The following is a 56,939-nucleotide window of genomic DNA, read 5'->3' as shown; positions in this document are numbered from 1 at the left end:
AACCGGCTGAGCCGCTGATGCGCCCAGTGCAGCGCCAGCCAGGTTTTGCCGATCCCGCCGGTGCCGCCGATCGCGACCGTTCCCGCGACGTCCATGTGCCGGTCCAGTTGGACGAGTTCGCTGCCGCGGCCGGCGAACAGCCGGGGCGGGCACGGCAGCTGCCGGGGAACCGGAGGCCGGGTGGCGGGTTCCGGCGCGGGCGAGGTCAGCGCGGGGTCGGCGGCGAGGATCTGCTCGTGCAGTTCGCGGAGCGGACGGCTGGGGTCGGTGCCGAGTTCGTCGGCCAGAACGCGTTGCAGGCGGTGGTAATGCTGCAACGCCTCGGCTTGGCGGCGGCTTCGATAGAGGGCCAGCAGGTACTGCCCGGCGAGGCGTTCGTCGAACGGGTGGCTCGCGGTGTCGGCGGCGAGTTCGGCGAGCAGTTCGGCGTGTCTGCCCTGGCGCAGCCGGATGTCGGTCAGGTCGAGGCGCGCGGTTCGCTGGCGCGCGGTCAGCGCGGCGCGCAGCGCGCACAGCCACGGGATGTCGGCCGCGGCGGCGAGATCCGCGAAAGGCTTGCCCTGCCACAGAGACAGCGCCTGTTCCAGGGCTGTCTCGGCGATCTGGTCCGCACGGGAGTCGTGCCTCGGCGCGCTGCGGGCTTGGTCCAGAAGCACGTGGAAGCGATGCAGATCGATCGCGTCCGGTTCGACGGAAAGCCGGTAACCGCAGCCGTTGCGGGTGAGCGCGACTTCCGGAATCGGAGCGAGAACCTTGCGCAGCAACGGAATGTTGTGCTGCACCGCCCGGCGCGGCTGCCGGGGGAGCGCGCCCTCGGGCCAGACGCGGTCGATGAGCTCGTCCATCGCGACCGTCTGGTTGGCCTCGATCAGCAGCACCGCCGCCATGCAGCGCAACTGCTGATGGCCGAGCGCGATCGTGCGGTCGTTTACCGTCACGCCAACAGGGCCGAGCAGACGGAATCGTACCGTCATCGTGATCACCCGTGAGCCGGTCGCCGGGCCAGGACGTAGTGTGTCTAGCCGCCGTTGCCCGGCCCGTGCAACGGCAAGGGCGGATCTGCGGCACTACGGGCGAGCAGTTTCGGCCAAGCGGACCGGAAACGCGTCCGGGGCGGCCCCGCCGGATGGCCGCCCCGGACGCATTCCGGACTAGGACAAGGATTGCCAGTTAATGGTCCGCACCGGGACGCCGGGGCAGGAAAGAACGAAACGGTAGGTATTGCCCGCGTACATGACGGGGCCGTAGACCTGGGCATTGTTCGAGCAGACGAGGTAAACCCGCATCACGCCCGCCCGGACCGAGCAGCTGATGGCGACGTCGTGGAACGGGGCCCGGGAGAAATAGCTGCAGTTGAACACCGGCGGGACGGCGTCCGGCGCGGTGAGCGAGCCCGCTGAGCTGAGGGTTCCGGTCTCCGGCGGCGCGGCCGGGGCCGCCGTGGCGACGCTCGCGCCCGCGAACAAGGCGAGGACGGTCAAGGCGATGGCGATGAACGGCTTGGCGGCTCTTTCGGAAAGAGAACCGGGGCCGGTGAATCGAACCATAACGAATATTCCTTCGCGCCTGGGCGCACCTCGGGTGGTGCGCCTCGCGCCCCATGCTGTCGGGTCGCGGCGTCGCGGATGCGGCATCGATGCGTCATCGCGGAAATCGTGCCGAATGCTTGCGCTGCTTCAGTTATTGCCGCCGCTGACCGTTCTGATAGTTGAGTGCGTAGCGGACCGCGTCGGCGCGCGAGTGGAAACCGGCTTTGGCGAAAAGGTTGTTGATGTGGGTTTTCACGGTGGCCTCGCTGATGAATAATGTGGCCGCGATTTCCGGATTGCGCAGACCGTCGCCGATCAGGCCGAGGATTTCCCGCTCGCGCGCGGTCAGCGAGAGATCCGGTTCCGCGGGCGGGGCCGGTTTGGCGGCCAGCGCGAGCAGCCGCCGCTGCACCGCGGGCGAGAGCACGGTCTGGCCCTGGGCGGCGGTGCGCACGGCGTGCAGGATCGTGGTGCGGTCGGCTTCCTTGGTCAGGTAGCCGCTCGCGCCCGCCTGCAGCGCGGCCAGGATCGATTCGTCGTCGTCGAACGTGGTCAGCACGAGAACCGTGGTGTCCGGCTGGGTTTCGCGGATGCGCCCGGTCGCGCCGACGCCGTCCAGCACCGGCATGTTGAGGTCCATCAGCACCACGTCCGGACGGTGCTGCCGCGCCGCCTCGACGGCTTCGGCCCCGTTGGTCGCGGTCGCGACGACGTCGACGTCCTGCGCGAGGTCGAGCATGACCGCGAGCGCCTCGCGGACAGTCGCCTGGTCGTCGACGACAACGAGGCTGATCGGGCGGTCCGTCATCGAGGCAGCTCCAGTTCCACGGTCCAGCCGTCGCCGGCCGGGCCTGCTCGCAGGGTGCCGCCGAGCAGGGCGGCCCGTTCACGCATGCCCACGAGCCCGACCCCGGACCCTCCGGCGAGTTCGGCGCGGAGGGGTTCGGTCGCGGGCCCGTTGTGCACGGTCAGCCTGACATGATCGGCCGTGAAGGCCAGCCGGAGGCCGCGGGTCGCGCCCGGCGCGTACTTGGCCGCGTTGGTCATCGCCTCCTGCGCCGCCCGGACCATGGTGTGCGTGGTCTCCGGGCCGACCGCTCCGGCTTCGCCCTCGATGGTGAACTCCGCCGACGCGTGTTCGGCGAGCTGGCGCAACGTCTCAGACAGCGGCAAGGTGTCTTCGCGCAGCGCGTGCACCGCGCGGCGGGTTTCGCTGATCGAGTCGACGGCAATGGCGCGTGCCTTGCGAACCGCGGCAGCTGCCTCGTCGTCGCGGCCGCTGTCGCGCAGGGCGTCGGCCATGTCCAGCTGCAGCGCGATCCCCGAGAGCGAATGACCGAGCACGTCGTGAATCTCGCGCGCGATCCGGCCTCGTTCGACGAGCGCGGCCTCGCGGGCTTCGGACTCGCGGGCGCGCTGGGCCGCGTCGGCGGCGAGCTGCGCGTTGCGGACGGCGTCGAGGCGGTCGTGGTGCGAGATGCCGACGGCGACCGGCAGACCCACGGTCAGCGTCACCCAAACCGGCCACACCGGGAAGCCCGGCGACAGCTGTTCGACTGCCCAGGTCGCGGCGGCCGCGATGACGGAACCGGCGACCGCGATCGTCACCGCCGCCCGGCGGGACGCGAGCTTGACCCCCGAAGCGGACGCGGCGACGAACGGGAACATCGCCGCGAACGTCCCGTGCGTCAGCGGCAGGAGCAGCGCGCCGAACAGCATGTACGCGCTCATCACGACGATCTGCCGGTTCTCGGCCAGCCGGGTCCAGGGCAGCAGCGAGACGATCCCGGAGACCGAGGCGAGCACGAACAGCGGCAAGGCCAATGGCCGGTACGCGATCTGCGCGTCCGGCCACTGAACCGCGGTGCAAGCGATGGCGGTGAGGACGAGGACGGGCTGGATCAGCTCGTCCCGGTACTGCCCGAGAAGCGACAGCGACCGCCGGTCCGGCGTGCTCATGGGACCAGGTTCCTCCTCGTCGGGGCGGCGTCGTGCGCGGACTGAGTGTTCCACTCCGCCGGACGGCCGTTGAGGTTGCGCCGGATGTTGTCCAGCAGCGGCGAGGTCTGCGCGGGGCCGCCGTCGCTGCCCTGGGTCCACACCACCTGGTGCCCGGCGCGCAGTGCGCGGTAGAGCACGACCAGCCCTTCGGCGAGGATGCCGACGCCGATGGTGAGCAGCATGCTGTTGGAGACGCCGCCGGCGTCCTGCGGGGCGAACGCGTCGAGCGCGATGTTCACGCCGATCTTGACCGCGATGTTCGCCACCCACAGAGCGACGGTGACCGCGGTGTAGCGGACGAAGGTCGTGCCGTCGCGCCGGGAAATCCGGACGCTCATCCCGCGCAGGATGCCGAGCACGACGCTGATCGCCGCGGTCCCGACGAGGAACACCGCCGAGGCGGCCGTCTTCACCTCGCCGGACACCGTGCTGAGGCCGACGACGGACAGCACCGCGGGCAGGATGAGCATCTGCTTGGCCTGCGCGGGTTCGCCGATCATCCGCCGCACCATCAGGTAGCCGACCGCCGCCACGATCAGGACGATCTCCACGGGTCCGCTCATGAGTTGTTCCTGCCTTTCGCATCCGTTCCGATGCCGAGAAAACTACGGAGGAACGGGCTCGAAGTCGTGCGGTGCGCGGCGTATCCCCGGGTGGAGAAATCCCTCCACCCAAGCCCGGATTTCTCCACCCGGGATACCCCCGCAGCCGCAAGACGGCGGCGCGCGGCGACCCTAGCGTTTCCTGGCGAATCCCAGTAGCCAAGCCGAAAACGGGGAGCCCGGCATGACCAAGTCCACCCGCACGTTGATCACCACGATGTTCCTGGACGTCGGCCTGTCCGTCGTCGTCTACTACGCGGCCAACCTGCTCGGCGCGAGCGCGTACGTGTCGCTGCTGGCCGGCACGATCGTCGCGGGACTGCGGACGATCTGGGTCGCGGTGGCGCAGCGCCGGGTCGATCTGTTCTCGTCGTTTCTCGTGCTGCTGTTCGGTCTCGGCCTCGGGCTGAGCTTCCTCACCGGGGATCCCCGCCTGCTGCTGGCGAAGGAATCAGTAACCACCTTCTGCGCGGGCGTGGCCCTGGTCGGCAGCTGTGTGCTCGGCCGTCCTCTCGCGTACTACGCGGCACGACGCCTCGCGCATTCGGCGGGCGGCGCTCGGCAGCGTGAATTCGACGCCACCGCGCAGAACGCGACTCTGCGGCGGCGCTGGTACCAGATCTCGCTGGTGTGGGGAGTCGGGCTGACCGCTGATTCGGTGCTTCGCATCGTGGGCGTGTACACGCTGCCGTTCGACACGGCTGCTGCTTGTTCGCAGGCGCTGTTGATCGTCGCCTTCGCGGGGCTGATCGGGTGGACTGTGCTGACCAAGCGGCGGTTCGAGCAGACGGCTCAAGGCTGACGGTCGTAGGCGCGCATCGCCGCCGCGACGTCGTCCAGGAACGACAGGACGACCGGGACGTGCTCGGGCTCAAGCCGGCCGGTGATGGCTTCGATCTCGGCGAGCAACGGCTCCAGCGCCGCGCGGACGTCCTCGCGGGCGTGGTCGGTGGCCTCGAGGTGGACGCGCCGCCGGTCGGCCGGATCGGCGGCGCGGGCCAGATGCCCGGCGGCGGCGAGCCGGTCGACCAGCACCGTCGCCGACGCCGAGGTGATGCCGAGCCGGTTGCCGAGTTCGCCCGGCCCGATCGGCTCCGGGCTGGAGACGACGTGGTCGATCGCCTGCACGTCGGTGACCCGCAGCGACAGCCTGCGCGCCAGCGCCGCCTGCATGCCCCGGCCGGCTTGCAGCAGCCGCCGCACCGCCAGGGAGACCTCCCGCGCCGTTCGTTCGTCCGCCACGGCCGCATGGTAGCTAGAACTTCTAGTTAAGAGGTAGGCTGGGCGGTATGGCTAGAAAATCTAGCGAACTGGCCCAGGTCAACGCCGAGACGGTGCGGAAGCTGCTCGACGCCGATCCGCGCCCGGTGCCCGACGGCGGCTACGGGTTGCGCGTGCTCGAAACGACCGGGCGCCGCAGCGGCCGAACCCGGCAGACGCCGCTCGGAGTGCTCCGGCTCGGCGGCGACCGCTACCTCGTGTCGCCGGAGACGAACCGCGATTGGGCACGCAATCTCGCCGGGGCTCCGGCCTGCCGTGTCCGTGCTGGCGACCTCGACGAAAGAGCGCGCGCACAACCGGTGAACGGCGCCGAGGCGGTGTCGGTGATCTCGGCTTATCCGGCCGCGGTGCAGGCTCCGTGGGCGCTCGCCGCGTTCCCGGTCGGGCCCGGTTCGCCGGCGGACGAGATCGCCGCGCACCTGGACTCGATCGCGGTGTTCCGCCTCGAAACGGGTGGCCAATGACGGACCCCGTGGTCGTCGTGGGCGGCGGACCAGGCGGGATGATGCTCGCCTACCTGCTCGGCCGCGCCGGAATCCCCGTCACGCTGCTGGAAGCGCACCAGGACTTCGACCGTGATTTCCGCGGCGATTCGCTGCACCCCTACACCCTCGAACTGCTCGACCGCCTCGGCCTGGCCGACCGGCTGCTCGCCCGGCCGCACCACAAAGCACGCTACTTCCGCTTCCACACCCCGTCCGGGTCGATCACCACCGCCGACTACGGCAAGCTCTCCTCGCCGTACAACTACGTCGCCCTGATGCCGCAGGCGAAATTCCTCGATTTCCTCGCCGCCGAAACCGTCGCGCTGCCCAGCGCGAGCGTGCGCACCGGCGCCAAGGTCGTCGAGCTGATCCGCGACGGCCGCGTCACCGGCGTCCGCTACCGCGACGACGCCGGAACCCACGACTTGCCCGCCTCGCTGGTGGTCGGCGCGGACGGCCGGTTTTCGCGGATCCGCCGACTGGCCGACGCTCCAGCCCGCTCCCTCGGCGCCACGACAGACCTGCTGTGGTTCCGGCTCCCGCATCGCCCCGAGGACCCGCCGGACGCCGATGTGGACCTCTTCTTCGGACGGCGCCATTACGTCGGCCTGATCGCCGGGACGAACGGCTGGCAGGTGGGCTACAGCCTGCCCAAGGGCGGATACGCCGAGGCCCGCGAGCTCGGGGTCGGCCCGATCCGGACGTTCCTCGCCGACCATGTGCCGTGGCTGGCCGACCGCGCCGATCTGCTGACCGATTTCGGCCAGACGACCCTGCTGTCGGTCGACATCTCCCGGGCGGAGCGCTGGTGGCGTCCGGGCCTGCTGCTCATCGGGGACGCCGCGCACGTCATTTCCCCGGTCGGGGGCAACGGAATCCTGATGGCCGTCCAAGACGCCGTCGTCGCGGCGAATCATCTCGTGCGGGATCGGTCCGACGCGGCTCTCGCGCGGATTCAAGCAGAACGCGAACCCGCGATCCGGCAGGTGCAGGAACAGCAAGTCCGGCTTGAACAACGCGCCGCCCGTGCGAGGGAGCGCGGTCGTCCCGCCGCTCCGCCGTATCGGCTGCTGCGCCTGCTCACCGGCATTCCCGGCGCGCGAGCCCGCGCCGCCCGAGCCAACGCCTACGGCCCCACGCCGCCTCAGCTGGACCTGGGGTCCTGAGGCGGGAAGAGCCGGGGCAGGAAGCCGATCATCAAGGCGGACCAGGTCACGTGCGTCAGCAACGGCGCCTGCACGCCGCCGCTCCGACGGCGTTGCAGCGTGAATAGCGTCCCCATGGTCGCTGATGCCAGCACCAATGCCGGGTTCCGTGTTGCCGTCGTGGAGAGCACATACAGCGCGGTCGATCCACGTGCGCCGAAAGCGTCGTAGAGCGCGCCGCGAAAGAAAACCTCTTCTGCGGCACCGGTTACGAGCGCAGTCGTCACCACAATCGGCGTCGAGCCGTGATGAGCGTGGCCGAGCACGCCGGTGATTGCCCGGCGCAGCAACGGAATCCGGCGAGCGACCAGCGCGCAGCCGTAGAACACGCCAAACGCGCCCGCACCCGCCAGCACCGGCTGCATGACCTCCGGACGGCCGCGCGGCACCGGCCCGGCCGTTCGCGCACCGGCGAACCAGGTCGCCGCGACCGACGCGGTCAGCACGTGGAACCGCCGCGATCCCGGTTTGCTGGCCAGCGACGCGCCCAGCAGCCCGGAGCCCGCCGCGGTCACCGCCTTCAGGAACGCCTTCACCTGGCCCGCCGCTGTCTCGCGCGTTCGCCGAGCGCTTGCAGCACGGCGTCGTTGTAGCCCATCGGCTCGAACTCGACGATCCGCCGGATCGCGTCGTCGCGGACGACGACCTCGTTGCCCATCGAGTCGATCAGGGCGCGCCCGGTCGTCGCGTCGATGTCGGTGACCAGCGAAAGCCAGTAGGACGACAGCCGGGGCGTGAGCAGCGGGACCGGCACGATCGCCAGCATCCTGCCCTCGATGACCGCGACGCGCTGCAGCATGTCCCGGTAGGTCAGCACTTCCGGGCCGCCGATGTCGAACGTCCGTCCCTCGGTCTCCGGATGCTCCAGCACGCCGGCGAGGTAGCGGACGACGTCGGCGAGCGCGATCGGCTGGGTGCGCGTGGCGACCCAGCGCGGGGTGACCATGGCGGGCAGGCGTTCGACGAGCTGGCGGGTCAGTTCCCACGACGTGCCGCCGTGCCCGATGACGATCCCCGCGCGCAGCACGGTCACCGGCACGCCGGTCTCCGCCAGCAGCCGTTCGACCTCGCGCCTGCTGGCCAGGTGCTCCGACAGCGAATCTCCGTCGTCCCCGAGACCGCCGAGGTAGACGATCCGGCGCACTCCCGCTTCCGCCGCGGCGCGGGCGAACGCGCGGGCCGCGTTGGCGTCACGCTGCTGGAAATCGGTGCTGTCCAGGGAATGCACCAGGTAGTAGGCGACTTCGACGTTCTTGAACGCGTCCCGCAAGGATCCGATGTCGGCGACGTCGCCGTAGACCGCCTCGCCCGCCCCGCGGTAGTTCTCCGGACGGCGGGTCATGGCGAACACGTCGTGCCCGGCTTCTTCCAGCGCCGGGCACAACCGGCTGCCGACGAACCCCGAGGCTCCGGCGACCAGTGCACGCATGCTTGCGACGGTAGCCGCGCGGACGCCGGCTCGCAGACTTTCCGGCCCTGCCCGGGTGATCGGCTTCAGCCGGAACCGCTCGGCCGGGCGGTGCCGGGGCGTTGCCGATCCTCCATGAGCTTGTCCATCAGCTGCGCGAGCGCGTCGTCCAGCTGCCCGCCGAGCCGGCGGCCGAGCCGGGCGCTGAGCTCGTCGTCGACCGCCGCCGCGAGCGAACCCATCTCGGCCAGCAGGGATTTCCCTTCCCCGGTGACGGTGAGGATGTGCTTGCGCCGGTTCTCCGGATCCCGCCGCCGCTCGATCAAGCCGCGCTGCTCCAGCTGGTCGGCCAGTCGGACGACCAGGCTGGGACTCACCCGCATGAGCCGGGCGATGTCGTCCTGGGTCCGCGCGAAACCCTGCTCGACCATGGCGAGAGTCCCGAGGTGTTTGGGGGTCAGCCCGGTTTCGCGCAGGTGCTCGGCGAAGTCGTTGGCCAGGTCGGTGCCGAGCACCATGAGCTTGAAAGCCGAGGTCTCGGGCAAAGAGCTGTTGGTCGCCACGCCGGTACTCTATCATCTGTGAACAGTTCAATCTGTGAATAGTTGATGAGTGAGGTAATAATGATCGTCTTAATGGTGGCCAATGCCGTGCTCGCGGTGGTCAGCGTCGCTTTCGCGGTGGTCGCGGCAGTGCGACCGGCGGCGTTGAGCCACAGCGAGGCGCCGACGAGCGGCGAGAAGTTCTACGGCTGGATGTATGCGGTGAGAGCCGTGCCGCTGGGCTGTGCGGCGGCGGTGGTTCCGCTGATCTGGTCTGGACCACTCTGCGCGGTGGTACTGATCGCGGCCGCCGTCGCGCAGGCGGGGGACGTCGGCATCGGAGTGTTCCGCGGGGAACGGGGCATGATCGCGGGAAGCTCCGTGGTGGGTGCGGTGCACGTGGTCACCGCTGTCGCGCTGTGGTGAGCGAACCCGCCTGAAAGCCGCGCGTCAGCGTCGCGTCAGTGGCGGTTGCGACGCTGTCGGGGTGACGTGCCTGATGTCTGTGTCCAGTTACCTGCCCGCCGCGGTGCCGATCGCGTCGCTGCAGGGCGAACTCGACCTCACCGACGCCCAGTTGCGCAGGCTGCATCGCATCTACGGGTTGTCCGAGGTCTGCCGGTCGCCCGAGTCCGAGGCCGAGATGCTGCTCGGCGCGGTCGCGAAGCTCGACGGGTTCGCCGGGGTGGAGGAACGCGTCCGCTACGTGCTGCGGCCGAAGACCGTGCCCGCGGCGTCGCCGTTTCCGTTCGATCCACTCGCCGAGGTGCGGCAGCGGCTGGGGCTCCGGAACGCGCTGGCCTTCACCGTCACCGATCACGCGTGCGCTTCCGGGTTGCTCGCCCTTGATCTCGCCGGCGCACTGCTCGAACAGGACGGCGACCCGGACGCGCTGGCGTTGATTCTCGCGGGGGAGAAGGCTTTTACCCCGGCCGCGCAGATCATCCCGGACGTCGCGGTGATGGGCGAGGGGACGGCCGCGGTGCTGGTCGCCCCTGGCGGGCAACGGGATCGGCTGCTGGGTTACGCAACGACGACGCTCGGCGGGCCGGGCGGCGAGGTCATCACGAACGAAGAGCAGAACAAGGTGTTCCGGCAGATCTATCCGGAGGCGCTGGGCGACGTCACCCGCGCCGCGCTCGAAGCGGCCGGTTGCGCGGCAAGCGATCTCGCGCTCGTTCTTCCGCACAACGTCAACAAAGTTTCGTGGATCCGCGCGGCCGACGCGATGGCCGTGCCGCGCAAGAAGATCTTCCTCGGCAACGTCCCGCGCACCGGCCACTGCTTCTGCGCGGACCCGTTTCTCAACTACCACACCGCGACCCGGCTCGGGCTCCTGAACCCGGGCGAGCGCTACCTGATGGTTTCGGTCGGCCTCGGCTCGACGTTTTCCGCGATGGTCTTCGAACACTAGGAGCAGAACCTGATGAGTACGGAACTCGAGATCGAGGGCGTCGGGATCACCGAGCTGGCGGACCGTTACGGCACCCCGTTGTTCGTTTACGACGGCGGCGAGCTGGCCGGCCGGATGTCCCGGCTGCGGCGGGAACTGCACGGCAGCATGGAGGTTTTCTTCTCGCTGAAGTCGAATCCGAATGTGTCGATTCTCGCTGTGCTGCACGACAACGGCGCCCGCGCCGAGGTGTCGAGCCTTGCCGAACTGCGCACCGCGCGCCGGGCCGGCGTCGAACCGCGCGACATCATTTTCCTCGGCCCCGGCAAGAGCCAGGCGGAACTCGAAGCCTGTCTGGACGAGGACATCGCGGCGATCGTCTGCGAATCCTTCGGAGAGCTGGCGTTGATCGACCGGCTCGCCGCTGAGCGCGGAGTGCGAGCGCGCGTGGCGTTGCGGGTCAATCCGAGCTTCGCGGTCAAGGGTTCCGGGCTGACGATGGGCGGAAAACCGCGTCAGTTCGGCATCGACGAGGAGCAGCTGTTCGCCGCCGAGGATCTGGTTTCCCGGCACCCGAACGTGAAGATCATGGGCGTCCAGGTGTACATGGGCACGCGCATCCTCAGCGAGGAATCGGTGGTGGAGAACACCACCCGCATTTTCTCCCTCGCCGAGCAGTTGTCCGCGCGGCTGGGCTTCGGTCTCGACCTGGTCGACGTCGGCGGCGGTCTGGGCGTGGCGTACTTCGAAGGGGAACGCGACCTCGACCTCGATCTGCTGACCTCGCGGCTCAACCCGGTGATCGACGAGTTCGCCACGCGGCATCCGGACACCCGGCTCGTGATGGAACTGGGCCGCTACCTCACCGCGGTCAGCGGCACCTACGTCGTGCGCGTCCGGTACGTCAAAACCTCGCTGGGGCAGAACTTCGCGGTCGCCGACGGCGGCACCAACCACCACATGGCGGCGGTCGGGATCGGGTCCTACGTCAAACGCGATTTCCCGATGCGGCTGCTCAACCGGATCGACGAATCGTCGACCGGCACCTGGCAGATCACCGGCCCGCTGTGCACGCCGAACGACGTGCTGGGCAAGAAGATCCCGCTGCCGCCGGTCCGTCCCGGCGACCTGATCGGCGTCGAACGCTCCGGTGCCTACGGTCCCAGCGCGTCGCCGGTGCTGTTCCTCAGCCACGGGTATCCCGCCGAGGTTCTGGTCCACGATGGACAGTCCTATGTGATCAGTGAACGAGACCAGCCAGAGGACTTGTTGCGCCGTCAGCACTTGCACCGGCTTCCGGTTCCCGCGGTGGAGGGCTGATGTTCAGTGCTGGCGCCCCCGAAGCGGCCACGCGCACCTCGCCGTTCGCCGTGCTGCCGATGGGGTTGAAAACCGTGCTGCATCGGCGATTCGAATCCGGCAACGACCGGCTCGACAGTCCGATCATGGCGCGGTACTTCACCGATCTGGCCGCCGGGCACGACGTCGGCTATTCGCCGGAGCTGGTCGCCAAGGCGCAGGGCAATACGTTCATCTCCCTGGCCCGGGAACTGCTCGACGGCCAGTTCAGCGAGCCGATCGACCTGGTCGTCGTCGCGCACGACGGCCCCGATTTCGACCCGCGCCTGTCCGCTCCGGTCAACCTGACCGCGGTGCTGCCGGGCGGTCCGATGACGTACTCGGTTTCCGGGCAAGGACCGCTCGCCGGTTTCCTCGCCCTGCGAGTGGCGGCCGGATACGTGCGGCGCAAGCCGATGCACCGCGTGCTGATTCTCGTCATGGAGCAGCGGGGCATGCCGTACGCGGGAGAACGCCCGTCGGTGGACGCGGCGTCCGCGCTGCTCTTCGAAGCCGGGGCGGGAACCACCCGAGTGGCGGTGCTGCCCGGAATCGACCCGGCCGACGCTCGGGCGGAGGCTGATCGGCTCGCGCCGGCAGACCGTTACGGAGCAGGTCTCACCGGCGGACCGGTCGCCGGAGGACGCTCCGCCACCGCGCTGTGGGCCGAACCGCCCGCGGTGCTCGCCGATTACGACCCGATTCGCGGAACTCTGGGAATATGCGCCTTCGCCCGGGAAAGCCAGCCGTCCGCGCCCCTATAATCAGGAGCGGAACACCCCGCGGCGAAGAAAAGGTGAAGATCTGTGCGCGTGGTCATCGGCGAAGACCAGTTCCTGCTCCGGGACGGGCTGGTCCGGCTGCTCGAAGCGCACGGGATGACGATCGTCGCGGCGCTCGACAACGGGCCGGATCTGCTGAACGCGCTGGTCACGGAGAAACCGGACATCGGCGTGGTCGACATCCGGCTCCCGCCGTCGTTCACCGACGAGGGCCTGCGCGCGGCGATCGAGGCGCGCCGCCAGGTGCCCGGGCTGCCGGTCCTGGTGCTGTCGCAGTACGTCGAACGCTTGTACGTCAACGAATTGCTGGCCGACGGCGCGGGCGCGGTCGGCTACCAGCTCAAGGACCGGGTGCTCGACGGCGACCATTTCGTCGACGTGCTGCGCGGGGTCGCCGCGGGCAACACCATGATGGACCCCGAAGTGGTGTCGAGGCTGTTCACGCACAACACGCGCGACGTCGCGCTGGAGAGCCTCACTCCGCGTGAGAACGACGTGCTCCGGCTGATCGCCGAGGGCCGGTCCAACAGCAACATCGCCGCCGAGCTGTTCGTCACCGAGAAGGCGGTGTCCAAGCACATCAACAACATCCTGGCGAAACTGCAGCTGCCGGTGTCCGAGGACAGCAACCGCCGCGTGCAGGCGGTGCTGGCCTACCTGCGCCACTGAGGCTTCAGCCGACCGGCTCGCAGGGGATTTCGATGACCACCGAGGTCGGTCCGCCGAGCGGGGACAGCACGGTGAGGAACCCGTCCAGCGGCGCGAGCCGGCGTTCGAGTTCCCGCAGCCCGGTGCCCTTGGCCGGGTCCGCGCCGCCCTTGCCGTAGTCGGTGACCGTGACGGACAGCCGGCCGCCGGAATGATGCACGTCGATTTTCCCGGAATCCGCGCCGGAATGCTTCATCGCGTTGTTGAGCACCTCGGAAACGGTGAAATACGCGGCCGTCTCGACAGCGGGCGCGAACCGGCCGGGAAGGTCGACGGTGGTTTCCATCTCCAGCGTCGCTTCCATCCCGAGTTCGCGGACCGCGTCGGCGAGACCGCGGTCGACCAGCACCGGCGGCTGGATCCCGCGCACCAGATCGCGCAGCTCCTGCAGCGCTTTCACCGAACTCGCCTTGGCCTCTTCGAGCAGGCTCTTCGCGGCTTCCGGCTGCCGCTCGGCGAGTTTCGCCGCCGCGTCGAGCGTCATTCCCATCGCGACCAGCCGGGCTTGCGCGCCGTCGTGCAGGTTGCGTTCGATCCGGCGCAGCTCCAGCGCCTGATGGCCGACAGCGTCGTCGCGCGTGGTGGTGAGGTGCTGGACGCGCTGGGCGAGGACGGTGCTTTCGGACGGGGAAAGGAATTTGGCCGCCAACGCCGCGTGCAGTTTCAGCAGGTGCGGAGCGGCCCAGAGGGCGAGCGGGAAATGCAGCAGGCCGAGCACGACGGCGATCCAGGCGACGGCCGGGTTGTCCACCGGCAGCGCGACATACCAATCGCCGAGCCACAGATCGTCCAGAATCGGGTAGAGCAGCGGCATCAACAGCCCGCGCACGCCGTCGATCACGATGGCCAGCGGGGCGAGCGTGAGCAGACAGCCGATGGTGCAGTCCACCAGCAGCCAAGCCGTGTCCCGCCAAGTGGCACGGTCGGCCAGCAACCGCGCGAACACCTGAAAGAACCGGGTGCCCTCGGGCAACGGGAGATACGGCTGCGCCACCTGCCGTCCGGTCCAGGCGCCGTGCAGTTTCCGCTGCAGATTGGCGACCGCGCGCACGGCGTAGACCACCGGGGGAATCAGGAACACCCCGACGCCCACGCCCAGCAGCGAGGCAGCGCAGGCCAGGAGCGCGAAAAGCGCCACCTCGACCGGTGCGAGCAGGCCCAGCGCGGTGCTGTGCAGCACGGCGAGGCCGCCCCGCGCGAACCAGGGCTTCGGCGCCGCCGGCTCGCGGGCATCGGTGGAGGGCATGTCCCGATTATGTGCTGTTTCGGGCAATCCTTGCAGGGGTGCTAGGACCAGTCCGGATCGAAGAGCTAGCACCATCGGAATCCGGCGCCGGCGCTCGTAGCTTTCTTCTGTAGCCCGACGCGCCTGGGAGAGTGACCGATGTACCAGTCCGGACAGTCAAGCACGGATGCGGTGACGCTCCGGTCCGTCACCAAATTCTACGGAGGGAACCGGGCCCGCGTCGTCGCACTCGACGGGATTTCCGTTTCGTTCGCCCGCGGCAGTTTCACCGCGGTGATGGGACCGTCCGGTTCGGGCAAGAGCACGCTGCTGCACTGCGCGGCGGGGCTCGACCAGCCGGATTCGGGCACCGTCGTGCTCGCCGGCCAGGACCTGGGACGGCTCGACGAGGCGGCGCTGACCCGGATGCGCCGCGACCACATCGGATTCATCTTCCAGCAGTTCAACCTGCTGCCGTCGCTGGACGTGGTCGACAACGTGACGCTGCCGCTGCGGCTGGCGGGGAAGAAGGGCGATCCGGCGCTGGTGAACCGGATCATCGAGCAGGTCGGACTCGGCGGACGGCGCGGGCACCGGCCCGGTGAATTGTCCGGCGGCCAACAGCAGCGCGTGGCGATCGCCCGCGCGCTGGTCAGCCGTCCGCACGTGACCTTCGCCGACGAGCCGACCGGCGCGCTGGACACGACGTCGGCGAGCGAGATCCTGGACCTGCTGCGCACCGCGGTGCGAGCCGAGCGGCAGACCATCGTGATGGTGACGCACGATCCGGTCGCCGCCTCCTACGCCGACCGGGTGCTGTTCCTCGCCGACGGCCAGTTCGCCGGCGAGTTGCACGAACCGACCGTGGACGAGGTCGCGCGCGGGCTGACCGCGTTGAGCTCGCGTGCGTCGCGGCTCGGCCGCGACGGCCGCAACGCCGTCGGGACGGTGCGCTGATGCTGCGCCTTGCCCTGAGCACCCTCCGGTTCCGCAAGGCCGGATTCGCCGCGACGTTCGTCGCGCTGCTCGTCGGCACCGCGATCGTGATGGCGTGCGGCGGCCTCATGCAGACCGGGATCTCGCCCCGGGTCCCGCCGCAGCGGCTGGCCGGGGCCCCGGTGGTCGTCGCGGGCGACCAGCACTACAACCTCCCGCCGACGAATCCGGGCACCGAGGACGAGGACCACGAATCCGCGACGCTGCCCGAACGGGTGCGGCTGGACGCGTCGCTCGGGGCGAAGATCGCGGCCGTTCCCGGCGTCGCGAAGGTGATCCCGGACGTGTCGATTCCGGCGACGCTGCCCGCCGATCCCGACGTGAAGCTGGTGCGCGGCGCGGCGTTGGGGCACGACTGGGCGACCGCCGAGCTGGCCCCGTACTCGCTGACTGACGGCCGGGCTCCGCAGCGCAGCGGCGAAGTCGTGCTCGACCAGGCGACGGCGGCGGCCACCGGGGTGGCGGCGGGCGGTTCGGTGCAGATCGCCGTGCGTGGCGGTGTCCGGTCCTTCCAGGTCGCCGGAATCGCCGTCGCGAGCGAGAAAATGGCTTCCGACGCGGTGTTCTTCTCTCATGAAGACGCTCTCGCGCTGACACCCGCGACCGGGCAGGTCGACGCGTTCGGCGTGCTTCCCGCCGCGGGCACGGACCCGGCCGCGCTGAGCACCCAGATCGCGAACGCGGTGCGGGACCAGCACGCGGTCGCGCTCACTGGTGTCGCACGCGGGACAGCCGAGTTCGCGCAGGCGAGCGACGGCGGGGAAATCCTCGTGATCCTGGCCGCGGTGTTCGGCGGCCTGGCGGTGCAGGTGGCGTTGTTCGTGGTGGCCAGCACGCTGGGATTGTCGGTGCAACAGCGCCGGCGCGAGGTCGCGTTGCTGCGTGCGGTCGGCGCGACGCCCAAGCAGGTCAGCCGCATGATCACCGCGGAGTCGATGGTGATCGGCGTGCTCGCGACCGTGCTGGCCGCCTTCCCCGGCGAGCTGCTGGGGAACTGGCTGTTCGACCGGTTGTCCGGATTCGGCGTCTTCGAGCCGGTGCTGGCGTATCACCAGGACTGGATTCCGACCGCCGCGGGCATTCTTGTCGGCCTGCTGTCAGCGTGGGGCGCGGGATTCGTCGCGGCGCGGTACGCCGGGCGGACGCGTCCGGTGGAGGCGATGCAGGAACTGGTCGCCCCGAAGCGCTGGCTGACGTCGTTCCGGCTCTGGTGGGGCATCGGCAGCCTGATCGGCGGCGTGGCACTGGCCTACCTGACGATCACGGTGATGGACGGACCGCTCGCGGCCAGCACAGCCGGTCCGGCGGTCACGCTCGTCGCGGCGGCGGTCGCGCTCTTCGCGCCGGGGATCACCCGGATGATGGTCGCGGTGCTGCGGGTTCCGGTGCGGGCGGTGAGCGGGCTGTCCGGCTATCTCGCGATGGCCAACGCCCGGGTGCGCTGGCTGCCGATGTCCGGTGCCGTCGTGCCGGTCATGCTCGCCACGACGCTGGCCGTGTTCATGCTCTATTTCCAGACCACACAGGTGGAATCGGCGAAGCAGAAGTACGCGTCGAACCTCTCGGCGGACGCGGTGGTCACTTCGTCGACCGGCGACGTCAGCACCGGGCTGCTCGACAAGGTCCGGTCGCTGCCCGGCGTCGGCACCGCTTCGGCGTACGTGACCAGCAAGGGCTACAACGAGAAGCCGTCGGACCCAGGCCAGGACGAGGACGGGCTCGCGCTGACCGGGGTCACCGGCGACGCGGTCGCGAAGACCCGGGCCGCGGAGGTCGCTTCCGGATCGCTGGACGCCTTGCAGGGCAACACCATCGCGCTTCCGGTCGACCACGCGGAGCGGCTGCACGCCAAGGTCGGCGACGAGATCGGGCTGCGGCTCGGCGACGGTGCGCAGGTGCGGTTGCGCGTGGTGGCGACGCTGCGGTCCGCCCCGGCTTTCGCGGCGGCGCTCATGCCCGCGGGCACGCTGGCTCCGCACACGACCGACGGGATCGCGTCGCAGGTGCTCGTCACCGCGGCGGCGGGCACGAGCGTCTCGCAGCTGATGAGCACGCTCGACGGGCTGGCGCAGGCCGCTCCCGGGGTGCAGGTCGCGAACCGGGACACGCTCACCGCCAAGTTCGTGCAGGAACAGGAAGCGAACGCCTGGGTGAACTACCTCGTGGTCGGCATGATCCTGCTCTACGCGGCGATCTCGGTGGTGAACACGCTCGTGCTCTCGACCGCGCACCGGCGGCGCGAGTTCGGCCTGCAGCGGCTGGCCGGGTCCAGCCGGGGCCAGGTGCTGGGCGTGATGGCCGTGGAGGGGATGGTCGTCGCGGTGATCGGCGTGGCGCTGGGCACCGCCGTCTCGCTCGCGATGCTGATTCCGTTCAGCCAGGCGGTGTCCGACAGCTGGCTGCCGTATGGTCCATTGTGGATTTATGCGGTGGTGGTCCTGCTCGCGGTCGTGGTAAGCATGGTCGCCACGCTCTTCCCGACCTGGCTCGCGGTGCGCGGCAAGACCTCGATCGCCATGCTCTCTCCTGAATAGGTGACCCCTGGGCGACCGCCTGCCGCTGACTGCCCCCAGCTGTCAGCGCGCGGTCAGCCCGGGGTCACCGCCCCGCCGTAGCGTCAGCGGCATGAGTCCGAACGAGGCGGGAAGCTCTTCCTGGGACGCGATCGTGATCGGGTCCGGGATAGGCGGCCTCGTCTGCGCCGGGTACCTCGCCGCCTTCGGCCGCCGGGTGCTGGTGCTCGAACAGCACGACGTGGCGGGCGGCAACTGCCACATGTTCCGGCGGCGGCGCTCCTACGAGTTCGACATCGGCGTGCACTACCTCGGCGACTGCGGGCCCGGCGGGCTGCTTCCGTCGCTGCTGGGCGGGCTCGGCGTCGGCGACCGGGTGCGGTTCCGCCGGCTCGACCCGGACGGCTTCGACCGGATCGTGCTGCCGGGCCTGCGCTTCGACGTGCCGGAGGGCTGGTCCCGGTATGGGGACCGGCTGCGGGAAACCTTTCCGGCGGAGGCTGCGGGACTTCAGGAGTACCTCGCGATCTGCGGTGAGATCGCCGCGGCCGCAAGGTATTCAGCGAGTGCTCGGCCGGTGCTGGGCAACTCGGCCGCGGTGGTGCGCTGGAGCCGACGCAGCCTGAGCCGCTTGTTTGACCATTGTGGACTGTCGGCAGCCGTGCGCACCGTGCTGGCCGCGCAGTCCGGCAACTACGCGTCGTCGCCGGCGAATACCGTTGTCGCGGCGCACATTCGCATGCTCGACGACTACCTGACCGGTGGCGCGTACTACCCGGAGGGCGGCGGCCAGATGCTGGCCGCCGCGCTGGTGGAACAGCTCGAAACCCACGGCGGCCAGCTGCGCACCAAGGCGCGCGCCGCCCGGATCCTGATCGAGCACGGGCGCGCGGTCGGTGTCGAGCTGGCCGACGGAGACGTACTGCGCGCGCCGCTGGTGGTGTCCAATGCGGACTATCGACGCACGGTGCTGGAGTTGTGCGGTGGCCGGGAAAACCTCCCGGAAAGCATCGTCCGGCGCACCGAAGACGCGGTGATGCGGCTGCCGCTGGTCACCAGTTATGCGGTGGTGGACACCGAGTTGCCCGAAGCATCCGAGGCCAACATCTGGTACTGGCCGAGCGGCGACGTCGAAAGTGCTTACGCCCGAACGGAAGCGGGCCAGTTCGACGAGTTGCCGTTCGTGTTCATTTCCTCTGCATCGCACAAGGACCCCGGAAACACCGCGGTGTGCCCGCCCGGGTACACGAACCTCCAGATCATGACCGCGTGCCCGCCCGGCTACGAGCAGTGGGGCGTAGCCGACGGACCGGCGTCCGGGCTCCGCTACCGGCGGGTGGCCGAATATCGCGCGGCCAAAGAGAAACTCGCCGCCTGCCTGCTCGACCGCGCGGAAGAGGTGCTCGGCCCGTTCCGGGACCGCATCGTCTACCTCGAATCGGCCACCCCGCTCACGCAGGAGCGCTACACCTTGGCCACCGGCGGAGCCGCGTACGGGCTGCAGTCCTGGGGCCCGCACGGACGGCGGCCGGACGTGCGGACCGCCGTCGAAGGACTGTTCGTCGCCGGACAGGACATCCACGGCGGGGGAGTCGTCGGGGCCGCGGTCGGCGGTGCGCAGTGCGCCGAGGCGATCCTCGACCGGCCGGTGCTGGCCGAAGCGTACGACGGCGCGGTCTTCGCCGACCGCGCCCTGCTGCCCGAACGCGGCCACGACTGGGATCCGCTGCGGATCTCCCGCGGCCAGGCCCGCCGCGACGCCCGCGGATTCGCTCCGACGGCGCGCTGAACCCTGTGTACAAGAAGGAGAGCCATGACTGAGACCACGCAGACCGCGCAGACCCTGACCGAGGAGCGGATCGTCGAAGGCATCACCGGCGCGCTGGGCGCGGTGCTCGAACGGGACGTCGACGACCTGTCCGCGGACACCCGGCTGTCCGACGCCGGCCTCGACTCCACCGGCGTGCTGGAACTGCTGATGCAGCTCGAGGACACGTTCGGCATCGAGTTCGACACCGAAAACCTGGAGATGCAGCACTTCGAATCGGTGCGTTCGCTCGCCGCGTTCGTCATCGCGGAAATCCGTGCCTGACCCGGCACAGTGGCAGGAGTGCCGGCGCGTCGCCCGGGAGCAGGGCGTCGCGCCCGCGCTCAAGCTGCTGCGGACGAGACGCCGCAACGGCGCGATCGCGGCTGTCCCGGCGGGAGAACTGCCCGCCGGGACGGAGATCCTGCGGGAGGCTGATCTCCCGGGCGGCGCGGTCGCGTTCGCGCGGGGTTTGCCGGAAGCGCCTGCGGGGCCGGAGCTGGTGTGGGTGCGGCTGGGGCTTTCCCAAGGGCTGCTGGACGAGTGTCTCCGGTACCTGGGCGAGCGGCGCTCGGGCGAGGAATCGTTGCTGCGCAAGCAGATGATCCAGGACTGTCTCGCGAGCGCGCTGAACGGGCAACTGGCGGTGGAAGCGGATCTGCTGGCGGACGGAAGCGCGGCTCCCGCGCGAGTGCGGTATCTGCACCAGTGTCTGTCCGATGTGGACCGGAAGCTGCTTGGCCTGTTGGGGGCGAAGGGCTTCCTGGTCGGCGGGCCAGGCGAGGTAGCCGACGTTTCGGAGCTGCTTGCGAGTGTCCACGAAATGGCCGAGGGGACGACGTGACGGGCACGGTACTGACCGAACCCTTGCTGGCTCTGCGAGATCTTGCCGCGGAATGGGCGACCGGCCTCCGCGCCGCCGGAGCCGTGCTCGACCGCGATCCCGAGGCCACCGCCCAGTTCGCCGATCTGCCCGCGGTGCGCTGTATGGCCCAGCTGCTGGTCCCGGCGGAGTACGGCGCGGAGGGCATCAGGGTTGCCGGGCACCGGTTCCACGGGATGACCGCGCTGGAACGGACGGTGCTGCTGGAGGAGTTCGCCCGGGGCGACGCCGGCGCGACGCTCGCCGCACCGGGCGCGTCGATGTCCGGCGTCCTGATCGACGTACTCGGCGACGACGAACAGAAAGCCTGGTTCTACGGCAGGCTCATCGACCGTCCAACGTGGACGTTCTTCGCGCTCACCGAACCCGACGCGGGCTCCGACGCGAACGCGCTGACCACCAGCCTGACGCCCGGACCAGACGGAGACTTCGTCCTCAACGGCCGGAAACGCTACGTCGGCAACGCCTCCCGCGCGGGCATGGGCGTGGTCTTCGCCCGCACCGCGCCCGGTCCGCTCGGCGTGCGCGCAGTCCTCCTGGACACTGCTTCCCCCGGCTTCCACGCCGAACCTCTGGGCATGCTCGGCTTGCGCGGCGCACGGTTCTGCGCCCTGGAGTTCGACAATGTGCGGATTCCCGCTGGCCGAGTGCTCGGGAGGCACCTTTCCCCGACCCGACGCGGGATGTGGGCCGCCACGCTGACGTTCAACCGCCTACGCCCCGGCGTCGCGGCCATCGCCGTCGGCATCGCGCGAGCGGCGCACGAGTACGTCCGCGCCGAGGGCGGACTGCTCGCCGGCGGTGCGGCGGCCGAATGGGACCAGCTGGGCTACCGGATCGAGAGCGTCCGGAACCTGGTGCACCTCGCGGCGATGGAGGTCGACGCGGGCGGCAGCCGCGGCGGGCACCTCGCCTCGTCCGCCAAAGCCGAAGCGAGCCGGCTCGCCGAGGACGCGACCAGAGCCGCCTGCCGGTTCTTCGGACCGAGCGCACGCTGGACGCATCCCTTGCTGGACAAGCTGATTCGTGACGCGCGCGGCGTCGAATTCATGGAAGGCGCCGCGAACATCCAGAAACTCATCGTCTTCACCGGGCTGCTCGCCGGCAAAGTCGGCCAGGGCGAGTCGTTCCCGGCGCTGAACCGCGGAGGTTTGCCGTGCGGGTGATATCCGCCCCTCAGGAGTTCACCGTCCCGGATCTCTATGTCGACCTGCGCCGGTTCGTCGGCCGCGACCTGTTCGTCAAATGCGAGGGCTTCAACTTCGCCGGGTCGATCAAGCTCAAGGCCGCGCTGGAGATCGTCGAGCGCGCCGAGCGGGACGGCACGCTGCGCCCCGGCGCCACGATCGTCGAAAGTTCGTCCGGGAACATCGGCGTCGCGCTCGCGATGGTCGCGGCCAGCCGGGGATACCGGTTCATCTGCGTCACCGACGACCACTGCACGCTGTCCGCCCGGCAGCTGATGCAGAACTACGGCGCCGAGGTCCGCGTGCTGACCGAACCGCATCCGGCGGACGGCCTGGTCGGCGCGCGGCAGCGGCTGGTGGAGAGCCTCTGCGCGGAGCACGAGGACTACGTCTGGCTCGACCAGCACACCAACCCGGGCAACTGGACCGCGCACTACCGGACCACCGGCCCGGAGATCCTGCGCATGTTCCCCGGCCTCGACGTCCTGTTCGTCGGCACCGGCACGGCCGGGACGCTGATGGGCTGCGCCCGCTACCTGCGCGAGGCGCGCCGGTCGATCCGCGTGGTCGCGGTGGACAGCGTCGGCTCGGTGAGCTTCGGCGGCCCGCCCGGGCCGAGGCAGATTCCCGGGCTGGGCTCCGCGATCCGCCCGGCGCTGCTCGACGAGTCCTTAGTGGACGATGTGGTGCACGTCGAGGAGACCGCGACCGTCGAGATGTGCCGGACGCTGGTGCGGCACGGCTTCCTGTTCGGCGGCTCGACCGGCACCGTCGTCGCCGGCGCGCTGTCCTGGCTCGCCCGCGAAGACCGCGATCTGACCGCCGTCGCCATCTCCCCGGACCTGGGCGACCACTACCTGGACACGGTCTACCGGGACCACTGGGCCGCCGATGCGCTCGGCCGGATGCCCGAGCAGACCACCGACCGACTTTCCGAGGTGCCGCGATGACCGCTGTCGAGACCAGCCTGCCCCTCTCCACGGCCCAGACCGACGTCTGGTTCGACGAGCAGCTGTCCGGAGGCGGACTGGCCTACGCGATGGCCGACTACCTCGACATCTCCGGCGACCTCGACGTGGCGGTGTTCACCGAGGCGTTCCGCCTGCTCACCGACGAGGCCGAATGCTTCCGCGCCCGCTTCTTCGAGGTCGACGGCGAACCGCGCCAGGTGGTCGAACCGCTGACCGAGCTGCCGGTCCGCTTCCTCGACCTGTCCGGCGAACCGAACCCGGAGGCGGCCGCGCTCGCGTGGATGCACGAGGACCTGACGCGGCCGTTCTCCGTCACCGATTTCCCGCTGTTCCGCGCGGCTTTGCTCACGCTGGGCCCGCGCCGGCGGTTCTGGTATCTCACCACCCACCACCTGGTGGGCGACGGGTTCAGCGCCGCGATCTGCCACCGGCGGATGGGCGAGCTGTACACGGCCGTGCTGACCGGCGCGGAGCCCGAAGGCCGTCCGCTGCCGCCGTTCCGGGACCTGCTGGAATCCGAACTCGCCTACCAGACCTCGACGCATCTCGGGCGGGACCGCGAGTTCTGGAGCAGTCACTTCCGCACGGTCCCGGACCTGATCAGCCTGTCCGGCAAGGAACCCGCACCGGCTCGCGGCTTCCTTCGCCGCACGCTCGCCCTGCCCGCCGACGCGGCCGCGGCGGCGCGGAAGGCGGTGGCGCAGGCCGGGGTGACCCTGCCGACCTTCCTGCTCGCCGCGATGGCCGCCTACACCGAACGCCTTTCCGGCATCCAAGACCTGATGCTGACCGTCCCGGTCGCCGCCCGCGCGGGGGTCCGGACGCGGACGATCCCGGGGATGATGGCGAACTACCTGCCGCTGAAAATGCAGGTCACGCCCGCGATGACCCCGCAGGTGCTGCTGAAGCAGGCGTCGCGGGAACTCGCCCGCACGCTCAAGCACCAGCGGTATCACGTCAACCAGATCCGCCGCGACATCGGCGTGCGCAGCGACGAACGGCGGCCGTTCGGCGGGCCGTTCGTCAACGTGCTGCCCGCGGACCCCGGGCTGCGGCTGGGCGACTGCGTGACCCGGGTGCGGAACCTGTCCACCGGGATCACCAACGACCTGTCCATCACGGTCCTCGACGAGCCCGGCGGCGGGATCGAACTGCACCTCAACGGGAACCCCGACCTTTACGACGAGTCCGGAGTGGACACTCATCTGCACCGGTTCGCCGGGTTCCTGGACCGCTTCGCGCGCGCCGATCCGGACGCGCCGCTCGCGCACGTCGACGTCGCTGATGCGCAGGAGCGCGAGGAACTGCTCGCCGCCGGGTTGGGCGCTATCGGCCCGGTGGGTGCGGGCGTGGTGGAGCGAGTGCGCGCGCAGGCACCGGATGAAGTGGCGGTGGTCGACGCTGCCGGGTCAGTGCGCTACGCGGACCTGGTCGGAATGGCCTCGGCATTGTCGCGGCGATTGCCGGTGGGGCGCGTGGTTGGCGTACTCGCTGGTCCGGGAAGTGGCTTCATCTCAGCGGTTCTCGGCGTGCTGGGCGCTGGTGGTGCTTACGTGCCGCTGGATCCGACACTGCCGTTGGCGCGGTTGCGCGACTTGGTGGCGGACAGCGGCGCGGCCTGTGTCGTTGCGGCACCAGAGTTCCGGGACGTCGCCGCGGAGCTGCCGGTGGATGTCGTGGAACTGGACGGCACGGTTGATGCCGAGCTGGCACCGGTGGTCGGCGCCGATGATGACGTGGCGTACGTGATCTTCACGTCGGGGTCGACCGGTCGTCCCAAGGGCGCGATGGTTTCGCGGCTCGGGATGATGAACCACCTGCTGGCGAAGGTCGAGGATCTCGGGCTGGGTGCGTCCGACGTGGTGGTGCAGAACGCGCCGCTGACGTTCGACGTGTCGGTGTGGCAGATGCTCGCGCCGCTGGTGGTCGGCGGTCAGGTCCGCGTGGTGGACCGGCGGGTCGCGGCGGATCCGGAGACGTTGTTCGGCTTGGGCATGTCGGTGCTGGAAGTCGTGCCGTCGTTGCTCCGGGCGGCGTTGGACTTCTGGGACGCCGGCGGTCCGCCGAACCTGGACGGGTTGCGGTGGCTGGTGGTCACCGGCGAGGCGTTGCCGCCGGACCTGTGCGTGCGGTGGTTCGGGTACTTCCCGCAGATTCCGCTCGTGAATGCCTACGGGCCGACGGAATGTTCGGACGACGTGACGCACGCGATCCTGTCCAATGTGGACGATGTGCGCGGGGTGCGGACACCGATCGGTCTTCCGGTGCGGAACACCCGGCTGTACGTGCTGAGCGACGAGCTGCGTCCGGTTCCGGCGGGTGCGGCTGGCGAGCTGTACGTCGGCGGTCTGGTGGTCGGCCGTGGTTACGTGGGCGATCCGGGCAAGACCGGCTCGGTGTTCGTCGCGGATCCGTTCGGCGAGCCGGGCACCCGGATGTACCGGACCGGCGACCGAGTGGTGCGCCGGGACGACGGTGCGCTGGAGTTCATCGAGCGCCGGGATTTCCAGGTCAAGATCCGCGGCCACCGCATCGAACTCGGTGAAATCGAAGCCACCCTGCGCGAGCTGCCCGAGATCGCGGACGCGGTCGTGGTGGTGCGCACCGACGATGCCGGGACCAAACGGCTGGCCGCGTACCTGGTCGGAACGGAGCCGGTCGACATCCCGTCCGTGCGCAGCGAACTGCAGCAGCGGCTGCCGGACTACCTGGTGCCGTCCGCGATGGTCGTGCTCGACGCGATGCCGTTGACCGTGCACGGCAAGGTCGACCGGGAAGCGTTGCCGGAGCCCGATTTCGCCGCCGAGGCGGTCGGCCGGGCACCGCGCAACGCCGTCGAGGCCATCCTGTGCGACGTGCTGGCCGAAGTCCTGACGGTGCCGAAGGTCTACATCGACGACAACTTCTTCGCCCTCGGCGGCGACAGCGTCAGCTCGATCCAGGTGGTCAGCCGTGCCCGCAAAGCCGGGCTGATCATCACCCCGCGCGACCTGCTGGAAGCACGCACCCCAGCGGCGATCGCGGAAAACGCGGTCCCGGCCGGGGACGAGGTCGCCCTCGAATCCGCCGCCTTGGTCGAACTCGAACCTGGAGAACTCGACGAGCTGCGGGTCGGCCCGGTCGAGGAAGTGCTCCCGCTGGCCCCGTTGCAGCAAGGCATGCTCTTCCACGCCGAGCTGGACGCCGAAGGCGTGGACTTCTATGCCGTGCAAGCGATCGCGGACCTAGAAGGACCGCTCGACACCGCAGCGGTCCGGGACGCCTGCGCCACGCTGCTGACCCGGCACACCGCCCTGCGCGGATACTTCCGGCGACGCCGAGACGGGGAACCGGTGCAGCTGGTCGCCGAATCGGTCGAGCTGCCGTGGACCGAGGTCGACCTGACCGTGCTGCCGGAGGACCGTCGAGTGGCGGAGCTGCAGCGGCTGGTCGAGGAAGACCGGTTGCGCCGCTTCGATCTCGCCCGCCCGCCGCTGGTTCGTTTCACTCTGATCCGGGTCGCCGCCGAGCGCTACCGATTCCTGTGGAGCGCACACCACATCGCCACCGACGGCTGGTCGGTGCCCATCCTCATCGACGAGCTGGCGCAGCTTTACGCACGCGGCGCGACGGCCGAACTGCCCGCTGTGCCGCAGATGCGCGACTACCTCGCCTGGCTGTCCCGCCAAGACCAGGACGCCGGACGGAAAGCCTGGCAGGACCTTCTCGACGGCCTGCCCGGACCGACTCGCGTGGCGCCGGATCTGCCCGCCGCCGCGACTCTGCCCGCGACTGTCGAGTTAGTACTGTCCGAAAGCGACACTGCGAATCTCTATGCCTGGGCACGGGAACACGAGCTGACGGTCAGCACGATCGTGCAAGCCTGCTGGGCGATTCTGGTCGGCAGGCTGGCCGGACAGCAGGACGTGGTCTTCGGTGCGGTGGCCTCCGGACGTCCGGCGGAACTGCCCGGTGTCGAAACGATGGTCGGCATGTTCGTGAACACCGTGCCGGTCCGCGCCCGCCTCGACCCGGCGCGCCCGGTCCGCGAACTGCTTGCCGAACTGGGACATCAGCAAGCCTCGATGGTGTCCTACCAGCACATCGGCCAGGCGCAACTGAGCGGAGCGATTCCGGACAGCGGAGAACTCTTCGACACCGCAGTGGTGTTCGAGAACGTCCCCGCCGGCGACGGCGGCCCGCTGGTGAAACTCGGCGAGGACGTCCGCGTGGTCGACGCGGTGACGCTCGATTCGCGGCACTACCCGCTCAGCCTCGTCGTGGAACCGCACGCCTCCCTCGTCTTTCGCTTCGATTACCTCCGCGAGGCCTTCGGCGAAGACCGCGTCCGCGGGCTGACGCAGCAGTTCCGGGCGCTGCTCGACACGGTGCTCAGCGATCCGGACCGCCTGCTCGGCCGGATCGACGTGGTGGCCGAACCATCGCAGACCTTCCTGCTGGGCGAGACTGGCCCGGTCGGTGCGGGCGTGGTCGAGCGAGTGCGCACGCAGGCCCCCGATGCGGTCGCGGTGGTCGACGACACCGGATCCGTGAGCTATGCGGAACTGGTGGGACTGGCCTCGGCGCTGTCTCGCCGATTGCCGCCGGGCCGAGTAGCGGGTGTGCTCGCCGGTCCCGGCATTGGCTTTATTTCAGCGGTTCTCGGTGTCCTGGGCGCCGGTGGTGCTTACGTGCCGCTGGACCCGACGGTGCCGCTCGCTCGCCTGCAAGGCTTGGTGGAGGACAGTGGCGCGGCGTGCGTGATCGTGGCACCGGAGTTCCGGGAGATCGCGGCCAGCCTGCCGGTGGACGTCATCGAGTTGGACGGCGTGGTCGACACCGAACTGGCACCGGTAGTCGGTGCTGACGACGATGTGGCCTACCTGATCTTCACTTCCGGCTCCACCGGTCGCCCCAAGGGTGCGATGGTTTCTCGCCTCGGGATGGTCAACCACTTGCTCGCGAAGGTGGAAGACCTGGCTCTGAAGCCGTCGGATGTGCTGGTGCAGAACGCCCCGCTGACGTTCGACGTCTCGGTGTGGCAGATGCTGGCTCCGCTGCTGGTCGGCGGTCAGGTCCGCGCAGTGAGCCGGGAGACGGCGGCCGATCCGGACGTGCTGTTCGGCTTGGGGATGTCGGTGCTGGAAGTCGTGCCGTCGTTGTTGCGGGCGGCGTTGGACTTCTGGGACGCCGGCGGTCCGCCGAACCTGGACGGGTTGCGCTGGCTGGTGGTGACCGGCGAGGCCTTGCCGCCGGACCTGTGCGTCCGGTGGTTCGAGTACTTCCCGGACATCCCGATGGTGAACGCCTATGGCCCGACGGAATGCTCGGACGACGTGACGCACGCCGTTCTGTCCAGTGTGGACGATGCGCGAGGTTTGCGAGTGCCGATCGGCCTCCCGGTGCGGAACACCCGGCTGTACGTCCTTGGCGACGAGCTGCGGCCGGTTCCCCCGGGGGCGGCTGGCGAACTGTATGTCGGCGGTCTGGTCGTCGGACGTGGTTATGTCGGTGATCCGGTCAAGACGGGTTCGGTGTTCGTGGCGGATCCGTTCGGGGAACCGGGAACCCGGATGTACCGGACCGGCGACCGCGTCGTGTGCCGGGACGACGGTGCGCTGGAGTTCGTGGAGCGCCGGGACTTCCAGGTCAAGATCCGCGGCCACCGCATCGAACTCGGCGAAATCGAAGCCGGACTGCTCGCGCAGGAATCCGTGACCGACGCGGTGGTCGTCGTGCAGGGTTCCGACGCGGCCAACCGGCATCTGGTCGGCTACGTCGCGGGAACCGCCCGTCCCGAGGATCTGCAGGCTCAACTGGCCGAACTGCTGCCCGCGTACATGGTCCCCAGCGCGATCGTCGTGCTCGACCGGCTCCCGCTGACCGCACACGGCAAGGTCGACCGCAAAGCCCTTCCCGCCCCGGAAAACCTGGCCGGGCAAGCGAAACGCGGACCACGCACCCCCGTCGAGGAACAGCTGACCCGGCTTTACGCCGAAGTACTGGGGCTGTCCGAAGCCGGAATCGACGACGACTTCTTCGAACTCGGCGGCCATTCCCTCCTGGCCACCGCGCTGGTCAGCCGGATCCGGTCGGAACTGGACGTCGAACTGCCGCTGCGGGACCTGTTCGAGGCCCGTACCGTCGCCGCACTGGCCGGACGGCTCGCGTCGGCGGGCCAAGCACGCGCGGCGTTCCGCAAACTGGACCGTCCCGATCCGCTGCCGTTGTCGTACGCGCAGCAGCGGATGTGGTTCCTCAACCGGCTCGAAGGCGAACACGGCGGGTACACCATCCCCCTCGCCGTGCGGCTTTCCGGAGCGCTGGACCGCTCCGCGCTCGCCGCCGCCATCGACGATCTCACCACGCGCCACGAAATCCTGCGCACGATCTTCCCCGACACCGACGGCGTGCCGTACCAGCGCGTCCTCGACGCGGGGGAGTCCTTGCGCCTCGCGCCGATGCCCGCGGACCTCGCCGCGGCGCTGGAAGAAGAAGTCGCCCGAGGATTCGACCTGGCCGCCGACCTTCCGTTGCGCAGCAAGCTGTTCGGCCCCTCCGGAAACGGCGACCACGTCCTCCTGCTGGTGCTTCACCACATCGCCGGGGACGCCTGGTCCGTCGACGTGCTCGCCCGCGACCTCGCCACCGCCTACGAAGCCCGGCTGTCCGGAAACAGTCCAGAGTGGACGGACCTGCCCGCGCAGTACGCGGACTACTCGGTCTGGCAACACTCCCTCCTGGACGACACCAAGGACGGCGAATCCGCCCGCCTGCTGAAGCACTGGCGGGAAGCACTCGCCGGAATGCCCGGCGAACTGGCGCTGCCGGTCGACCTGCCGCGGCGCGCCTCCGCCGGCTACCGCGGCGGAACCATCGAGTTCGCGGTGCCGTCCACCGTGCACCGGGGACTCGCGCGGCTCGCGCACGGGCAAGGGGCGAGCCTGTTCATGGTCGTCCAAGCCGCGCTGGCCACCCTGCTCACTCGTCTTGGCGCGGGAACCGACATCCCGCTCGGCAGCCTGGTCGCCGGACGCCCGGACGAAGCCGTGCACGACCTCGTCGGCTTCTTCGTCAACACGCTCGTCCTGCGCGCCGACACCAGCGGCGATCCGCACTTCGCCGACCTGGTCGCGCGGGTCCGCGACGCCGACCTCGCCGCCTACGCCCACCAGGACCTGCCCTTCGAACGGCTGCTGGAGGCGACGCAACCCGCCCGGTCGATGTCGCGGCAGCCGTTGTTCGGGGTGCTGCTGTCCTTCTACGACGTGCCGCCGTCCGAAGTCAGCCTCGGCAGCCTGACCGCGCGTCCCGAACTGCTGGCCCCGACGCACAAGAAGTTCAAGTTCGACCTGACCTTCCAGTTGGGCCAGCACAAGGGGGAGCGCGGTCTGGAAGGCACTCTCGAGTACAACGCCGACGCGTTCACCGCGGAGACCGCGCAGCTGCTGGTCGACCGGCTGACGCTCCTGCTGACGGCCGCCGCCGAGGATCCCGGGCAGCCGCTGAGCCGGATCGACCTGCGCACGGACGCCGAGCGGGTCACCTCAGCCGTGTCGGCGCCCGAGGTTCCCGACGGCTTGCTGGTGCCCGGCGACATCGGCCTGCGCGAGCAAGCCAACCGATTGGCCCGAGCGTTGCAGGCGCAAGGCGCGGGACCAGGAGAGACGGTGACCGTCGACCTGCCACCAGGCCGGGACCGCTGGGCAGCGATCTTCGCCGTCCTCGCCACCGGTGCAGCCTGGACCTCGAGCGGCCAGTCTCGCTTCACAGTGCACACGGACGTGTCCGGATTCTCCGACACCGACCTGGAGGCGTCGCTGTCCGAGGCAGACCTGGCATATCGCGGTGACGCAGTGTTCACCCGAGGCGGGCTGGCCGCGACTATTTCCGCCCTGCTGGCCGAATTGCCGCTCACGGCCAACGACCGCGTCCTGGCACCGGACGCCGAGTTCGCCCTGCCGGTTGTGCTGGCCGCATTGCACGCAGGCGCGGTGGTGACCGTCGCTCCCGCCGCGGAGATCGCGGAACTCGCATCGTCGGTCGACCCGAGCGTCGTGGTCCTGACCCCGAGCATCGCGAAAATGCTGGCGCTGCGACCGGGTACCCGGGTGCTGAACTTCGGCGAAGATTTTCTCGACGGCGCACTCAACTGCGAGGGCACCGCGGCGTCCGGCTGGCTCTCGCTGGTCAACGGACGTCCGTTCGCGCACAGCCGTGCCGCCGTCCTCGACCAGAGTCTGCAGCCAGTGCCGCGCGGTGGCCGAGGTGAGCTGTATTTGGCTGACGCACCCACCGGACTCCCCGCCCGCACCCGCTTGGACGGAACCGTGGAGGTGATCCGCGAGGCCCGGGTACGCGGCTTCGCGATCCCGATCGGGCAAATCGAAGCGGCCCTGCAGCGTCAGCCCTCGGTCGCGGCAGCCGCCGTCATCGCCGAGGACGACCTGATCGCCTACGTCGTCCCGCAATGGGAGCGCGGCGTCGACCCGCTCATCCTGCGGGAAGCACTGGCCGCCGAACTCCCGGACTACCTGATCCCGTCCTCCTTCACGGAACTGGACACCATCCCCGTCGCTCCGGACGGCTCGCTGGATCGCGCTGCCCTGCCCGTTCCCACCGCACAAACGACCCAGGACCCCAGCGAAACCGTCGAACTGCTGCGAACCGCTTTCGCGGAAACCCTCGGACTCTCCGACATCGACGTCCGAACCGGTTTTTTCGAACTGGGCGGCAACAGCCTGCAGTCCGTCCGCTTGGTCGCCCTGGCCCGGCGAGCCGGACTCCGGCTGACCGTGGCCGACGTCCTGACCCACGGCAGCGTCGAACGCCTGGCCGTACTCGCCGAACGAGCCGAACCCGACCTGGCGGACCTGCCGGACCCGTTCGCACCGGTGCTGCAGATCCGCCCGACCGGATCGAAACCGCCGCTGTTCTGCCTGCACGCCGGACTCGGCTTGAGTCTGCCCTACCTCGGCCTGGCGGCCCATCTGCCGGACCGTCCGATCTACGGTCTTCAGTCGCCGGGAATCAGTGGCACGGAACAATTCCCGGACTCGGTCGAACAGGTCGCCGAGGACTACCTGAAGAACCTCCGCTGGATCCAGTCCCACGGTCCGTACCACCTGCTCGGCTGGTCCTACGGCGGCCTGCTGGCCTTTGAACTGGCCGTGCGCCTCGAATCCGAAGGCGAAACGGTCGGCTCACTGTCTATTTTGGACAGCTACCCGCAGGACGGTTCCGAAGCCGCACCGACACGGCACGAGCTGCTCGTCGATTTCCTGGAGCATGTGGGCTTCCACGACACCGGCGCCGGTGCCGAGCTGACCCCGGCCGATGTCATCGCGGTGCTGCGCGACGGGGACAGCAGGCTGGCCGACATCGGCGAGGAACGGATGACCCGCGTCCTGGCCGTGATGGACAACAACGCCGCGCTAGCCCACCGGTACCGCCCGGCGAGGTTCACCGGTGCCGTCGAGCTGTTCGTCGCCGCCGAGGGATTGACCGACGCCGAAGTGGCCGAACGCGCGGGCCGCTGGGTGCCGCACGTGTCCGGTCCAGTGCGGGCGCACCGGATCGACTGCGGCCACGAATACCTGATGGACCCCGGGCCGCAGGCGGAGATCGGCACCGCGACGGCCGGAACGCTGGCGAGCAACGAGGAGTCGCAGTGACCACAATGACCACCCCGGTGAGCCCTCCGCGGGCAGCGGCGCTCGTCGAAACCTTCGCACTGGCGGGTCGCCGATTGACCCACCTGCGCAAAGTGCCCGGCAGGCTCCTCGCGATCACCCTGAACTCCCTGATCACCATGCTGGCCATCGGCTACGTCTTCAAAGGCGCGGTGAGCGTCGAAGGCGGCGGCAGCTATCCGGAATTCCTTTTCCCCGCCGCGCTCATGCAAGTCGGCCTCGCCGGAGTCGCACCGACCGCGATCGCGGTGGCGATGGACCTCAAAGGCGGCCTGACCGACCGATTCCGCTCGCTGCCGATCTCCCGTCCCGCGGTGCTGTTCGGCCACACCATCGGCGACGCGCTGGTGGGCTTCATCGCGCTGGCGATCGTCGCCGGGATCGGGCTGGCGGTCGGCGGCCGGGTGCACGCCGGATTCCCCGCGCTGCTCGCCGGATTGGCGGTGCTCGCCCTCTTCCTCTACGTGATGATCTGGGTCGGCGTGCTGCTCGGGCTTTCGATGGGCAATCCCGAATCGATCGACGGCGTCGGCGCGGTGCTGACGCTCGGACTTTCCTTCCTGTCCAACGCTTTCATGGCGGTCAGCCAGCTCCCGTCGTGGGTGCGGCCGGTCGCCGAATGGAACCCGGTCAGCTCCGTCACCACGCTGTGCCGCCAGCTGTGGGGCGTGCCGGTGCCCGCGGACAGTTCGTTCCCCGCCCAGCATCCCGGCATCGTCGTCGCGGTGACGCTGGTCGTGCTTTTCGCCGCGGCGACCCTGCTGAGCTTCCGCCGTTACCGCCTCGCCTAACCGATCCGGAGCATGCGATGACAAACCCGTTTGACGACCAGAACGGCGCTTTCCTGGTCTTGGTCAACGACGCACGGCAGTACAGCCTCTGGCCCTCCTTCGCGGAAGTCCCGACCGGCTGGCGCGTCTCGCTCGGCGAGAGCGGCCGCGAAGAAGCCCTCGCGCACATTTCGGGCCACTGGACCGATCTGTCGCCCGAGAACATCCGGGAAGCAGGCTGACATGGCACACGGAGAACTCGCGATCGAAGCCGAAGGGCTCCGCAAACGCTACGGCGACCACGAAGCGCTCGCCGGCGTGGACCTCGCCGTCCCGCCCGGCACGGTGCTGGGCTTGCTCGGCCCCAACGGCGCGGGCAAGACCACCACCGTCCGGATGCTCGCGACCCTGCTTCCGCCCGACGGCGGCCGCGCGCTGGTCGCCGGGCACGACATCGTGCGGGAACGCAAGCAGGTCCAGCGGCACATCGCGCTCGCGGGCCAGTACGCGGCAGTCGACGAACTGCTGACCGGCAGGCAGAACCTGGTGCTGCTGGGCCGTCTCCTGCACCTCGGCCGCAGGGGAGCGCGCGCCCGCGCGGGAGAACTGCTCGAGCGGTTCAACCTGGTCGAGGCGGCGGATCGCGCGGTCGGCACGTACTCCGGCGGGATGCGTCGCCGCCTGGACCTCGCGACCTGTCTGGTGGCGCGTCCCTCGGTGCTGTTCCTCGACGAACCGACCACCGGACTCGACCCGGCGAGCCGGATGGGCTTGTGGACGATGGTCCGCGAGCTGGTCAGCGAAGGCGTCACGGTCCTGCTCACCACGCAGTACCTCGAGGAAGCCGACTACCTCGCCGACCGGATCGTGGTCATCGACAAGGGCCGGAGCGTCGCCGAAGGAACGGCGGACGAGCTCAAGCGCAAGGTCGGCCGGGAACGGCTGGAAGTCGCTGTCGCGCATCCCGAAGGTCTCGCGGACGCAGTGGCGGCGCTGACGCCGGTCGCGGTGGGCGTCCCGGTCGTCGACGAACGCCGGTGCAGCATCTCCCTCGAACTGCTCGACGAGAGCGGCGGGATCGCGGCGGCGGCGAACGCGTTGCACGAACGCGGCGTCGCGCTGGCGGACTTCGCGCTGCGCAGGCCGACCCTCGACGAAGCCTTCCTCGACCTCACCGGGCACCCGACCACCGGGTGATCCCGATAGGCCCTGGCGGGAATCAGGTTCCCGCCAGGGCATTCCGCCTACGCTGACGTCTTTTGTGGACATTCAGCGGAGTCTCACCTTCGCGCAGCCCCCGGCCCGGTCCGCCGCCACCAGCGGACCGGGCCTGCTAGCGAGAGCAGCAAGGGCAGCAGCACCAACCGGATCACCAGCACGTCCATCGCCAACGCCGCCGCTGCCGCCCAGCCGAACTCGCTCAACGCACCGGTGCCGGCGATCCCGAGGGCGCTGAAGATCCCGATCGACACCACACTTGCGCTGGAGATGGCCACGGTGCCGCGACGCAGTCCTTCGGCGAGCACGTGCTGGGGCGACATCCCGGTCAGCGCCTCGACGCGGAAGTGATGCAGCAGGCAGACGTGCATGTCGGTCGTGGGCGCGGCGAGCACGGCCACCAGCGCCACTGGCAGCCACGTCGGCGTCGGCGGGTCCATGCAGGTGAGCATGGTCAGCGCGAAAAGCGCGGACAGCACCGAAAGCACCGCGGTCGTCAGCGCGACCACGACCGGCCGGAAGGCCGTGATCACCGCCAGCGAGGTCAGGCCGATCAGCAGCGCCAGCGGCAACGGCGGCAGCGTCGGCGATTCGAGGTAGCGGAAGACGACGTAACCGAGCGCCGCGGCAGTGCACACCAGCGCGCCGATGAGCCCGGCCGCGCTGCGGTAGCGCCAGGTCGCGGGCAGCCGGGCGACGAACCGGGGCAGCCAGTGCCACTGGAACGACCTCCGCACCGGAAGCGTGATCCGGGTCAGCAGCACCGGGAGCAGGGTCACCGCCGCGGCGGCTTCCACGAGGATCACCAGGACCACGGCCGCCGCCAGCCGCATGACTTGCGGCTCGCCGGTCAGATACAGCCCGGTCATCGCGGTCAGCATCGCCAGCCCGGTGACGAGCGCGGTACGTCCGGCCGTCGAGGCGACGATCTGCGCGGTGTCGGACGCGTCATGCTTGCCCGGCGGCATCTCCTGCTGTCTGCGCACCGCGAACAGCAGATGGTTGGCCGCGCTCGTGATGCCCGGCAGGAGAACGAGGTTCCAGCTGCCGAACGAACCCGCTCCTTCGGCCACCGCCATCAGCACTCCGAGCGCGCTGACCCCGACCGTCGCGAGATACCCGAACGCGATCGCGGCCAGCCGCAGCGAACCCAGCACCAGCACCAGCAGCAGCGCGGTGAGCAGGCAGCCGACTGCGAGAACGGAGCCGGCGGGCGTCGCGGAGCCGCCGGTCGTGGCGGCAAGACCCTCGCTCGCCGCCACGACCAGGAACAGCAGCCACGCGCACAGGACCGGGCCGGGGTGTCCGGCACACCAGCGCGCGAGACGGAGCAGAGGTAGCGTTCGCAATGCCGCACTCCTTGGGCCGCTTCAGGCCTCCCGCCGCGCAGGCGGCTAGCCGGACGGTCTAAGGATGGCTCCTCGTGTTCGTGCGCACACTAGGCGTGGCACCTCGATTTCCAGTGGTACTAGCTCCCGAGCGCGGCGGGCGGGGCGAGCGCCGCGTCTCCGTAGAGGTCGGCCACCCACTGGTCGTGGTAGACCGTGTCGAGGTAGCGGTCGCCGAGATCCGGGGCGACCGCCACCGCGGTGAAGTTCTCGCCGGGCGCGTGCCGGTCGAGCCAGTTGAGCGCCCCGGCCACGACAGTGCCGGTCGAGCCGCCGAACAGGAAACCCGCGCGGACGAGCCTGCGGCACATGCGCACGGTGGCGAGTTCCGGCACGTGCACCACATCGTCCACATAGGACTCGTCGAGCAGCGCGGGCCGGACCCCGGTGCCGAGACCGGGGATCATCCGAGGGGCGGCCGGGGTCCCGAAGGTCACCGAACCCACGGTGTCGACGGCCACCACGCGCATTCCGGGGCAGTGTTCGCGCAGGTACCGCGCGCACCCCATCAGCGTGCCGGTCGTGCCCGCCCCGATGAACGCCACGTCGGCGCCGGGGAACGAATTCGCGATCTGCGGTCCGGTGGTGCGGTAGTGCGCCTGCCAGTTGCCCGCGTTCGCGTACTGGTTGAGCCACACCCGGTCGCCGCCCTCGGCGCACAGCCGCCGCACGTGCGCGATCCGCGCGCCGAGCAGCCCGTCTTCCGGATGCGGTTCGGTGATCACGTGCACCTCGGCGCCGAGCGTTTGCATCAGCTGCCGGGCGCCGAGGGTGCAGCGTGAATCGGTGACACAGATGAACCGGTAGCCCCGGCTGGTGGCGACAAGGCTCAGCGCCACCCCGAGGTTGCCCGACGAACTCTCCACGAGGGTCGCGCCGGGCCTCAGCGTGCCGTCCAGTTCGGCGGCGTCGATCATCTCGGTCGCGGCCTTGATCTTGATCGAACCGGCGAAGTTGAAGCCCTCGCATTTGAGGTAGAGCGATCGCCCTGTACACCCGTTCAGGTCGACGAACAGGTCGTCGACGTTGAACTCGTGCGGGCTGGTGATGATCGGCATCGGCTCAGCGCTTGCCGTAGCGGTCGAGTTCGAAGAAGAAGTCGCCGACCTCGTGCAGTTCGCCGCGGCGGCGCAGTTCGTCCAGGACGTGCTTGCCGACCGCGAGGTCGAGCACGCCGAGGCCGAACGGCGAGAACACCACCGGCCGGCCGGCGTCCAGGGCGAGTGCCCCGGACATCACGTCGAAGAGGGTGCCGTCGAGGAAGTCGCGTCCGCCGGTGGCCTGTTCGGCCAGGTGGACCGAGGTGTTGGCCTTCAGGCAGTGCTCGACGTCGTCGACCACGTTGGCCGACGCGAGGATCACCTCGGTGGACAGGTCGCGCAGCGAAACGTTCAGCACCAGCGGGTGGTGTTCGAACCAGGCCGGATCGTGCACGTGCGGCTCACCGGCCACGGTGGCGAACACGATCAGGTCGCTGCCGCGGATCAGTTCCTCCGCGCTCCCGCGCACCGAGATCCCGCTCGCGCCGGTCGTCTCCAGATAGCCCCGGAACCCCGCGGCGTGCTCGGCGGAGAGGTCGAAAACCGCGGTCTCGTCGAACTCCCAGCCGGTGCCGATCAGGAACCGGTGCACGTAGCGTGCGATGAGCCCGGTGCCGACGAACCCGAGCCGTCGCGGACGTTCGCCGCGCCGGCTGAGCCAGTCGGCCGCGAGCGCCGCCGACGCCGCGGTCCGGCTGGCGCTGATGATCGAGCTTTCCATGCAGGCCAGCGGGTAGCCGGTCGCCTGGTCGTTGAGGATCAGCACGGCGGAGGCGCGCGGCAGCCCGGTGCGGACGTTCTCCGGGAAGCTCGAGATCCATTTGACCCCGTCCACCGCGACCTCCCCGCCGACCGAGGCGGGCAGCGCGATGATCCGCGCCGACGGCCGGTCCGGGAACCGGAGGAAATAGGAAGGCGGGTTGACGGTCGCCTGCTGGCCGTGCAGCCGGTAGGTCGCCTCGATCAGCTCGACGAGTTGTTTCTCGGCGCCGTCGAGCACCTGGTGCACCTGGGCTCCGGACACGACGGCGAACTCCGGAACGGTAGCGGTTTCGGCCACAGAACTTCCTTAGTCTTCGGCTGGACGGAAACGGGTGCTCAGTCCTGCTGCAGGACGGCCAGCGCGCGTTCGACCCGCGCGTCGATCCGGTCGACCTCGGCGACCGAATCCCCGATGAGCACGCCGTAGAGGCGGCCGGCGAACGGTGCGCCGTCCGCGGTCTGCGCACCGGCGTTGACGGTGGCGAAGTTGTTCACCAGCAGGCCGCTGCCCGCGCCGTCGAACAGCAGGTCGCCGAGCACGTCGCGGACCCGGTCGAAACCGACGCTGGCACCGAGCCGCAGGGAGTAGTGCCGGGCCATCGCGGTCTCGCCCGCGGTGACGAAGCGTTCTTGGATAGGCACCTGATAGGTGGACATGTTGTTGCGGGCGTTGATTTCCAGCACCGGGAAGATGCCGCCGTCCGGCTCGACGATCGCGTCCACTCCCACGACGCCGTAGTAGCCGTCGGCGGCGAGCTGCCCGCCGAGCGCCTGCGCCGCGGACCGGATGCGCTCGAGCTGCGCTTCGTCCAGCCGAGGCGGGATCCGGTGTCCTTTGTGGACACCGTGCTCGGTGATCAGCTCCTTGACGAAGTCGAAGTGCACCGAACCGTCGCGGCTCACGGTGAACTGGTAGTTGAGGTCGGAGCGCTTGTCGACCCACTCCTCGATGACGAACGCGATCCGGTCCCGGCCCCTTCGCCGGGCGGTCGCGGAGATCATCCGGCGCAACCGGTCGAGCCTGCGTTCGTCGGAGACCACCGAGATCCCCTTGCCGGACACCCCGAACGCCTCTTTGACGACGACCTTCCGCCCGGTGGCGAGCACAGCGGCCGCCTCGGTGACGGCCTCGTCGAGCAGGTCGAGCGTGTCGCACGCCCAGCCGTTCGGCTGCCGTAATCCCAGCTGCGTCGCGATCCGCCGGCTGTAGATCTTGCTGTTCACTGCCTTGCACCGGGCCGCGTCCGGGGCAGCCAGCGGAAGCCCGGTCGCGGTGGACAGTTCTTCCTCCACCTCCGAGACGCCATGCGCCAGCAGATGCGCTTCGTCGGTGCGCAGCGCGGAAAGCGCGGCGATCAACCACGGATCGTGCAGCGCGTCCTGGCTGACCGTGCGCGCCGGATCCGGGTCCGCGATCACGTGGATCTGCGGCAGGTCGAGGCCGAGCCCTTCCAGATAGCTGCGATAGCCGGGATCGGGTGCGTGCTTGAGCACCACGTGGTCCCGCTTTCCGCCCAGCAGCAACGCGAACTCGTCCATGCTGTTGACGACCGCCGTGCCGCCCGGGGCGGACACCCTGGGCAGCCCCTGCTCGTCGACCGCCCACTGCTCTTCGACCTCGAAGTTGCCGACGAACACCAGCGGGCGCTCGGCCGAGCCCAGAACCGCGGTCTTGAGCCGCGGGATGAAACCGTTGTCGGCGCTCATGACGTCCTTTCGCCAGCGCACGGATAGGAAGCGGCACGCGCTGCGTGCGCGGCCGCGGGGGAGAAGGAGCGGTCAGACGACGAAGCCGCCGTCCACCTCGAAAACGCTGCCGGTGATGTAGGAGGCGCGTTCGGAAACCAGGAAAGACACCAGGTCGGCGACCTCTTCCGGCCTGCCGAAGCGGCGCAGCGGAACGGCCCGCAGCATCTTCTCGCGGGTCGCTTCGCTGAGCTTGCCGAGCATGTCGGTCTCGATCAGGCCCGGCGCGACGGAGTTGACGCGCACCCCGTACCGGCCGACCTCTTTGGCCAGCGCCTTCGTGAAGCCGAGCACCCCGCTCTTGGCTGCGGAGTAGTTGGTCTGCGTCGGATTGCCGTGCACGCCGGACACCGAGGAGAGTGTCACCACGCTTCCGGTGCGGCGTTTGATCATCCGGAACACGGCGGGACGGCACGCGTGGAAGACGCCGTCGAGATTCGTGCGCAGGACACTCGACCAGTCCGGCTCGGACATCAGCGCGAGCGAACCGTCCCGGGTGATCCCCGCCGAGGTGACCAGCGCGTCCGGCGCGCCGAACTCGTCAGCCGTGCGCTCCACCCACGCCGTGACCGCCTCGCCGTCGGCCACGTCGACCTGGCTGGCCTCGACCCGAACTCCAAGGTCGAGAACCTCCTTGACCAGCCCGTCCGCCGCGGTTTGGTTGCTGTGATAGCAGAAAGCGACGTCGAATCCGTCCTGTGCCAGGCGGAGCACGACGGCCCGGCCGATCCCGCGGGAGCCGCCGGTGACGAGCGCGGTTCTGCTCATCGGGGCTCACCGCCGAGCTGCAGCAGCGCGCAGGCCACCGAACCGTCGTCGTCGCAAGCGGTGACGACAATATGGTCCTGTTCGCCGTGATCGGCTCCGTCCGCGATGCTGAGCACCGAGGCCAGACCGAACAACGCGGTCGCCGCCGAGGTATCGCCGATGAGATCCACCGGCGGCACGCGGTCCGTCACTTCGTCGCCGAACAACTGCCGCAGCGTCACGTCCTCCGGCCGCTCCGACCCAGCGGGGAACCCACTGCCGACCGCCGCCCACACCCGTTCCGCCGCAACGCCAGACCGTTTCAGCAGCGAGGACACGGTGGCGTGCAAGGTTCCGGCGAGGTCGCCGTCGAGGCAGATCCGCGAGTCGATGCCGGTCAACGTCGCCAGCACGCTGCGCGGATCGGCCGAATCCGCCGGTTCCAGCAGGAACATCGCACAGCCTTCGCCGAGCGTCGCCGACCCGCCGCGCCGGTGGTGCTCCAGCCACGACCGCGCATCGGAATTTTCTTCGGCGGCACCGCACAGCACCTGCGCCGCGCGTTCGGTCATCAGCAGGCGGCGGGCGTAGTTCAGCGCCTGCAACCCAGTGGTGCGACCGGCGGCGATCGTCGCGTTGGGCCCCTTGAGCCCGTGCCAGATCGCGGCCTGCCCGGCCGCGCAGTTCATCACCGTGCCGGGAACGGCGGCGGGCTCGACGTGGTCGGGCTGTTCGCCGGTGATCGACGCGCGGGTCAGGTCCATCATGCTCTGCGCGCTGCCGGTCGTGGTGCCGAGCACGAACCCGATGTGCTCGCGGTCGCCGTCCGGAGCCAGTTCCATGTCGGCGAGCAGCTGCTGCGCGGCCGCCACGGTGAGCCCGCTGACCCGGTTCATCGCCCGGGTTTTCTTGCGGCCGAACATTTCGCGCACGTCGAAGCCGGGCACGACGGCCGCCGGATCGCCCGGTCCTCCCGGGTCGACGGCGGGCTCGCGCCGGGAGCGAACGCCGTCGGCGAACGCTTGCCGGCCGTAGCCGAAGGGGGAAATGGCCGTCCAGGCCGAGATGACCGGACGGTGCCGAGCAGGTGCGGTCATCGCACGGCCTCTTCTCGGGGTTGCCGCTCGTACCGGCCGAGCAGGACCACGGCGTTGTTGCCGCCGAAGGCCCAGCCGTTGTTCTGCACGATGTCGAGGTCGGCGTCGACGGATTCGTTGGGCACGCAGTCCACCGGGCAGTCCGGGTCGGTGTCGCGGTGGTTGATGGTGGGCGGGATGAACTGCTCGGTGAGCGCGATCGAACAGCCGATCGCGGCCAGCGCGCTCGCCGCGCCCATCGAGTGCCCCAGCATGGACTTCATCGACACCGTCCGCGGCGGCTTCGGCCCGAAGAGGTCGCGGATCGCGGCGGATTCGGTCATGTCGTTGGCTTTCGTCCCGGTGCCGTGCGCGGAGATCAGGTCGATCTCGGCGGGTTTGACCCCGGCGTCGGCCAATGCCAGTTCCATGCAGCGGGCGATCCCGGCCTGATGCGGCGCCACCGGATGGTGCGCGTCGCAGGACATGCCGTACCCCAGCACCTCCGCGTAGATCCGGGCGCCGCGGGCGAGCGCGGAGTCCAGGCTCTCCAGCAGGAGGATGCCCGCGCCCTCGCCGGTGAGGATGCCCATCCGGTTGCGGTCGAAGGGACGGCAGCAGTCCGGGGCGATGCTGCGCAACCGGTAGAACGAGGTGAACGTCTTGCGGCACAGCGCATCCGCGCCGCCGCAGAGGGCGAACTCCGCGTCCCCGCACCGGATCGCGTCGAGCGAGTTGCCGATGGCGTAGTTGCCCGCCGAACACGCCGTCGCGATGGTCCCGGTCTCGACGTCGGTCAGCTCCAGCTCGCGCGCGATCGACGTGGCGAGCCGGCCCGCGGAGGTGCGGCGCACCAGTCGCGGGTCGAGCCCGGCCAGCCCGGCGGAGAGTTCCTGCGCCACCAGGCCGTCGAGTTCGTGCGCCTCGCCGTCGGTGCTGCCCACCGAGACGAGCGTGCGCGCGGCGCGCAGGGTTTCCAGCGGCAGCCCCGAATCCTCGACGGCGAGGCGTGCGGCGGCGGTGGAGAACCGGCTCGCCCGGCCGAGATCGCCGGGGTCGAGCGTGCGAATCCACTGGGCGGGCTCGAAGTCGGTGACCTCGCAGCCGTTGTCGTGGGCGAACCCGGTGGTGTCGAACACCGAGATCGGCCGGACGTTGCTGCGCCCGGCGCGCAGCGCGGAGGTGAACTCCCGGACGCCGATGCCGATGCTGGACACGACACCGCATCCGGTGATGACGACTCGGCGTCCGATGCTCGTCGACATGGTCTCTACCAGCTCGCGGATTCCGACACGACCTCGTACACCGCGCGCAGGTTGGTCATCCTGGCGAACTGCGCCTGGTCGATCGTGACGCCGAACTTCTTCTCCAGCGCGGCCAGCACGTCCATCAGCGACAGCGAATCCGCCTCGTGGTCGTCGGCGAAATCGCTGGTTTCGGTGAGCTCGGCGTCGTCGAGTTCGAGGTGCGTGCAGACGATCTCGCGGATCTGCTGCATGCGTTCGGAGACGGCTGTCGTCATGGGGGCACTCCCGATAGTCAGGGACCGGTTCTGGGACCGGCCCGAAACTAGCGGCGAGCGGTGACACCCGCCTGACCCCGTTCTGACAGGCCCCTGACGCCCCTGATCCGTCGGCGCGCTGTCAGCAGGCGGTCATCGGGGACTGCCATGCTGGCGCCGTGGAAGAGAAACCGACGGCTCAGTCGAGAACCTGGTCCTGCATCAGGATGGACTGGTACAACCGGCGCAGCCCCGGCCCCGGCTCCAGCCCGAGTTCGGCGCTCAGCCACTGCCGGGTGCTGTGGAAGACCGACACCGCCTCGCCCTGCCTGCCGTCGCGGTAGAGCGAGATCATCAGGTACTCGCTGAGCCGCTCGCGGGCCGGGTTCTCGGCGACGAGTTGTTTCAGGTCATGGGAAAGCCCGTGATGTTCCCCGACTTGCAGCCGCGCGGAGATCAGGTCCTCCTGCACGCTCAGCCGATGCTCGTTGAGCTGCTCGGCGGCCATCCGGCAGCGGGTGCAGTCGGCCACGTCGAGCAACGCCGGCCCGCGCCAGAGCCGCAACGCCTGCTCGAACACGGTGATGGCGGCGCGCGGATCCTGGCCGAGCAGGCCCGCGCCGCGCTGTGCCAGAGCGGAGAACCGATGCGCGTCGACCGCTTCGGCGGGCACAGTCATCAGATAACCGCTGCTGACCGTGCGGACCACCTCGCGCTCGCCGGTCACGGTGAACACGAGCTTCCGCAACCGGGCGATGTTGGCCTGCAAGGCGTTGCGCACGTTAGCGACCGGTTTGTCGGCCCACAGTTCGTCCGCGAGAGTGTCCAGGGACAACGGCACCCCCGGCGACAAGGCCAGCAACGCGAGCACAGTCCGCACCTTTCGCGACGCGACTCCGTGCCTCCGGCCGGCTTGCCGAAGGGTCACCGATCCCAATAGCTCAATTTCCATATCTACCCCTGAGGCAAAATAGCCCGTCTCAAGTGACCCCACGCACCGAGCTGTCGGCCGAGCCGAGCATGTCAGAACTTGAAAAGACGGTCTACCTCCGATTGGGGTAATGAGCTGCCGTCATGTTCGACAGTTTCGCGCTCCGAATAGGAAGGACCTCCCGATTTACCGGCCCCGACCTCCCGATGGTGGTGCTGGCACCAGTCAGGACAGTGGTGTTACCTCCCCCAAGGGGCCCTCCTGCGGCGAATACCTTGTCGTACTCGCCGGTACGGTGTTGAATCAATTAACGCGGCCGGGGCGGCGCTGCATTTTTCGATCCGGGGAGAGTTCTATTTGCGGTTCCGGGCAACATTTCTGCCCTTAGTCGCAGAGTCGGCGAATGGTTATTTATTAGCGCTCCGGCGACGCAGGGTGTTTCTGTTGTTCCCCAGAGTCGCCCACGGCATTCGACATCGTGAACGGACTTCCTCGCTTCTCGACAGCTGGGACAGAATCGCTATTGCGCCAGCGTGCAATCTCTCCGCTTCGGCCTGCCGAGTCGTAACAGCGGAATTTTGCGAACTTCTCCCGCTTTCGGCCGGGGAGACCGATGCGCTCGTCCGTCCACTTTGGAGCGACGCCGTATCGCGGACATGAAAAACCCTCCGACCGCCACGGCAGTGCGATCGAAGGGTTTCGGTGCGACTTTTGGAACTAAAGGGACTCGACGCCGGCACCGGACGCGCCGTGGCGCGAAACCTGCCGACCGGTCTCGATCCGCCCTGTCCGGCCCTCCGCGGCGAGCGGCGGACGAGACCGGCGGGCGATCCTTACGAGTCTTTGACCCGCTGACGCATGCCGTCGAGGATCAGCGCGAGGCCGTGCTCGAACATCGCGTCGAAGTCCTTCGTGCCGGTCAGCGCGCGTGCCGAGAGCGGGAACGTCCCGGACTCCTGAGTGTTCGTCACCGCCTCTTCGCGGCCCGCGGCCTGCTGCTCCTCCAGCGTGGAACCGAGCACGAAGTTCGTCAAAGCGCCGACGCCGCGCATCGCGTCGTCGAGGCCGAGGCCGTCCCGCTGCAGCAGGTGCAGCAGGCCCTCCACCGCCTCCCACTGGTCGTCGGTCTGGCTGCTGCGCACCGCCAGCAGCGCCCCGTCGCGGCGGGACAGCATGCCCGCGCGCTGGGTGCGGGCCATCCAGGTCAGCCAGATGTCCCAGGGTTCGCTGGGCTTGGGGATGTCGTGCTGCCAGGCGGTGGCCATCATGGCCGCCGCCATCTCGTCGATCAGTTCCTGCTTGTTCTTGACATGCCAGTACAGGGTGGCCGCCTTCACGCCCAGCTTCGTGGCCAGCCCGCGCAGGGACAGGCCCTCCAAGCCGACCTCGTCCAGAAGTTGAAGGGCGGCTTGCACGATGTCGGCTCGGCTCAGTGCCACGGGTCTCTCCTCGGCGCGCAGTTGACAACCTAACAGTGTTAGTGCTTCACTCTAACACTGTTAGACGTTTTCCTTGTCATCGTTAGATGCCCTTGTTGGATACCACGGCACGGCGTCCCGTGCCAAAGAACCGGATGGGAGATGAGGTGGATGAGCGACGCCCAGGTCGGTGTCCCGCCAGAAGCTGGCCACCCCCGACTGAACCTGGTGGTGGGTGCGCTCGTGCTCGCCTCGCTGCTGGCGGCGATGGACATGATGGTGGTCAACGTCGCGATGTACTCGATCATCAAGGAACTGGACCCGCTGCACGGCGTTGACGACAGCCGCTGGGTCCTGACCGTGTACACCCTCGCGCTCGGCGTGACGACCCCGCTGTACGGCAAGCTCGCCGACCGTCTCGGCGGCAAACGGATCATGCTGGTCGCGCTGGCGATCTTCGTCGGGGGCTCGCTGCTGTGCGGGATGGCGACGTCCATGCCCGCGCTCATCGCGTTCCGCGGCGTGCAGGGCCTTGGCGCGGGCGGGCTGATGAGCGTGGCCATGGTGATCATCGGCCAGCTGGCCCCGCCGCGGGACCGGGCGAAGTACGGCGGTTACGTCGGCGGCGTCACGCTGATCGGCATCATCGCCGGACCGGTGGTGGGCGGGTTCTTCGCCGACACCCACGTCGTGCTCGGCATGACCGTCACCTGGCGCGGGGCGTTCCTGATCAACGTGCCGCTCACGCTGATCGTGGCGGCCGCCGTGGCTCTCGCGCCCAAGGTTCCGGTCGGCAAGCGCGGCGGCCGGGTCGATTTCGCCGGAGCCGTCGCGATGGTTCTCGCGGTGGGCGCCATCCTGCTCACCACCGAGCACGACCTCCTGCCCTACGCCTGGGCGTCGCCGTGGATCCTCGGCGCGGCGGGCGCGGTGCTGCTGCTGATCTTCTTCCTGCTGGAGCGCCGGGCCAGCGACCCGATCCTGCCGCTGTCGCTCTTCCGCAACAGCACGTTCCGGGTCACGGTGATCCTGGCCGTGCTGACCGGTTTCGCCTTGCTGGGCATGGCGTTCTACATGGCGCTGTACATGCGGATCGTGCGCGGGCTCGGTGCGCTCGACACCTGTGTGCACCTGATGCCGATGATCATCGGCATGCTGCTCGGCCTGTTGCTCAGCGGCACGCTGATCTCGAAGTTCAACCGGTACCGCCCGTTCCCGGTCGTCGGCAGCGTGGCCGCCGCCGCGTCGGTCGCGCTGTGCGCCACGCTGGACGAGACCACGTCGTTCTGGCTGGTCAGTTTGTATCTGGCGGTGTTCGGCCTCGGCATCGGGCAGCTCAACCAGGTGCCGACCGCGGCCGTGCAGAACACCGTGGACTTCAGCGACGTCGGCACCGCGTCCACGGCGGCGGCGTTCATGCGGATGATCGGCCAGTCGCTCGGTCCCGCGGTGTTCGGCGCGTTGCTGGCCAGCCGGTTCCTCGCGGAGGTTCCCCCGGCGCTCGCCGGGCGCACCGCGTCGGAGAACGGGTCGATCAGCGTGGCGGGCATGCAACAGCTGCCGACGGAGCAGCAGCATCAGGTGCTCGACGCGTTCCTCAGCGGCCTGCACGCGGTGTTCCTGCTCGGTGCGGCAACCCTCGCGCTGGCGTTCCTGGTGAGCCTGTTCTTCAAGGAGCCGGTGGTGACCGAGGCGGCCAAGGCGGAGCCGGTGACCGACCCGGCCGCGGCTGTCTGATTCCTCCTGCCCCGCGCCCTCGCGCGGGCAGGACCCGAGGGCCCGCCACCCGGCAACCCCCAACGGGTGGCGGGCCCTTCCGCGTCAGCCGGCGGCGAGGTCCTCCAGCGTCCGAACCAACCGCAGCGGGTCCGGCCGCGCCGCCAGCTCATCGCGGACGGCTTCCGCGGCGTGCCGCTGTGCGGGGTCGTCGAGGGCTCCGGCGATCGCGGACCGGATTTCCTCGTACCCGGCGAGGAAACCGGGCAACGTGGCGGAGGCTCCGGTGCGGTCGCAGCGCCGCCCCACCTCGATCGCGTCGTCCGACAACGGCAAGGCCACCTGCGGCACCCCGCACGCGAGCGCGTTCATCAACGGATTGCCGCTGCCGTGGTGCACCACCGCGTCGCTGGACTGCAGCACCAGATGGACCGGAAAGTTGCGCGCCACCCGCACGTTCTCCGGCAGCGGCCCGAGGTGCCGCGCCTGCTCCTCCGCCACCACCAGCACGACGTCGGCGCCGAGTTCGACAGACGCTTTCACCGCGTGCGAAAGAGCTTCCGGCTCATTGCCGAACAGCCCGATCGCCGAACGTCCCCAGAGGATGCACACGTGCTTGCGACCGGACCGGTTGTCCCGCGCCCACACCCACTCCGGCAGGGTGCCGGCGCCGTTGTAGGGCACGTACTGGCTTGCGTGGTGCACGGCATTGCCGTGGTCCGGCAACACCGCGAGCGGGGTCGGGTCGAGGACGTGCTCGGTCTGGCCGCGGTCCCACGGGGCAAGGCCGTGCCGCGCGAACACCCCGGCGGGGTCCGGCAGACCGAGGTTGAGGTGCCCGGTCTCGTTCACCCCGAAGAACCCCGGAGGGCAGTACACCGCAGGGACGCCGGCTACGCGCGCCGCCAGCGGGCCGTCCTCGTTCATCAGGCTGTAGCACACCAAATCCGGCCGCCACGACTTCGCGAACTCGACGACCGCGTCGCTGTTGCCGATGAGCGCCTCGGACATCGACATCCACATCTGGATCTGCACCTGCTCGAGGTCCACGTCTTCGAGCGATTCGAGACGGTCCCCGGTGACCGGGTGCAGCGGCAGCGGCAGCCCGGGCAGAATCCGCGTGCCCGCGGTCTGCTTGAGCAGCAGGCCGAGCCGGGCGAGCGAGTTCATGTCCAGCGGGGCCAGGATCGGCACCGCCGTCAGGCCGGCCCTGCTGACCGTGTCCGCTTGTTGTCCGGCGCACACCACGCGGACCTCGTGGCCCGCGGACTGCAGCGCCCACGCCTGGGCGACCATGCAGAAGTAGTCGCCCGCCCAGTTCGACACCGTGAATAAAACGCGCATACCACACTCCGACCAGCCGAGAAGAGACGATTGCCCCGGCAGTGTCGCGACGGCGGTTCGACCGTGGCTGGACCGGCTGTCCAGCCCGGCCTCCGTCGATTCTGGATCGCGGGTCCAGGCGTGGTTGCGAGCATCGGTCGCCGCCGCCACGAAAGGTGAAGCCAGATGCGACTGCTGTTCACGACGTACTTCGAACGCGCACACCTGCTGCCGCTGGTCCCGCTCGCCTGGGCGGCGCTCGCGGCCGGGCACGAGGTGCGAATGGCGAGCACCCCCGGCCTCATGCCCGCCGTGGACGGCACTGGACTGCCCGGCGCGGCCGTCGGCCGGGACATCGACCTGGAGGCGATCCTCGCCTCCGGCGCGCTCGCGCCGGTCCGCAAGACCGAGTCCGAGCCGGAGGAGGTCATGCAGGCCAGAGTGATGGAGAACATCGCCGGCCTGCTGTGCGAGTTCAGCGAGAACATGGTCGACGACCTCGTCGAGTACGCCAGGGCATGGCGAGCGGACGCCATCGTCTACGACCCCGTCACGTTCGGCGGCCTGGTGGCCGCGACCGCGCTGGGCATCCCGGCCATCGGCCACCTTTACGGGATGGCGCGCTGGCTGCGGCCGGAGTTCAAGGACCTGATCGGCGGCGAAACCTGGCCCCGCTACGAGAAACTGTTCGCCCGCTTCGGCGTCGAGCCGGTGCACGATCCGGTCGCGTGGGTGGACCCGCGCCCGGCGAACATGCGGTGGGCGGAGACGGTGATGGGATCGCCCGCGGCGGAGGCGGTCAATCCGATTCCCATGCGCTACCTCCCGTACAACGGCTCCGGCCGGACGCCGGATTGGCTGACGCGTCCCGGCGAGCGCCCGCGCGTCTGCGTCACGTGGGGGACCAGCCAGCAACGCAAGATGGGACAGCAGGTCATCGACCGCTTCCGCGACGTGGCCGCCACCATCGCCGAACTGGACGTGGAGGTCCTGCTCACCGTCGGCGCGACCGATGAGGAGCAGCGGCAGAGCCTGCGGGGGCTCCCCGGGAACGTGCGCACTGTCGGCTGGGCGCCGTTGAACGGGCTGCTGGCCGGCGCGGACGCGATCGTGCACACCGGCGGCACCGGCACGCTGATGACGGCTGCGGCGTGCGGCGTGCCGCAGCTGGGCGTGACCAAGATCCGCGAGGGCGAGTACAACACGCGGCAGCTCGCCACCACTGGCGCGGGCCTGCATCTGGACCAGGACACCACGGACGCGGGCACGATCCGGGACGCCGTCGCCCAGCTGATCCACGAGCCCCGGCACCGGGACGCCGCGACCGCGCTGCGTGCCGAGATCGAGGCGCAACCGAGCCCGGCGGACGTGGTGGCGGAGCTGGTCACCCTCGGATCCGGGCACTAGGCGAAGTTGAACGGAGAAGGGGCGGACATGCAGATCGTCGGGCGCGGATTCCTCGCCGGGCACTTGCGGAAAATCGCGTCGGCCCATCCGGGGACCGTCGTGCTGGCCGTCGGGGTTTCGGCGACCAGCGAGACCTCACACGACGACTACGGGCGCGAAGCCGCCGTGCTGTACGAAACGGCCGACCGGTGCGCCCGCCGAGGAGAAAGGCTGGTGTTCTTCTCCACCGCGTCCGCGGGCATGTATTCGGTGCCCGGACGTGCGGGGGAGGAGAGCGGGCCGGTCTTCCCGGCCACGCCGTACGGCAGGCACAAGCTCGCGTTGGAGACGGCGCTCGCTTCGTCCACAGCGGACTATCTGATCCTGCGCCTCGCCCACGTGGTGGGACCGCGGCAGCCCGCGCACCAGCTGTTGCCGTCGCTGGCCGCGCAGATCCGCTGGGGCGCGGTGACAATCCAGCGCGGCGCGCAGCGCGACCTGATCGACGTCGACGACGTAGTGCAGATCATCGACGATCTGCTGGCCGCCGGGGTCAGCCGGGAGATCGTGAACGTGGCGTCCGGGGTGGCGATCCCGGTGGAGCAGATCGTGGACCACCTGGAGCTGCGGCTCGGGCGCAAGGCCGAACGGCGGTTCAGCGATTCCCCTCGGGCGCAGGCTGTTTCGGTGGAGAAGCTGCGCGCGCTCGCGCCGTGCGCGGCGGCCATGGACTTCGGACCGGACTACTTCCGCACGGTGCTCGACAAGTACCTGGCGGCCTTCGCCGGAACGCCGTTGTGACCGGCGGCCCCGGATGACTCTCTTCGACGGTTGTTCGACAAGGCCGGGCATCGTGAGGACGAGCCCTCGAACTGGAGGTGGGCATGTCTAGCGATGCCAAAGCACGGATTCTCGAGCAGGTCGCCGAGTATCACGCGCACAGCATCGGCGACCAGGAGTTCGTCCCCGGCGTCACCCCCATCGGGCCCTCCGGCGCCGTGCTCGCCATGGAGGACCGGGTGGCACTGGTGGAGGCCGCGCTGGAGATGCGCATCGCCGCCGGCGTGGTGTCCCGGAAGTTCGAGCGGTCCTTCGCCCGGGTGCTGGGGCTGCGCAAGGCGCACATGACGAACTCCGGTTCGTCGGCGAACCTGCTGGCGTTGGCGGCGCTGACCTCGCCGCAGCTGGGCGAGCACCGGCTGCGTGCGGGCGACGAGGTGGTGACGGTCGCGGCGGGGTTCCCGACGACGATCAGCCCGATCCTGCAGAACAACATGACACCGGTGTTCGTCGACGTGGAACTCGGCACCTACAACACCACGGCGGAACGCGTGCGGGCCGCGATCGGACCGCGCACCAAGGCGATCATGGTGGCGCACGCGCTGGGAAACCCGTTCGAGGCCGAGGAAATCGCCGCACTGGCCGAGGAACGCGGCCTGTTCCTCGTCGAGGACAACTGCGACGCCGTCGGGTCGACCTACCGGGGCCGGATGACCGGCACGTTCGGCGACCTGACGACGGTGAGCTTCTACCCGGCCCACCACATCACCACCGGCGAGGGCGGCTGCGTGCTCACCGACAACCTGGTGCTGGCCCGGATCGTGGAGTCGATGCGGGACTGGGGGCGGGATTGCTGGTGCGAGCCGGGAGAGGACGACACCTGCCGCAAGCGGTTCGGCTACCAGCTGGGCAAACTGCCGGCGGGCTACGACCACAAGTACACGTTCTCCCACGTCGGCTACAACCTCAAGGCCACCGACATCCAAGCTGCGCTGGGGCTGAGCCAGCTGACCAGGCTCGACGAGTTCGGCGCCGCGCGCAGGCGGAACTGGCAACGGCTGCGCGACGATCTGGCCGACCTGCCGGAGTTGCTGCTGCCCTCGGCGACGCCGGGAAGCGACCCCAGCTGGTTCGGGTTCGCGGTGACGCTGACGCCGGAGGCGAACTTCGAACGCGACGAACTGCTGCGGTTCCTCGGCAGCAGGCGGATCGGGACGCGGTTGCTGTTCGGCAGCAACATCACCCGGCATCCCGGCTTCCTCGACCGCGAGTTCCGGGTCGCCGAAGAACTGGCCAACAGCGACATCATCACCGACCGGACGTTCTGGCTCGGGGTGTATCCCGGGCTGACCACCGAGATGATCGACTACGTGGCCGCGTCGATCCGGGAGTTCGTCGCGGCCCGTCGCGGGTAGCGGCCAGCCATCTGTCCACATAGGACTATTCGGAGCAGTGCGGCCGGACTCCACGAGGTCTTGAACCATCCTCGTGGGTTCCTGCCGACGATGGGGAAGTTCCGTCCGATCGGGTCGGAGAAGCCGGCCACCACGTCGATGAGGGGAACGATGTCTGAGCTGAGGATCGGCATTCTGGGAGCGGCCAGAGCCGCGGGCGACGCGCTGATCAGGCCCGCCCGCAAGAACCCGGACGTCTCTGTCGCCGCCGTCGCGGCCCGGGACCTGGACCGGGCCGCGGCGTTCGCCCGCAAGTTCCGGATTCCGCACGCGGTCGAGGGGTACCAGGCGCTGGTCGACGACCCGTCGCTGGACGCGCTGTACATCGCGCTGCCGAACGCCGCGCATGCCGAGTGGACGGTCAAGGCGCTGCGGGCCGGCAAGCATGTGTTGTGCGAGAAGCCGTTGACTGCCAACGCCGACGAGGCACGCGCGGTGGCGAAGGTGGCTGACGCCGAGGGCCGCGTGCTGCTGCACGGGCTGCACTACCGGTACCACCCGCTCGCCGCCCGGATGGGGCAGCTGGCCGAGACCGGCGAGATCGGCCGGATCCGGCACGTCGAAGCGAACCTGTGCTGGCCCAATCTGCGCAAGGACCCGGTCATGGCGGGCTACGAGCTGGCGGGCGGGTCGATGATGATGTGCGGCTGCTACGCCTTGCACTGCGCCCGGCTGCTCGCCGGCGCCGAGCCGGAGGTCGTGTCCGCGTCCGCGAAACTGGCGAAGCCCAATGTGGACAGTGCGATGACTGTCGACCTTCGTTTCCCCGACGGCACCACCGGCCGGATCAGGTGCTCGATGACCCTGCGGCCGCAACCGAAGACGTCGCTGTCGGCGTACGCGATCGGCGACCGCGGCACCATGCGGGTGAGCAACTTCGTGATTCCCCAGCTGTGGCACAAATTCCAGACCGACGTCGACGGGATCCGCCGCATCGAGCGGTTCCGCGCGGGGACCAGCTACGCGCATCAGCTGCGGGCGTTCGTGCGGGCGGTGCGCACCGGGGAACCGGTGCCGACCGGGCCGGAGGACGCGATCGCGCTGATGCGCCTGGTCGACGACTCCTACCAGGCGGCCGGGCTGAGTCCCCGCGCGGGAAGCCCGAGCCTCGACGACACCGCCGGCCGGGCGTGAGACCCGGTGAGAACCCGCTAGGCCCCCATCATCCGGTTCAGGAAGGAAAATCGATGACAACCTCCGTCGTGACACCCAAGGCGCTGCACGCGATGATGCGCGGTTACGTGCAGACCGCGTTGCTGCGCGCGGCTTTGGAGCTGAACGTCTTCGACGCGATCGGCGAGAAGGGCGCGGACGCGGAGCGCGTCGCGCTGGCCGTCGGCGCCGACCCGCGCGGCACGCGGATCCTGCTCGACGCGCTGGCCGCGAACGGCCTGCTCGAAGTCAGCGGGACGGACTACGTCCTCGCGGAAGGCGGCGAAAAGCACCTGCTCTCCAGCAGCCCTCAGTTCTTCGGCCCCGCCGTGAAGATCGGCGTGAGCAAATGGGAGTGGGAGGCCCAGTGGCGGCTGGCCGAAGCCGTGCGCAAGGGCGGCTCGGTGATGGACACCCACGCGCTCACCCCGGATTTCTCGTACTGGGAAGAGTTCGCCGAGCACATGAACTGGTTCCAGAACGGCGCGGCCAACGTGATGGCCGGGCAGCTGAAGCCGTGGGCCGCGGAGCAGGACAGCGTCCGGGTGCTGGACGTGGCGTGCAGCCACGGCTCGTACGGATTCTTCTTCGCCGCCCAGGAGCCGCGCGCGACGATCACCGGTCTTGACTGGCCGCACGTGCTCGAGCACACCAAGCGCAACGCCGAACGGCTGGAGCTCGCCGACCGGTGGACCCCGCTGCCGGGCGACATGTTCGAGGTCCCGCTGGGCGGGCCGTACGACATCGTCATGATCACCAATGTGCTGCACCATTTTTCCGAGGAACAGGCGACCGTCCTGCTCAAGCGGATGGCGAGCGCGGTGCGTCCCGGCGGCCGGATCGCGATCTCCGGGCACACCCGCACCGACACCGACACCCCCTCGACCAACCCGCTGCCGTACATGTTCTCGGTGATCATGCTGGTGATGACCTTCACCGGGGAGACGCACTCGATCAGCACCTACGAGCGAATGCTGAAGGCCGCCGGGTTCGACGGCTTCGCGGTGCACACCGACGAGAACGCGATGCACACCGTGTTCACCGCCGAGCGGGTCTGAGGCCGCCATGACCAGGACGATTGCCCGCGAGATCCCCGAGCAGCTGCGGGACTGGCTGCTGACCGAACACGGCGAAACCGTCGACCCGGACCGGCTTCTGCACGTGCGCAACGAGTTGGAGCGCGTCGTCGCCGACGGCGTGGCCGGCCCGGTCGTCGAGCTCGGGTGCTTCCGGGGCGCGATGACCATCTGGATGCGCGCGGTGCTCGACGCGCTGGGAGACGACCGCGAGATCCACGTCTACGACTCGTTCCGCGGTCTGCCCGAGTCCACCGAGGAGGACGAGATCGTCCTGCCGACCGGGGTGATGACCGCGCGCCGGCACGAACTGATCGACCTGTTCGTCCACTGGGACCGCACCCCGCCGCGGATTCACGCCGGCTGGTTCGCCGACACCCTGCCGACCCAGCTGCCCGACGGCATCGCGTTCGGCTACTTCGACGGCGACCTGTACTCCTCGACGCTGGTCTCGCTGCAAGAGTGCGTGCCGCGGCTGGCTGTGGGCGGAGTGCTCGTGCTCGACGACTACGCCGACCCGGTCGTCAATCCGCGTACCGTGGTGAAATTCCCCGGCGTGAAGCAGGCCTGCGAGGAGTACTTCGGGTCGCCGACACCGGTCGAAGTGCTCGTCGGCGAGGGCGATCTGGCCTACGGCCGGTACCAGCGCATCGGCTGAGCACAGAGGGAGACCTGATGCTGATGATGTCCCGCGGCGTGGTCCGGATCGGAGTATTGGGCTGTGCGAGCATCGCGTGGCGCAAGATGCTGCCCGCGATGGCCGCGGAGCCGTCGATCGACCTCCGGGCGGTGGCCAGCCGCAGCCACGAGCGGGCGGCGGAGTTCGCCGCCCGCTTCGGCTGCGAGCCGGTCGTCGGCTACGAGCGCCTGCTGTGCCGGGACGACGTGGACGCGATCTACCTGCCGCTGCCCGCCGGACTCCACACCGAGTGGATCCGGCGGGCGCTGCTGGCGGGCAAGCACGTCCTGGTCGAGAAACCGAGCGTCACCACTTACGCCGACGCGTGCGAGGTGGTGGCGCTGGCCAGGAAGACCAAGCGGCTTCTGGTCGAGAGCTTCATGTTCCTGCGGCACCGCCAGCACGACGTGGTGCGACAGCTGGTCGGCGACGGCGTGCTCGGCGAGCTGCGGGCGTTCTCCGCCGCCTTCGGAATGCCGCCGCTTCCCGAAGGCGACATCCGGTACTCGCCCGAGCTCGGCGGCAGCGCACTGTTCGACGTCGGCGTCTATCCGGTCCGCGCGGCGCAGCTGTTTCTGGGACCGGAGCTGACCGTCGCGGCCGCGCACCTGCGGCACGGGTCGCATCGGGTGCCGGTCTCCGGCGCCGCGATGCTGACCTCCGCCGCCGGGGTGACCGCCAATCTCACCTTCGGTTACGACCACTACTATCGCGCGTCCTACGAGCTGTGGGGCACCCGCGGCTGCTTGAGCGTGCAGCGTCCGTTCACCACGCCGAGCGACCATCGCCCCGTCATCCGCCTGGAACGCGACGGACGGGTCGAGGAGATCCAGGTCCCGGCCGACGACCAGTTCGCCAATATCGCGCGCGCGTTCGCCGCGACAGTGTCCGAAGTGGACGAATACCGCAAGGAGGGCGAGGACATCCTCCGTCAGGCGAAGCTGGTCGACGACATCAACACGGTTGCTGCTAGCGCGTCTCGACTGGGGTCGTGAATCCGGCGCGGCGAAGCTGCGGATGAGCTGTTCCTCGGGCAGGTCCTCGACGACGTCATTGTCGTCGAGGGCCTGCCCGGTTTTTTAGTGCGGTGGAGCGGGATTGGCATGTCACCCGCGGTGGGATCCGTCGGCCAGCAGGGTGCTGTGCATCGCCGCGATCAGGGTTCGTGCCTGGATGGTGAAGAAGTAGTTCCGCTGCAGGAGTTCGAAATCCAGATGAATCCGTCCGGTATGTCGTCATCGAACTCGTCTCCGGACAGCGGCGGCTGCCAGCGCGTTACGACTGGGGTCGTGATCCCGGCGCGGCGAAGCCGCGAGTGAGCTGTTCCTCGGGCAGGCGCTCGACAACCGTCCCGGTCGCCGAGCGCCTGCCCGAAGCTTTTGGTGCGGTGGAGCGGGAATGGCACGTCACCCGCGGTGAGATCCCTCCGCCAGCAACGTGCTGTGCATCGCCGCGATCAGGGTCCGTGCCTGAATGGTGAAGAAATAATTCTGCTGCAGGAGTTCGGTCGCCTGAGCCACCGAAATCCAGATGAATCCGTCCGGTACGTCGTCATCGAACTCGTCCCCGGCCTCCGCGATGACATACCGGCTCGTCGCCTCGTAGAACCGGGCACCCTCCTCGGACAGCGTCGTGTCGAAGCGCAGCCGTTCCGGCGGCGCCTCGGTGATCGTGTCCCAATACCGCGGCGAACTCGCGTAATTGCCCGGGGTGCATTGGACCGTCGGGCCCAGTTCCGCGACGTCGGGCAGTCCGGCCTCGATCCGGGCGTTGGCCAGCAGGTGCCAGGTCCCGTTGATCTGCTTGACCAGCAAGCCGCACACGCCGCGGCCGGTGGGCGCGACCAGCGGTTGCGCCCACCGGTCGACCTCCCGGTTCGCGGCTCCGATTTCGACGGCGATGATCGAGAAATACTTCCCTTCGTCGTGGGCGATCGCCGAATCGTCGTGGTACCAGCGCTCCGTGTGTTTCAGTCCGATGGACTGGCGGAGCATTTCCGCCCTGGCTTTGACCTCGATGAGGTGCCCGCGGATCTGCGACATGGTGTGCAGCGGCCGTTCCGCGGGACCCGGCAGCGTGTACGTCATGGCGGCCAGGAGCGAGCGGGTGTTCATGTTGATGATGTTGTCGTGGTTGAGGAGGTGGTGTATTTGGCCGATGGTGAGCCAGCAGAAGTCGTCGTGGCGGGGGATGTCCCGGGTGGTTTCGACGATCATGTTGCGGTTGCGTTTGTGGAGGAACCAGGCTCC

General features: G+C 69.5%; 49 protein-coding genes (1 of these 49 running past the window's edge). 27 read left to right on the top strand and 22 right to left on the bottom strand.

The features are described 5' to 3' along the window. From ACZ7OI_RS43690 to ACZ7OI_RS43670, 5 genes are all read right to left on the bottom strand, one after another. Nucleotides 1-974 carry the beginning of an AfsR/SARP family transcriptional regulator gene (locus ACZ7OI_RS43690; RefSeq protein WP_470269981.1) on the bottom strand. The gene continues 1,180 nt to the left of window position 1, outside the view, so 974 of the gene's 2,154 nt are visible here — the first part of the coding sequence; the start codon lies at nt 972-974; its stop codon lies beyond the left edge, outside the window. 177 nt (nt 975-1,151) lie between these two features. Next, nucleotides 1,152-1,547 (bottom strand): hypothetical protein, encoded by a 396-nt coding sequence (locus ACZ7OI_RS43685; protein ID WP_470269980.1) that lies wholly within the window; start codon nt 1,545-1,547, stop codon nt 1,152-1,154. A 133-nt stretch (nt 1,548-1,680) separates the two neighbouring features. Continuing rightward, complete coding sequence (locus ACZ7OI_RS43680; RefSeq protein WP_470269979.1) at nt 1,681-2,337, bottom strand: response regulator; 657 nt, start codon at nt 2,335-2,337, stop codon at nt 1,681-1,683. Then, nucleotides 2,334-3,488, bottom strand: coding sequence for a sensor histidine kinase (locus tag ACZ7OI_RS43675; RefSeq protein ID WP_470269978.1), 1,155 nt, complete (start codon nt 3,486-3,488; stop codon nt 2,334-2,336). The genes ACZ7OI_RS43680 and ACZ7OI_RS43675 overlap by 4 nt, the downstream gene beginning before the upstream one ends. Then, on the bottom strand, nt 3,485-4,093 hold the full coding sequence (locus tag ACZ7OI_RS43670) for a DUF1453 domain-containing protein (RefSeq protein ID WP_470269977.1): 609 nt from the start codon (nt 4,091-4,093) through the stop codon (nt 3,485-3,487). The genes ACZ7OI_RS43675 and ACZ7OI_RS43670 overlap by 4 nt, the downstream gene beginning before the upstream one ends. Before the next feature lie 223 nt (nt 4,094-4,316). Here ACZ7OI_RS43670 and ACZ7OI_RS43665 point away from each other — a divergent pair, with 223 nt between their 5' ends. Further along, nucleotides 4,317-4,934: a VC0807 family protein gene (locus ACZ7OI_RS43665; protein ID WP_470269976.1), complete on the top strand. Its 618-nt coding sequence runs from the start codon at nt 4,317-4,319 to the stop codon at nt 4,932-4,934. On the opposite strand, the gene ACZ7OI_RS43660 is transcribed toward ACZ7OI_RS43665, so the two are convergent. Then, entirely contained in the window at nt 4,925-5,374 is a 450-nt protein-coding gene (locus tag ACZ7OI_RS43660; RefSeq protein WP_470269975.1) for a MarR family winged helix-turn-helix transcriptional regulator, read from the bottom strand. The two genes, ACZ7OI_RS43665 and ACZ7OI_RS43660, sit on opposite strands and share 10 nt — an antisense overlap. Before the next feature lie 47 nt (nt 5,375-5,421). On the opposite strand from ACZ7OI_RS43660, the gene ACZ7OI_RS43655 reads away from it, so the two are divergent. Both ACZ7OI_RS43655 and ACZ7OI_RS43650 read left to right on the top strand, forming a co-directional pair. After that, entirely contained in the window at nt 5,422-5,877 is a 456-nt protein-coding gene (locus ACZ7OI_RS43655) for a nitroreductase family deazaflavin-dependent oxidoreductase (protein ID WP_470269974.1), read from the top strand. Next, the gene (locus tag ACZ7OI_RS43650) at nt 5,874-7,064 is read left to right on the top strand and encodes an FAD-dependent oxidoreductase (RefSeq protein WP_470269973.1); all 1,191 of its coding nucleotides are present in this window, start codon (nt 5,874-5,876) and stop codon (nt 7,062-7,064) included. The genes ACZ7OI_RS43655 and ACZ7OI_RS43650 overlap by 4 nt, the downstream gene beginning before the upstream one ends. Here ACZ7OI_RS43650 and ACZ7OI_RS43645 read toward each other — a convergent pair. From ACZ7OI_RS43645 to ACZ7OI_RS43635, 3 genes are all read right to left on the bottom strand, one after another. After that, nucleotides 7,043-7,639, bottom strand: a complete 597-nt coding sequence (locus ACZ7OI_RS43645; protein WP_470269972.1) for a lysostaphin resistance A-like protein — start codon at nt 7,637-7,639, stop codon at nt 7,043-7,045. The genes ACZ7OI_RS43650 and ACZ7OI_RS43645 overlap by 22 nt on opposite strands. Continuing rightward, the gene (locus ACZ7OI_RS43640; protein WP_470269971.1) at nt 7,636-8,532 is read right to left on the bottom strand and encodes an NAD(P)H-binding protein; all 897 of its coding nucleotides are present in this window, start codon (nt 8,530-8,532) and stop codon (nt 7,636-7,638) included. The genes ACZ7OI_RS43645 and ACZ7OI_RS43640 overlap by 4 nt, the downstream gene beginning before the upstream one ends. A 65-nt stretch (nt 8,533-8,597) precedes the next feature. Beyond that, a complete protein-coding gene (locus ACZ7OI_RS43635; protein WP_470269970.1) occupies nt 8,598-9,074 on the bottom strand; it encodes a MarR family winged helix-turn-helix transcriptional regulator in 477 nt (158 codons plus the stop codon). A 60-nt stretch (nt 9,075-9,134) separates the two neighbouring features. On the opposite strand from ACZ7OI_RS43635, the gene ACZ7OI_RS43630 reads away from it, so the two are divergent. From ACZ7OI_RS43630 to ACZ7OI_RS43610, 5 genes are all read left to right on the top strand, one after another. Beyond that, the gene (locus ACZ7OI_RS43630; protein ID WP_470269969.1) at nt 9,135-9,479 is read left to right on the top strand and encodes a hypothetical protein; all 345 of its coding nucleotides are present in this window, start codon (nt 9,135-9,137) and stop codon (nt 9,477-9,479) included. 73 nt (nt 9,480-9,552) lie between these two features. Beyond that, a complete protein-coding gene (locus ACZ7OI_RS43625; protein WP_470269968.1) occupies nt 9,553-10,467 on the top strand; it encodes a 3-oxoacyl-[acyl-carrier-protein] synthase III C-terminal domain-containing protein in 915 nt (304 codons plus the stop codon). Nucleotides 10,468-10,479: 12 nt separating this feature from the next. Beyond that, complete coding sequence (locus ACZ7OI_RS43620; RefSeq protein WP_470269967.1) at nt 10,480-11,766, top strand: type III PLP-dependent enzyme; 1,287 nt, start codon at nt 10,480-10,482, stop codon at nt 11,764-11,766. Further along, nucleotides 11,766-12,548, top strand: coding sequence for a hypothetical protein (locus ACZ7OI_RS43615; protein WP_470269966.1), 783 nt, complete (start codon nt 11,766-11,768; stop codon nt 12,546-12,548). Before ACZ7OI_RS43620 ends, ACZ7OI_RS43615 begins: the two co-directional genes overlap by 1 nt. 42 nt (nt 12,549-12,590) lie before the next feature. Further along, nucleotides 12,591-13,235: a LuxR C-terminal-related transcriptional regulator gene (locus ACZ7OI_RS43610; RefSeq protein WP_470231377.1), complete on the top strand. Its 645-nt coding sequence runs from the start codon at nt 12,591-12,593 to the stop codon at nt 13,233-13,235. A 4-nt stretch (nt 13,236-13,239) separates the two neighbouring features. Here ACZ7OI_RS43610 and ACZ7OI_RS43605 read toward each other — a convergent pair whose 3' ends face one another. Further along, complete coding sequence (locus tag ACZ7OI_RS43605) at nt 13,240-14,520, bottom strand: sensor histidine kinase (RefSeq protein ID WP_470269965.1); 1,281 nt, start codon at nt 14,518-14,520, stop codon at nt 13,240-13,242. A gap of 138 nt (nt 14,521-14,658) precedes the next feature. Here ACZ7OI_RS43605 and ACZ7OI_RS43600 point away from each other — a divergent pair, with 138 nt between their 5' ends. From ACZ7OI_RS43600 to ACZ7OI_RS43550, 11 genes are all read left to right on the top strand, one after another. Continuing rightward, nucleotides 14,659-15,456 (top strand): ABC transporter ATP-binding protein, encoded by a 798-nt coding sequence (locus tag ACZ7OI_RS43600; protein ID WP_470269964.1) that lies wholly within the window; start codon nt 14,659-14,661, stop codon nt 15,454-15,456. Continuing rightward, nucleotides 15,456-18,029 carry an ABC transporter permease gene (locus ACZ7OI_RS43595; protein ID WP_470269963.1) on the top strand — a complete coding sequence of 858 codons (2,574 nt, stop codon included), beginning with the start codon at nt 15,456-15,458 and terminating at the stop codon, nt 18,027-18,029. Before ACZ7OI_RS43600 ends, ACZ7OI_RS43595 begins: the two co-directional genes overlap by 1 nt. Nucleotides 18,030-18,120: 91 nt before the next feature. Continuing rightward, nucleotides 18,121-19,797 carry a phytoene desaturase family protein gene (locus ACZ7OI_RS43590; protein ID WP_470269962.1) on the top strand — a complete coding sequence of 559 codons (1,677 nt, stop codon included), beginning with the start codon at nt 18,121-18,123 and terminating at the stop codon, nt 19,795-19,797. A gap of 24 nt (nt 19,798-19,821) precedes the next feature. Next, nucleotides 19,822-20,100 (top strand): acyl carrier protein, encoded by a 279-nt coding sequence (locus ACZ7OI_RS43585; protein ID WP_470269961.1) that lies wholly within the window; start codon nt 19,822-19,824, stop codon nt 20,098-20,100. Next, on the top strand, nt 20,093-20,659 hold the full coding sequence (locus ACZ7OI_RS43580) for a DUF2786 domain-containing protein (protein WP_470269960.1): 567 nt from the start codon (nt 20,093-20,095) through the stop codon (nt 20,657-20,659). Before ACZ7OI_RS43585 ends, ACZ7OI_RS43580 begins: the two co-directional genes overlap by 8 nt. After that, nucleotides 20,656-21,864, top strand: coding sequence for an acyl-CoA dehydrogenase family protein (locus tag ACZ7OI_RS43575; protein ID WP_470269959.1), 1,209 nt, complete (start codon nt 20,656-20,658; stop codon nt 21,862-21,864). The genes ACZ7OI_RS43580 and ACZ7OI_RS43575 overlap by 4 nt, the downstream gene beginning before the upstream one ends. Next, entirely contained in the window at nt 21,855-22,835 is a 981-nt protein-coding gene (gene sbnA, locus ACZ7OI_RS43570) for a 2,3-diaminopropionate biosynthesis protein SbnA (protein WP_470269958.1), read from the top strand. Before ACZ7OI_RS43575 ends, sbnA (ACZ7OI_RS43570) begins: the two co-directional genes overlap by 10 nt. Continuing rightward, nucleotides 22,832-32,509, top strand: a complete 9,678-nt coding sequence (locus ACZ7OI_RS43565) for an amino acid adenylation domain-containing protein (protein WP_470269957.1) — start codon at nt 22,832-22,834, stop codon at nt 32,507-32,509. The genes sbnA (ACZ7OI_RS43570) and ACZ7OI_RS43565 overlap by 4 nt, the downstream gene beginning before the upstream one ends. A 5-nt stretch (nt 32,510-32,514) precedes the next feature. Further along, nucleotides 32,515-33,318 carry an ABC transporter permease gene (locus ACZ7OI_RS43560; RefSeq protein ID WP_470270113.1) on the top strand — a complete coding sequence of 268 codons (804 nt, stop codon included), beginning with the start codon at nt 32,515-32,517 and terminating at the stop codon, nt 33,316-33,318. A 17-nt stretch (nt 33,319-33,335) separates the two neighbouring features. Next, a complete protein-coding gene (locus tag ACZ7OI_RS43555) occupies nt 33,336-33,539 on the top strand; it encodes an MbtH family protein (RefSeq protein WP_470269956.1) in 204 nt (67 codons plus the stop codon). A 1-nt stretch (nt 33,540) separates the two neighbouring features. Beyond that, nucleotides 33,541-34,494: an ATP-binding cassette domain-containing protein gene (locus tag ACZ7OI_RS43550; protein ID WP_370939840.1), complete on the top strand. Its 954-nt coding sequence runs from the start codon at nt 33,541-33,543 to the stop codon at nt 34,492-34,494. Nucleotides 34,495-34,577: 83 nt separating this feature from the next. On the opposite strand, the gene ACZ7OI_RS43545 is transcribed toward ACZ7OI_RS43550, so the two are convergent. The 10 genes from ACZ7OI_RS43545 to ACZ7OI_RS43500 form a co-directional block, all read right to left on the bottom strand. Continuing rightward, a complete protein-coding gene (locus ACZ7OI_RS43545) occupies nt 34,578-35,864 on the bottom strand; it encodes an MMPL family transporter (RefSeq protein ID WP_470269955.1) in 1,287 nt (428 codons plus the stop codon). A gap of 119 nt (nt 35,865-35,983) precedes the next feature. Beyond that, nucleotides 35,984-36,961 carry a 2,3-diaminopropionate biosynthesis protein SbnA gene (gene sbnA, locus ACZ7OI_RS43540; RefSeq protein ID WP_470269954.1) on the bottom strand — a complete coding sequence of 326 codons (978 nt, stop codon included), beginning with the start codon at nt 36,959-36,961 and terminating at the stop codon, nt 35,984-35,986. Nucleotides 36,962-36,965: 4 nt separating this feature from the next. Beyond that, on the bottom strand, nt 36,966-38,003 hold the full coding sequence (gene sbnB / locus ACZ7OI_RS43535; protein WP_470269953.1) for a 2,3-diaminopropionate biosynthesis protein SbnB: 1,038 nt from the start codon (nt 38,001-38,003) through the stop codon (nt 36,966-36,968). Between the two features lie 38 nt (nt 38,004-38,041). After that, a complete protein-coding gene (locus ACZ7OI_RS43530; protein WP_470269952.1) occupies nt 38,042-39,412 on the bottom strand; it encodes a preATP grasp domain-containing protein in 1,371 nt (456 codons plus the stop codon). Between the two features lie 72 nt (nt 39,413-39,484). Then, nucleotides 39,485-40,219 (bottom strand): beta-ketoacyl-ACP reductase, encoded by a 735-nt coding sequence (locus ACZ7OI_RS43525; protein ID WP_470269951.1) that lies wholly within the window; start codon nt 40,217-40,219, stop codon nt 39,485-39,487. Next, nucleotides 40,216-41,295 (bottom strand): beta-ketoacyl synthase N-terminal-like domain-containing protein, encoded by a 1,080-nt coding sequence (locus ACZ7OI_RS43520; RefSeq protein ID WP_470269950.1) that lies wholly within the window; start codon nt 41,293-41,295, stop codon nt 40,216-40,218. Before ACZ7OI_RS43520 ends, ACZ7OI_RS43525 begins: the two co-directional genes overlap by 4 nt. Beyond that, nucleotides 41,292-42,539 (bottom strand): beta-ketoacyl-[acyl-carrier-protein] synthase family protein, encoded by a 1,248-nt coding sequence (locus ACZ7OI_RS43515; RefSeq protein ID WP_470231359.1) that lies wholly within the window; start codon nt 42,537-42,539, stop codon nt 41,292-41,294. The genes ACZ7OI_RS43520 and ACZ7OI_RS43515 overlap by 4 nt, the downstream gene beginning before the upstream one ends. Before the next feature lie 5 nt (nt 42,540-42,544). Beyond that, on the bottom strand, nt 42,545-42,796 hold the full coding sequence (locus ACZ7OI_RS43510; protein WP_037812007.1) for an acyl carrier protein: 252 nt from the start codon (nt 42,794-42,796) through the stop codon (nt 42,545-42,547). Between the two features lie 178 nt (nt 42,797-42,974). Next, nucleotides 42,975-43,727: an AfsR/SARP family transcriptional regulator gene (locus ACZ7OI_RS43505; protein WP_470269949.1), complete on the bottom strand. Its 753-nt coding sequence runs from the start codon at nt 43,725-43,727 to the stop codon at nt 42,975-42,977. Between the two features lie 812 nt (nt 43,728-44,539). Beyond that, nucleotides 44,540-45,145 carry a TetR/AcrR family transcriptional regulator C-terminal domain-containing protein gene (locus ACZ7OI_RS43500; protein ID WP_470269948.1) on the bottom strand — a complete coding sequence of 202 codons (606 nt, stop codon included), beginning with the start codon at nt 45,143-45,145 and terminating at the stop codon, nt 44,540-44,542. A 150-nt stretch (nt 45,146-45,295) separates the two neighbouring features. Here ACZ7OI_RS43500 and ACZ7OI_RS43495 point away from each other — a divergent pair, with 150 nt between their 5' ends. Then, nucleotides 45,296-46,861, top strand: coding sequence for an MFS transporter (locus ACZ7OI_RS43495; RefSeq protein ID WP_470269947.1), 1,566 nt, complete (start codon nt 45,296-45,298; stop codon nt 46,859-46,861). 84 nt (nt 46,862-46,945) lie between these two features. Here ACZ7OI_RS43495 and ACZ7OI_RS43490 read toward each other — a convergent pair whose 3' ends face one another. Then, the gene (locus tag ACZ7OI_RS43490; RefSeq protein ID WP_470269946.1) at nt 46,946-48,184 is read right to left on the bottom strand and encodes a nucleotide disphospho-sugar-binding domain-containing protein; all 1,239 of its coding nucleotides are present in this window, start codon (nt 48,182-48,184) and stop codon (nt 46,946-46,948) included. Between the two features lie 165 nt (nt 48,185-48,349). Here ACZ7OI_RS43490 and ACZ7OI_RS43485 point away from each other — a divergent pair, with 165 nt between their 5' ends. From ACZ7OI_RS43485 to ACZ7OI_RS43455, 7 genes are all read left to right on the top strand, one after another. After that, nucleotides 48,350-49,570 (top strand): nucleotide disphospho-sugar-binding domain-containing protein, encoded by a 1,221-nt coding sequence (locus ACZ7OI_RS43485; protein WP_470269945.1) that lies wholly within the window; start codon nt 48,350-48,352, stop codon nt 49,568-49,570. Nucleotides 49,571-49,597: 27 nt separating this feature from the next. Further along, nucleotides 49,598-50,350: an NAD-dependent epimerase/dehydratase family protein gene (locus tag ACZ7OI_RS43480; protein ID WP_470269944.1), complete on the top strand. Its 753-nt coding sequence runs from the start codon at nt 49,598-49,600 to the stop codon at nt 50,348-50,350. 83 nt (nt 50,351-50,433) lie between these two features. Next, nucleotides 50,434-51,744, top strand: coding sequence for a lipopolysaccharide biosynthesis protein RfbH (rfbH, locus tag ACZ7OI_RS43475; RefSeq protein ID WP_470269943.1), 1,311 nt, complete (start codon nt 50,434-50,436; stop codon nt 51,742-51,744). 150 nt (nt 51,745-51,894) lie between these two features. Next, nucleotides 51,895-52,917, top strand: coding sequence for a Gfo/Idh/MocA family protein (locus tag ACZ7OI_RS43470; RefSeq protein ID WP_470269942.1), 1,023 nt, complete (start codon nt 51,895-51,897; stop codon nt 52,915-52,917). Between the two features lie 53 nt (nt 52,918-52,970). Next, entirely contained in the window at nt 52,971-53,993 is a 1,023-nt protein-coding gene (locus ACZ7OI_RS43465; RefSeq protein WP_470269941.1) for a class I SAM-dependent methyltransferase, read from the top strand. 7 nt (nt 53,994-54,000) lie between these two features. Next, entirely contained in the window at nt 54,001-54,669 is a 669-nt protein-coding gene (locus ACZ7OI_RS43460; protein ID WP_470269940.1) for a TylF/MycF/NovP-related O-methyltransferase, read from the top strand. A gap of 17 nt (nt 54,670-54,686) precedes the next feature. After that, nucleotides 54,687-55,685: a Gfo/Idh/MocA family protein gene (locus ACZ7OI_RS43455; protein ID WP_470269939.1), complete on the top strand. Its 999-nt coding sequence runs from the start codon at nt 54,687-54,689 to the stop codon at nt 55,683-55,685. A 411-nt stretch (nt 55,686-56,096) separates the two neighbouring features. Here the strand turns inward: ACZ7OI_RS43455 and ACZ7OI_RS43450 are convergent. Then, a partial coding sequence (locus ACZ7OI_RS43450; RefSeq protein ID WP_470269938.1) for an NDP-hexose 2,3-dehydratase family protein occupies nt 56,097-56,939 on the bottom strand: 843 nt, incomplete at its 5' end.

The sequence above is a fragment of the Amycolatopsis sp. NPDC114503 genome, assembly GCF_055633655.1.
Note: the sequence above shows the minus strand (reverse complement) of the source record. Positions and strands in the feature narration are given on the sequence as shown.

What these genes read in the sequence shown, in the direction of transcription:
- ACZ7OI_RS43685 (WP_470269980.1), bottom strand. Translation starts at nt 1,547, where the DNA reads ATGGTTCGATTCACCGGCCCCGGTTCTCTTTCCGAAAGAGCCGCCAAG.
- ACZ7OI_RS43680 (WP_470269979.1), bottom strand. Translation starts at nt 2,337, where the DNA reads ATGACGGACCGCCCGATCAGCCTCGTTGTCGTCGACGACCAGGCGACT.
- ACZ7OI_RS43675 (WP_470269978.1), bottom strand. Translation starts at nt 3,488, where the DNA reads ATGAGCACGCCGGACCGGCGGTCGCTGTCGCTTCTCGGGCAGTACCGG.
- ACZ7OI_RS43670 (WP_470269977.1), bottom strand. Translation starts at nt 4,093, where the DNA reads ATGAGCGGACCCGTGGAGATCGTCCTGATCGTGGCGGCGGTCGGCTAC.
- ACZ7OI_RS43665 (WP_470269976.1), top strand. Translation starts at nt 4,317, where the DNA reads ATGACCAAGTCCACCCGCACGTTGATCACCACGATGTTCCTGGACGTC.
- ACZ7OI_RS43655 (WP_470269974.1), top strand. Translation starts at nt 5,422, where the DNA reads ATGGCTAGAAAATCTAGCGAACTGGCCCAGGTCAACGCCGAGACGGTG.
- ACZ7OI_RS43650 (WP_470269973.1), top strand. Translation starts at nt 5,874, where the DNA reads ATGACGGACCCCGTGGTCGTCGTGGGCGGCGGACCAGGCGGGATGATG.
- ACZ7OI_RS43640 (WP_470269971.1), bottom strand. Translation starts at nt 8,532, where the DNA reads ATGCGTGCACTGGTCGCCGGAGCCTCGGGGTTCGTCGGCAGCCGGTTG.
- ACZ7OI_RS43630 (WP_470269969.1), top strand. Translation starts at nt 9,135, where the DNA reads ATGATCGTCTTAATGGTGGCCAATGCCGTGCTCGCGGTGGTCAGCGTC.
- ACZ7OI_RS43625 (WP_470269968.1), top strand. Translation starts at nt 9,553, where the DNA reads ATGTCTGTGTCCAGTTACCTGCCCGCCGCGGTGCCGATCGCGTCGCTG.
- ACZ7OI_RS43620 (WP_470269967.1), top strand. Translation starts at nt 10,480, where the DNA reads ATGAGTACGGAACTCGAGATCGAGGGCGTCGGGATCACCGAGCTGGCG.
- ACZ7OI_RS43615 (WP_470269966.1), top strand. Translation starts at nt 11,766, where the DNA reads ATGTTCAGTGCTGGCGCCCCCGAAGCGGCCACGCGCACCTCGCCGTTC.
- ACZ7OI_RS43605 (WP_470269965.1), bottom strand. Translation starts at nt 14,520, where the DNA reads ATGCCCTCCACCGATGCCCGCGAGCCGGCGGCGCCGAAGCCCTGGTTC.
- ACZ7OI_RS43600 (WP_470269964.1), top strand. Translation starts at nt 14,659, where the DNA reads ATGTACCAGTCCGGACAGTCAAGCACGGATGCGGTGACGCTCCGGTCC.
- ACZ7OI_RS43595 (WP_470269963.1), top strand. Translation starts at nt 15,456, where the DNA reads ATGCTGCGCCTTGCCCTGAGCACCCTCCGGTTCCGCAAGGCCGGATTC.
- ACZ7OI_RS43590 (WP_470269962.1), top strand. Translation starts at nt 18,121, where the DNA reads ATGAGTCCGAACGAGGCGGGAAGCTCTTCCTGGGACGCGATCGTGATC.
- ACZ7OI_RS43585 (WP_470269961.1), top strand. Translation starts at nt 19,822, where the DNA reads ATGACTGAGACCACGCAGACCGCGCAGACCCTGACCGAGGAGCGGATC.
- ACZ7OI_RS43565 (WP_470269957.1), top strand. Translation starts at nt 22,832, where the DNA reads ATGACCGCTGTCGAGACCAGCCTGCCCCTCTCCACGGCCCAGACCGAC.
- ACZ7OI_RS43560 (WP_470270113.1), top strand. Translation starts at nt 32,515, where the DNA reads ATGACCACCCCGGTGAGCCCTCCGCGGGCAGCGGCGCTCGTCGAAACC.
- ACZ7OI_RS43555 (WP_470269956.1), top strand. Translation starts at nt 33,336, where the DNA reads ATGACAAACCCGTTTGACGACCAGAACGGCGCTTTCCTGGTCTTGGTC.
- ACZ7OI_RS43550 (WP_370939840.1), top strand. Translation starts at nt 33,541, where the DNA reads ATGGCACACGGAGAACTCGCGATCGAAGCCGAAGGGCTCCGCAAACGC.
- sbnA (WP_470269954.1), bottom strand. Translation starts at nt 36,961, where the DNA reads ATGCCGATCATCACCAGCCCGCACGAGTTCAACGTCGACGACCTGTTC.
- ACZ7OI_RS43530 (WP_470269952.1), bottom strand. Translation starts at nt 39,412, where the DNA reads ATGAGCGCCGACAACGGTTTCATCCCGCGGCTCAAGACCGCGGTTCTG.
- ACZ7OI_RS43525 (WP_470269951.1), bottom strand. Translation starts at nt 40,219, where the DNA reads ATGAGCAGAACCGCGCTCGTCACCGGCGGCTCCCGCGGGATCGGCCGG.
- ACZ7OI_RS43520 (WP_470269950.1), bottom strand. Translation starts at nt 41,295, where the DNA reads ATGACCGCACCTGCTCGGCACCGTCCGGTCATCTCGGCCTGGACGGCC.
- ACZ7OI_RS43515 (WP_470231359.1), bottom strand. Translation starts at nt 42,539, where the DNA reads ATGTCGACGAGCATCGGACGCCGAGTCGTCATCACCGGATGCGGTGTC.
- ACZ7OI_RS43510 (WP_037812007.1), bottom strand. Translation starts at nt 42,796, where the DNA reads ATGACGACAGCCGTCTCCGAACGCATGCAGCAGATCCGCGAGATCGTC.
- ACZ7OI_RS43505 (WP_470269949.1), bottom strand. Translation starts at nt 43,727, where the DNA reads ATGGAAATTGAGCTATTGGGATCGGTGACCCTTCGGCAAGCCGGCCGG.
- ACZ7OI_RS43495 (WP_470269947.1), top strand. Translation starts at nt 45,296, where the DNA reads ATGAGCGACGCCCAGGTCGGTGTCCCGCCAGAAGCTGGCCACCCCCGA.
- ACZ7OI_RS43490 (WP_470269946.1), bottom strand. Translation starts at nt 48,184, where the DNA reads ATGCGCGTTTTATTCACGGTGTCGAACTGGGCGGGCGACTACTTCTGC.
- ACZ7OI_RS43485 (WP_470269945.1), top strand. Translation starts at nt 48,350, where the DNA reads ATGCGACTGCTGTTCACGACGTACTTCGAACGCGCACACCTGCTGCCG.
- ACZ7OI_RS43480 (WP_470269944.1), top strand. Translation starts at nt 49,598, where the DNA reads ATGCAGATCGTCGGGCGCGGATTCCTCGCCGGGCACTTGCGGAAAATC.
- rfbH (WP_470269943.1), top strand. Translation starts at nt 50,434, where the DNA reads ATGTCTAGCGATGCCAAAGCACGGATTCTCGAGCAGGTCGCCGAGTAT.
- ACZ7OI_RS43470 (WP_470269942.1), top strand. Translation starts at nt 51,895, where the DNA reads ATGTCTGAGCTGAGGATCGGCATTCTGGGAGCGGCCAGAGCCGCGGGC.
- ACZ7OI_RS43465 (WP_470269941.1), top strand. Translation starts at nt 52,971, where the DNA reads ATGACAACCTCCGTCGTGACACCCAAGGCGCTGCACGCGATGATGCGC.
- ACZ7OI_RS43460 (WP_470269940.1), top strand. Translation starts at nt 54,001, where the DNA reads ATGACCAGGACGATTGCCCGCGAGATCCCCGAGCAGCTGCGGGACTGG.
- ACZ7OI_RS43455 (WP_470269939.1), top strand. Translation starts at nt 54,687, where the DNA reads ATGCTGATGATGTCCCGCGGCGTGGTCCGGATCGGAGTATTGGGCTGT.